Source organism: Cyclobacterium salsum (genome assembly GCF_010119245.1).
Lineage (GTDB): Bacteria > Bacteroidota > Bacteroidia > Cytophagales > Cyclobacteriaceae > Cyclobacterium > Cyclobacterium salsum.
On sequence record NZ_WNKG01000016.1, the window covers coordinates 57672 to 104950 of the forward strand.

Annotated in this window: 35 protein-coding genes and 1 tRNA gene (1 of these 36 only partly in view); 25 read left to right on the forward strand and 11 right to left on the reverse strand. The window is 45.1% G+C overall.

Annotated elements, in window-relative coordinates:
- From GJS45_RS21810 to GJS45_RS21820, 3 genes are all read left to right on the forward strand, one after another.
- A protein-coding gene (locus tag GJS45_RS21810) for a cystathionine beta-synthase (protein ID WP_162344010.1) crosses the window boundary here: on the forward strand, window positions 1-927 show its 3' portion. 441 nt of this gene lie to the left of the window's left edge; the window shows 927 of its 1368 coding nt (coding positions 442-1368); its start codon lies off the left edge, out of view; the stop codon is at window positions 925-927.
- 40 nt (window positions 928-967) lie between these two features.
- On the forward strand, window positions 968-1627 hold the full coding sequence (locus GJS45_RS21815) for a DUF2189 domain-containing protein (RefSeq protein ID WP_162344011.1): 660 nt from the start codon (window positions 968-970) through the stop codon (window positions 1625-1627).
- A gap of 146 nt (window positions 1628-1773) precedes the next feature.
- A complete protein-coding gene (locus GJS45_RS21820; protein WP_162344012.1) occupies window positions 1774-4314 on the forward strand; it encodes a hybrid sensor histidine kinase/response regulator in 2541 nt (846 codons plus the stop codon).
- On the opposite strand, the gene GJS45_RS21825 is transcribed toward GJS45_RS21820, so the two are convergent.
- Complete coding sequence (locus tag GJS45_RS21825) at window positions 4311-5675, reverse strand: sigma-54-dependent transcriptional regulator (RefSeq protein WP_162344013.1); 1365 nt, start codon at window positions 5673-5675, stop codon at window positions 4311-4313. The genes GJS45_RS21820 and GJS45_RS21825 overlap by 4 nt on opposite strands.
- An 84-nt stretch (window positions 5676-5759) precedes the next feature.
- The gene (locus GJS45_RS21830) at window positions 5760-6137 is read right to left on the reverse strand and encodes a hypothetical protein (RefSeq protein ID WP_162344014.1); all 378 of its coding nucleotides are present in this window, start codon (window positions 6135-6137) and stop codon (window positions 5760-5762) included.
- Between the two features lie 323 nt (window positions 6138-6460).
- On the opposite strand from GJS45_RS21830, the gene murI reads away from it, so the two are divergent.
- The 3 genes from murI (at window position 6461) to GJS45_RS21845 (ending at window position 10367) form a co-directional block, all read left to right on the forward strand.
- On the forward strand, window positions 6461-7276 hold the full coding sequence (gene murI / locus GJS45_RS21835) for a glutamate racemase (RefSeq protein ID WP_162344015.1): 816 nt from the start codon (window positions 6461-6463) through the stop codon (window positions 7274-7276).
- A gap of 140 nt (window positions 7277-7416) precedes the next feature.
- Window positions 7417-9300 carry an amidophosphoribosyltransferase gene (locus GJS45_RS21840; RefSeq protein ID WP_162344016.1) on the forward strand — a complete coding sequence of 628 codons (1884 nt, stop codon included), beginning with the start codon at window positions 7417-7419 and terminating at the stop codon, window positions 9298-9300.
- Between the two features lie 17 nt (window positions 9301-9317).
- Window positions 9318-10367, forward strand: a complete 1050-nt coding sequence (locus tag GJS45_RS21845; protein ID WP_162344017.1) for a M42 family metallopeptidase — start codon at window positions 9318-9320, stop codon at window positions 10365-10367.
- A gap of 18 nt (window positions 10368-10385) precedes the next feature.
- On the opposite strand, the gene GJS45_RS21850 is transcribed toward GJS45_RS21845, so the two are convergent.
- A complete protein-coding gene (locus GJS45_RS21850) occupies window positions 10386-10835 on the reverse strand; it encodes a hypothetical protein (protein ID WP_162344018.1) in 450 nt (149 codons plus the stop codon).
- Window positions 10822-11427 (reverse strand): ACP phosphodiesterase, encoded by a 606-nt coding sequence (locus GJS45_RS21855; protein ID WP_162344019.1) that lies wholly within the window; start codon window positions 11425-11427, stop codon window positions 10822-10824. The genes GJS45_RS21850 and GJS45_RS21855 overlap by 14 nt, the downstream gene beginning before the upstream one ends.
- Before the next feature lie 75 nt (window positions 11428-11502).
- On the opposite strand from GJS45_RS21855, the gene GJS45_RS21860 reads away from it, so the two are divergent.
- Window positions 11503-13437 (forward strand): AAA domain-containing protein, encoded by a 1935-nt coding sequence (locus GJS45_RS21860; protein ID WP_162344020.1) that lies wholly within the window; start codon window positions 11503-11505, stop codon window positions 13435-13437.
- Window positions 13438-13446: 9 nt separating this feature from the next.
- Here GJS45_RS21860 and GJS45_RS21865 read toward each other — a convergent pair whose 3' ends face one another.
- Together GJS45_RS21865 and GJS45_RS21870 are read right to left on the reverse strand one after the other, a co-directional pair.
- Window positions 13447-14043 carry a DUF4924 family protein gene (locus tag GJS45_RS21865; RefSeq protein WP_235954917.1) on the reverse strand — a complete coding sequence of 199 codons (597 nt, stop codon included), beginning with the start codon at window positions 14041-14043 and terminating at the stop codon, window positions 13447-13449.
- 52 nt (window positions 14044-14095) lie between these two features.
- On the reverse strand, window positions 14096-14701 hold the full coding sequence (locus tag GJS45_RS21870; RefSeq protein WP_235954918.1) for a DUF922 domain-containing protein: 606 nt from the start codon (window positions 14699-14701) through the stop codon (window positions 14096-14098).
- Window positions 14702-15611: 910 nt separating this feature from the next.
- Between GJS45_RS21870 and GJS45_RS23980 the strand changes: the two genes are divergently transcribed.
- Together GJS45_RS23980 and GJS45_RS21875 are read left to right on the forward strand one after the other, a co-directional pair.
- Window positions 15612-15746, forward strand: coding sequence for a hypothetical protein (locus tag GJS45_RS23980; protein WP_262887956.1), 135 nt, complete (start codon window positions 15612-15614; stop codon window positions 15744-15746).
- A gap of 202 nt (window positions 15747-15948) precedes the next feature.
- Window positions 15949-16866 (forward strand): Rpn family recombination-promoting nuclease/putative transposase, encoded by a 918-nt coding sequence (locus GJS45_RS21875; protein WP_162344022.1) that lies wholly within the window; start codon window positions 15949-15951, stop codon window positions 16864-16866.
- Window positions 16867-17241: 375 nt separating this feature from the next.
- On the opposite strand, the gene GJS45_RS21880 is transcribed toward GJS45_RS21875, so the two are convergent.
- Window positions 17242-18354, reverse strand: a complete 1113-nt coding sequence (locus GJS45_RS21880) for a Fic family protein (RefSeq protein WP_162344023.1) — start codon at window positions 18352-18354, stop codon at window positions 17242-17244.
- A gap of 525 nt (window positions 18355-18879) precedes the next feature.
- On the opposite strand from GJS45_RS21880, the gene lepA reads away from it, so the two are divergent.
- From lepA to lpxB, 10 genes are all read left to right on the forward strand, one after another.
- Window positions 18880-20673 carry a translation elongation factor 4 gene (lepA, locus tag GJS45_RS21885; protein ID WP_162344024.1) on the forward strand — a complete coding sequence of 598 codons (1794 nt, stop codon included), beginning with the start codon at window positions 18880-18882 and terminating at the stop codon, window positions 20671-20673.
- A 109-nt stretch (window positions 20674-20782) separates the two neighbouring features.
- Window positions 20783-21682, forward strand: coding sequence for a bifunctional 5,10-methylenetetrahydrofolate dehydrogenase/5,10-methenyltetrahydrofolate cyclohydrolase (locus GJS45_RS21890; protein WP_162344025.1), 900 nt, complete (start codon window positions 20783-20785; stop codon window positions 21680-21682).
- A 61-nt stretch (window positions 21683-21743) separates the two neighbouring features.
- Window positions 21744-22370, forward strand: a complete 627-nt coding sequence (locus GJS45_RS21895; protein ID WP_394366607.1) for a 7-carboxy-7-deazaguanine synthase QueE — start codon at window positions 21744-21746, stop codon at window positions 22368-22370.
- Window positions 22371-22375: 5 nt separating this feature from the next.
- Complete coding sequence (locus tag GJS45_RS21900; protein WP_162344027.1) at window positions 22376-24298, forward strand: OmpA family protein; 1923 nt, start codon at window positions 22376-22378, stop codon at window positions 24296-24298.
- Window positions 24299-24451: 153 nt separating this feature from the next.
- Window positions 24452-27427, forward strand: a complete 2976-nt coding sequence (locus tag GJS45_RS21905; protein WP_162344028.1) for a SusC/RagA family TonB-linked outer membrane protein — start codon at window positions 24452-24454, stop codon at window positions 27425-27427.
- A 5-nt stretch (window positions 27428-27432) separates the two neighbouring features.
- On the forward strand, window positions 27433-28875 hold the full coding sequence (locus GJS45_RS21910) for a RagB/SusD family nutrient uptake outer membrane protein (RefSeq protein ID WP_162344029.1): 1443 nt from the start codon (window positions 27433-27435) through the stop codon (window positions 28873-28875).
- 3 nt (window positions 28876-28878) lie between these two features.
- Window positions 28879-29694 carry a DUF4843 domain-containing protein gene (locus tag GJS45_RS21915; RefSeq protein ID WP_162344030.1) on the forward strand — a complete coding sequence of 272 codons (816 nt, stop codon included), beginning with the start codon at window positions 28879-28881 and terminating at the stop codon, window positions 29692-29694.
- A gap of 74 nt (window positions 29695-29768) precedes the next feature.
- Complete coding sequence (locus tag GJS45_RS21920) at window positions 29769-33215, forward strand: S8 family serine peptidase (protein ID WP_162344031.1); 3447 nt, start codon at window positions 29769-29771, stop codon at window positions 33213-33215.
- A gap of 105 nt (window positions 33216-33320) precedes the next feature.
- Entirely contained in the window at window positions 33321-33740 is a 420-nt protein-coding gene (locus tag GJS45_RS21925) for a 6-pyruvoyl trahydropterin synthase family protein (RefSeq protein WP_162344032.1), read from the forward strand.
- A 30-nt stretch (window positions 33741-33770) separates the two neighbouring features.
- Window positions 33771-34892, forward strand: a complete 1122-nt coding sequence (lpxB, locus tag GJS45_RS21930; RefSeq protein ID WP_162344033.1) for a lipid-A-disaccharide synthase — start codon at window positions 33771-33773, stop codon at window positions 34890-34892.
- Between the two features lie 409 nt (window positions 34893-35301).
- On the opposite strand, the gene clpX is transcribed toward lpxB, so the two are convergent.
- The 4 genes from clpX to GJS45_RS21950 form a co-directional block, all read right to left on the reverse strand.
- Window positions 35302-36531 carry an ATP-dependent Clp protease ATP-binding subunit ClpX gene (clpX, locus tag GJS45_RS21935; protein WP_162344034.1) on the reverse strand — a complete coding sequence of 410 codons (1230 nt, stop codon included), beginning with the start codon at window positions 36529-36531 and terminating at the stop codon, window positions 35302-35304.
- Window positions 36532-36535: 4 nt separating this feature from the next.
- Window positions 36536-37210, reverse strand: a complete 675-nt coding sequence (locus tag GJS45_RS21940) for a ClpP family protease (RefSeq protein WP_162344035.1) — start codon at window positions 37208-37210, stop codon at window positions 36536-36538.
- An 81-nt stretch (window positions 37211-37291) separates the two neighbouring features.
- Window positions 37292-38620 (reverse strand): trigger factor, encoded by a 1329-nt coding sequence (gene tig, locus GJS45_RS21945; RefSeq protein ID WP_162344036.1) that lies wholly within the window; start codon window positions 38618-38620, stop codon window positions 37292-37294.
- 85 nt (window positions 38621-38705) lie between these two features.
- Window positions 38706-38787 (reverse strand) — tRNA-Leu (locus GJS45_RS21950).
- Window positions 38788-39024: 237 nt separating this feature from the next.
- On the opposite strand from GJS45_RS21950, the gene GJS45_RS21955 reads away from it, so the two are divergent.
- The 6 genes from GJS45_RS21955 to GJS45_RS21980 all read left to right on the forward strand — a co-directional run bounded on the left by GJS45_RS21955 (window position 39025) and on the right by GJS45_RS21980 (window position 47134).
- The gene (locus tag GJS45_RS21955) at window positions 39025-41244 is read left to right on the forward strand and encodes a RelA/SpoT family protein (RefSeq protein ID WP_162344037.1); all 2220 of its coding nucleotides are present in this window, start codon (window positions 39025-39027) and stop codon (window positions 41242-41244) included.
- A gap of 58 nt (window positions 41245-41302) precedes the next feature.
- On the forward strand, window positions 41303-41800 hold the full coding sequence (locus tag GJS45_RS21960; protein WP_162344038.1) for a Fur family transcriptional regulator: 498 nt from the start codon (window positions 41303-41305) through the stop codon (window positions 41798-41800).
- A 3-nt stretch (window positions 41801-41803) separates the two neighbouring features.
- Entirely contained in the window at window positions 41804-42148 is a 345-nt protein-coding gene (locus GJS45_RS21965) for an STAS domain-containing protein (protein WP_162344039.1), read from the forward strand.
- A 116-nt stretch (window positions 42149-42264) separates the two neighbouring features.
- Window positions 42265-43536 (forward strand): adenylosuccinate synthase, encoded by a 1272-nt coding sequence (locus GJS45_RS21970; protein WP_162344040.1) that lies wholly within the window; start codon window positions 42265-42267, stop codon window positions 43534-43536.
- A gap of 245 nt (window positions 43537-43781) precedes the next feature.
- Window positions 43782-46109, forward strand: coding sequence for a PKD domain-containing protein (locus GJS45_RS21975; protein WP_162344041.1), 2328 nt, complete (start codon window positions 43782-43784; stop codon window positions 46107-46109).
- Entirely contained in the window at window positions 46106-47134 is a 1029-nt protein-coding gene (locus GJS45_RS21980; protein WP_162344042.1) for a PorP/SprF family type IX secretion system membrane protein, read from the forward strand. The genes GJS45_RS21975 and GJS45_RS21980 overlap by 4 nt, the downstream gene beginning before the upstream one ends.
- Window positions 47135-47279 lie beyond the last annotated feature (145 nt).

The window sequence follows — 47279 nt, forward strand, 5'->3', positions numbered from 1 at the left end:
GATAATCTTTCCAACTGGAAGGCTCACTACGAAACCACCGGTCCGGAAATCTGGAAGGATACCGAAGGTAAGATCACCCATTTCGTTGCTGGCGTAGGGACCGGGGGGTCCATGTCAGGATCTTCCAAATACCTGAAGGAGCAAAATAAGGAAATGGTTTCCATCGGGATTGATACTTATGGTTCGGTATTTAAGAAATACAAAGAGACGGGGGAGTTTGACGAAAATGAAGTTTACCCGTATATGACGGAGGGAATAGGGGAAGATATTTTGCCCAAGAACGTTGATTTTTCAGTTATTGATCATTTTATCAAGGTTACGGATAAGGATGCGGCCGTCATGACCCGTCGGCTTTCCAGGGAAGAGGGGCTATTTGTGGGCTGGTCCTGCGGTTCCGCTGTTCATGGAGCATTGGAATATGCCCGAGAAAATCTAAAAAAGGGGGATGTGATGGTAGTGTTACTCCCCGATCATGGTACGCGGTATTTGGGGAAAGTCTACAATGATGATTGGATGAGGAACCACGGATTTTTGGAGGATAAAGCCTATGGTACTGCCAGAGATATCGTAGCGGGCAGAAATGAAGCCTATCAGCTCGTAGTGGTCCGCAAAGAAGATAAAATCAGGGATGCGATTGCCCTTATGAATGAAAAAAGTGTTTCCCAGATTCCGGTGATGGAGGATGGGCAGGTAATAGGAAGCCTGACCGATAATAAGCTGCTGCTTAAAATTATTGAAAATCCGGAGATCAAGGATGCCTCGGTAGAAAAAGTGATGGAAGACTCCATGCATTTTGTGGCGTTGGACAGCACCCTGGACGTGCTTTCGTCCATGGTAGAAAAAGAAAAGGCCGTGTTGGTGAGGGATGAAGCCCACCGGGTCCATATCATCACGAAGCATGACATACTGGAAGCAATCACCCGATAGCATTACGCATTACATAAAAAAACCAAATTAGGATAAAAAAATGGACAAAAACCACCTGGAATCAATTATTGCGAAGCCCTATGAATTTGACATAAAGGAGGCTTTCATTCAGGGCTGGGAAACTTTTAAGAAAGTAAAAGTATATTCCATTTTGTTCACCCTGCTAATATTATCCATCCAATTTTTTTTCATGGTTTATGCCAGGGATTTTTTGTTCGTTTTCTCGTTATTTATGGCAGGCCCTCTTTTTGCTGGGTTTTACCTGGTAGCCAATAAGGTTAGTTTGAATGAAACAGTGAATTACCCGGATTTTTTTAAAGGCTTTGGGTATTATATTCCTGTTATATTGGTTTGGATTATTGGTCAGTTTTTGACGGTGTTGGGCCTATTTGCCCTGTTGGTACCTGGAATTTACCTGATGGTGGCCTATATGTTTGGGGTACTGATCAGTATTTTTGCCGGATTGGATTTCTGGAATTCGCTTGAATACAGCAGGAAAATAATCCACAAGCAATGGATGAATTTTTTCGTTTTTGGATTAATATTGGCTATTGGTAATATTGCCGGAGCATTTCTTTTTGGCATAGGATTGGTGGTGACGGTGCCGGTAACGTATTATGCTATTTACCATGTATTTGAGTCCATTACGCAGCAATCCACCACCGACGAAGTAGCTGAGGAAAACCTGATTTCCCCCTAATGAAATCGTAAGCGTAATAATGGAGAGCGCGTATAAAACCAGCTTCATTTTCAGGCTGTTAAATACAAAAATCCGCATTTTATGGTTACATTTAAGCCCTTCTGTACGACAAAGGTCACTAGTGCTTCGTTTAATTAGCCATGTCTATGAGATTTAATACAAGAATTAAAGTTATTTCCGGGTTTTTTCTGGTTACCTGCCTGATAGTAGGAGCCGGGGTGATTACCATTTATAGTGTTGACCAGTTACTTGATTCGGTAGAATCGCTTTCCGAGCCCAACCAGAAACTACGCAACTTAAATAAATTACTAGCAGATATTTATCAATTGGATAAATCCAGAAGTGTTATTTCTGAGGAAGATTCCAGTGAAAATGTTAATTACTACCGCCAAATTCAGCAGGAAATCAGAAAACTGGAAGCCATGGTGGCAGATTCTGCTGAGATGAATCAGGTAAAGCGTATTGACTACAGCGTGAACGAGCTCATGGTGGTTTACAAAGGGTTGGAGGATGTGAAAAACAACCTTTACAACAGGAATTTCAGTAAAGAAGCCCTGAATAACATTGAAAGAAAGATAAAAAGAAAAGAAGAGTTAAGCAGACTGCAAAGCCTGGGAAAAATCAGGATTGGTATTAATCCAGGTTCGAGCTTGAATCCTCCTGCCGGGGAAAAAAAACCAGATAGCACAGAAAGAGAAGGGACTTCTAGTGAGTCATTGGCTGCGGGTGGCAAACAAGACATGGAAAAGATATTGGCCATGTTACGATTGAATTTGAACAGGGTAAATCCCGAAAATGCCCAACCGCTTTTCGGCTCGGATTCTATTATTTACACGGTGCGCCAAATGGTGCTCGATATCAACAACGAAGAGCAATTCCTGAGATCCAGGTTAAGAGAGTTGGAACAGGAACTCAATGAAAAAAACCGAGCACTCATCATCAATATTCAGGCTATCGTTACTTCATTACAAAACGAGGCACTCCTTAAATCCAAGGCAGAGAATGAATCTGCCTATGCGCTTACTTACAACTTTTCCTTTCTTTTAGGGGTCCTCATTGTGGTAGGAGTGATCGGCTCTTCTGGTTTTATTTTTAGCATTGTCCGTGAAATTAAGAAATCAGAGACCTATCAGGAAAAGTTGACGGAAGCCAAAAAGAAGTCGGATAACCTGGCCAGAACCAAGCAAGATTTTCTAGCCAGGATGAGTCATGAAATACGTAATCCATTGCATGTTATTCAGGGATACAATGAGGCTTTGTCAAAAACTTCTCTGGATCAAGAGCAGCAGGAGTATGCTAAAATGATTCATTTTGCTTCGGGTACCCTTTTGGGGATCGTCAATGATATATTGGATTTCTCCAAACTTGAAGCGGGCAAGATAAAAATTGAAAAAGGAATCATTGATCCCTTACCTTTTTTTAAGAACCTGCATTCCTTTTTCCGTCAAAAAGCCCTTGATAAGGGCCTTTCGCTGGATTTTTCCATTTTATTACCAAAAGGAAAGTTTTTTCTGGGTGATGAGCTACGACTGAACCAGGTCATGACCAACCTCCTATCTAATGCCGTAAAATTCACTGAGAAAGGGAAGGTGCAGGTGCGGGTTTCTTGTGATAAAAAAGGAAATCTGGTAGTTGAAGTGAAAGATACAGGCCTGGGAATGTCCCCTGAGTTACAACAAAACCTGTTTCGGGAATTTAACCAGGGAGACGGAGGTATTTCGAGAAAATACGGGGGGACCGGTCTGGGTCTGGCCATCGCCAAAAAACTGGTGGATTTGCAAGAAGGAAAGATAAGGGTTTTCAGTGAACCGGGAGTTGGAAGTCATTTTATCGTTTTTCTACCGACCACACTATTGGATAAAAAAGAAGATACCGTGATTCCGACCATGCAGATGGAGCGAATGGAAGGGCTTCGGGTACTACTGGTAGACGACGATCCATTGGGTCTCCAATTAGCCGGATTGTTGTTAAAGGGACTAGGGGCTGAGGTGATTTCTTTTCTGGGAGGGATCGAATTCGAGAAGAATTTCAAAGAAGAAGATTTTGATCTGGCATTGGTAGATATACAGATGCCTGAAATAGATGGTTATCAGGTCCTGGCCAGCCTTAAACGTCGGGAAAAATACAGTCAAATACCGATCTTAGCGATCACTGCAAATGTATTTGCCAAAGAAAAACAAGACTTACTTAAGGAAGGGTTTGATGATATCATTCTCAAGCCTTTTACAGAGGCAGAGTTGATCGGGAAAATAACGGCCAGCCTCAAGCCTGGTGCAAGAAAAGCCCCACCACCCTTGGTTGACTCCCCCGTTACTCCTGCAACAGGGTTAAAGGGAACTACCAGTAGTTATGATCTTTCTGAAATCAAAAAGTTTTGCATGGGAGACGAGGAATTGTTTAAAGATATTTTGGAAGGTTTCTACACTCAAACGGGATTAGACCTCATTCGCATTAATAAGGCATCGGATGAGAAAGACTACCCGAAAATCCAAGCGATTGCTCACCAACTCTCTAGTCGACTTGGGCAGCTAAAATTTAAAGAAAGAAGGATAGCGAAAACGATTGAGTCCAAACTTAAAACAGGAGAAACCGATGGGATTCGGGAGTTAGTTTGGGAACTGACAGAAAAAATAAGCCCACTACTCGAGGACCTGGCAGAGCGATTTGGGTATGCACTGGCCGATTAGTCCAGTCCGTATTTTTCAAGTTTGTTATACAAGGTTTTCCGGTCCATATTTAGCACTTTTGCGGCTTTGGATTTATTGAATTTGGTTTCTTCCAGGGTTTTTAGTATTAATGATTTTTCCTGCTCTTCGAAAGATGACTTCAAATCTCTGGCGGAATGAATGTCCATGATGGAAATGGCCTCGCTCTCTAATAACTCTGATGGAATCACTTCTGGTTGGACCAATCCTTCGCCGGTTAACAAGACGGCTCTTCGAATGATATTTTTAAGCTCCCGAAGATTTCCTGGCCAGTGATATTCCATGAATATGTTCTCTACCTCCGGGCTAAATCCGGTTACGTTTTTTTCAAGACTGTCATTGCTTTTTTCCAGAAAAAGCATGGCAAAAAACTGAAGGTCTTCTTTTCTTTCTCGCAAGGGTTGAGCTCTTAGGCTGAATTCGTTTAGTCGGTGAAAGAGATCCTCTCGAAACTGCCCTGATTTAGCTAATTCCTGCAAATCTTCGTTCGTGGCTGCTATTATTCGGACATCGATGGAAATATCTTTATTACCACCTATTTTTCTTATTTGCCTCTCCTGAATGGCACGCAAAAGCTTAATTTGAATTTCGTAGCTAAGGTTTCCTATTTCATCCAAAAAAATGGTCCCTCCATTCGCACTTTCAAAATGACCTGTTTTATGATCGATAGCCCCGGTAAAGGCACCCTTAACGTGTCCAAATAACTCACTTCCAGCTAGTTCCTTGGATAAAGCGCCACAATCTACCGCTACGAAAGGCCCATGGGCTCGTTTTGATTTTTGGTGAATCCTTTTGGAAATGTATTCTTTTCCCGTTCCACTCTCTCCTAAAACAATGATGCTTAAATCGGTAGGAGCGACCAATTCAATGTGCTTTTCAATCTGTAGCGCCTGTGCACTTTGGCCGATTTGATAGGATAGATCAACTGACTCCGATCGGGGAGGGGATGACTTTTTCTCTGGCGTGACGGCTTGTTTCCGAGGGTCCTTTTTTAGAGCCTGCTTAACCGTAAGTAGTAGTTCATCTGGATTAATGGGTTTGGTAATGTATTCGAAAGCCCCCATCTTCATGGATTTTACGGCAGTTCGAATGTCCGAATAATTGGTAATGAGTATGACAGGGATCGTTGGGAAATAATGTATGACCTGATCCAACACCTCCATCCCGGTACCATCCGGCAATCTATAGTCCGTAATGACCAGATCAGGATTAGTTCTTTCTAATGACTGCAGCCCTTCCGTCACTTTAGTACTGCTGGTAATCTCATACCCATTTTTTTCCAAAAAGTTTTTTATGATTTTTGAATAGGTCAGATCGTCTTCTATCAGAAGTATTTTTGCCATAAAGTTCCATCCAGATATCGTTAAATATAAAATAAAAGCACCGATTTTGCAATCAGTGCTTTTTGGTAAACGTTGGCTTAGCTGTTATTCGTATGCGTGCAGTTGGTTGATTACACCGCCATCTTTATTGTACATCACCAGAATATTGAAATTATCACTATCCAGGAAACAGACATCGTAGTAGTTATTATTTTTCTTCGAAATTTTTTTGACCGCTGTAATCTGTAAATTATTTATAAGACTGTCATTCCTAATTACATCCCTGATAGATGTGGGAAGTTCCGTTACTGCAATGCTTGACGTGTCTGCCCATATGGACTCGTTTACGTCATTTATTACGTATTGGTTGTCCCATATTCGTTTAATATTCTCATTTAGTTGGGCCTTTATGGAAAGTAAGCCACTAAGGACTAATCCCGCAAAAGCCATCCATTTAACCCATCTGGTTAATTTCCTATTCATAGCTGGTTTTATTCTTTTACAGATAGACACAGGAATTGTGCCATTTCAAATTTCACCAACTGCTAAACAGAAAGCACCTGAAATTGGGTAGAAAATACCCATAGTGGTGATATTCGACGACTATTGTGGCTAAACATTTTTTTGTATATTTGTGGTAGTTTAATAATAGTTTAACCTCTTCGCTTGCAGATCCCCGGGTGCGTGAACCCGGGGATTTATTTTCTGAAAGCCTAATTTTTAGTCGGAAAGGTAGCAAGGACTGAAGCAGTACTAGGTTGGTAAGTTTTAGAGTTGGGTTTAATTTTAATTTATAGGGTGAGTTTATGGCAATAAAGGCACAGGCCCCGATCGGGATTTTTGATAGCGGTATTGGTGGATTGACAGTGGCCAGAGAGGTTAAAAAATTGTTGCCTGATGAGCAAATTATTTATTTTGGTGATACGGCGCATTTACCTTACGGAGACAAAAGCACCGCTGCCATTCAGGCCTATTCCATAAAAATTGCGGACGTATTGATACAGCAAAATTGCAAGTTAATACTGATCGCCTGTAATTCGGCCTCAGCCGCGGCCTATGAATTGGTAAAGGCCTATGTGGCATCCAAAGCACATGTGTTCAATGTCATCGATCCCGTCGTGAATTACCTCAGAGAAAACCACCCCGGCGAGAAAGTAGGACTGATTGGAACAAAACAAACCGTTGGTTCCGGAGTATACCTGCAAAAGATCAATGCGCTTAATGCGGGAATACAACTTAAGTCCCTGGCAACCCCCTTATTGGCTCCCATGATCGAAGAAGGATTTCATATGGAAAATATAAGCAATGAAATCGTCGCTTCTTACCTCTCCCAACCTGCCCTGTCGGATATTCAGGCATTGGTGCTCGGCTGTACGCACTATCCATTGATCAAAAAGCAAATTATGGATTTTTATAAAGGAGCGGTAGATCTCATCGATGCTTCAGAAACGGTAGCGCAGTCTGTCGCCGCTTTTTTGGGATACCATCAGCTCCTGGCAAAAAAAGCTGCCGCTAATGAAGACCGGTTTTTGGTTTCCGATTACACAGTGTCATTTGAGGAAACCACCAAATTATTCTTTGGAAAACAAATACGATTGCAGAAATATCCTTTATGGGAATAAAATTCGCCAAAGGTCTGCATTTTGGCCGATAACATTGCTGCTGGCTTTTTTAATTTTATTGGTTAAGTTTGGTGGGATTCAGGATTTTATTCCTAAAAAAAGGATTAACTTTGTGACTTCATTCACCCTGCCATTAGACTATGAGTGACGAGATCAAACACGAATGTGGGATTGCGCTGATCCGGCTGAGGAAACCGTTACAGTATTATATCGATAAATACGACACGCCTTTTTATGCGGCCAACAGGCTTTATGTATTGATGCAGAAGCAGATCAATCGAGGACAGGACGGAGCGGGTTTGGCAAATATTAAGATAAATACCAGACCGGGAACCCGATATATTAGCCGCTACCGTTCGGTGGAGTCTGAGGCCGTTACCAAGATTTTTCAAAAAATCAACAAGAAATACAAAAAGGCCAAAAAAGCCGGTAGTGAGGCGGATCTGATGGATGCCAACTGGATAAAGGAGCACACCGCTTTTTCAGGTGAGGTCTGGTTGGGCCACCTACGCTACGGGACACATGGTCAAAACAGTATTGAAACCTGCCATCCCTTTCTGAAGCAAAATAACTGGCGTAGCCGTAATTTGGTAATGGCCGGGAATTTTAACATGACCAATGTGGAGGAGTTGTTTGACAACCTGGTGAAGTTGGGACAGCACCCCAAGGAAAAAACGGATACGGTTACGGTGATGGAGAAAATTGGCCATTTTCTGGATGAAGAAAACCAGCGAATTTTTGATAAATACAAAGGGCAGTTTTCCAACCGGGAAATCACGGAAGTAATCGAGCAGGAACTGGATGTGGCCAGAATATTGAGAAGAAGTTGCCGGGATTTTGACGGGGGCTATGCCATGGCAGGGCTGATAGGAAATGGAGCGGGATTCGTCGTACGGGATCCTAGCGGTATCCGTCCGGCTTACTATTATGCCGACGATGAGATCATCGTGGTGGCCTCGGAAAAACCGCCCATCAAGACTGCTTTTAATATTGATTACAAACAAATAAAGGAAATCCAGCCAGGAAATGCCCTGATTTTTAACAAGGACGGCTCCTATGCAGAGCATGAAATCATCCCGCCGCGTGAGAAAAAGAGTTGTAGTTTCGAGCGGATTTATTTTTCCAGAGGCACCGATCCGGATATTTATCGCGAACGAAAAAACCTCGGCCGGGCATTGGTGCCCCAGATCCTCAAAGCCATCGATTTTGACTTGAAAAACACGGTGTTTTCCTATATTCCCAACACCGCAGAAACGGCCTACTACGGCATGATCGAGGGGCTGGAGGATTACCTGAGTGCCAAAAGACGCGAGATTCTTATAGAAGGAAAGCCGCACCTGGAGGACCTGGAGGACCTATTGAATTTCAGGCCAAGGGTGGAAAAACTGGTGAGCAAAGATGTCAAATTAAGAACGTTTATTACCAACGATTCTGATAGGGACATCATGGTTTCTAATGTGTATGATACCACCTACGAAGTCATCCGCTCAGGGGTGGACACCATTGTGGTGATTGATGACAGCATCGTACGGGGTACCACCATTGAAAAAAGTATCCTCACCACATTGGATAAGCTTAAGCCCAAACGGATCATCATCGTGTCCTCCGCTCCCCAGATTCGGTTTCCGGATTGCTATGGCATTGACATGTCCCGAATGAGAGACTTCATTGCCTTCCGGGCGGCTGTGGCCCTTTTAAAGGAACGCGGCATGGACAATACCTTGGACCGGGTGTACGATAAATGCACCACGGATCCGGATGAGCAAGTGAATTTCGTGAAAGAAATATACGATCCTTTTACGGATCAGGAGATTTCCGATAAAATTGCCCAGATTATCACGTCAGAAACCATTGAGGCAGAGGTACACGTGATCTACCAAACTGTACAAAACCTGCACCTTTCCTGCCCGGCGCATAGAGGGGATTGGTATTTTACGGGCGATTTCCCAACAGAAGGAGGTATGCGCGTGGTCAATAAGGCTTTCGTTAATTACATGGAAGGAAAAGTTATCAGGGCCTATTAACTGAAAAATCAGCTTCAATGATCAATGTAAATTTATTAAAGCAAATTTGTGAGTTGCCAGGAGCACCTGGATTTGAAAAGAAAATCAGGGATTTTGTAGTCCGGGAAGTCCGGGATTTGGTGGATGAGATTTCTGTCGATAACCTGGGGAATGTAATTGCGATTAAAAGGGGGAAACGAAATCCCGAAAATAAACGGGTGATGGTCGCCGCTCATATGGATGAAATCGGCTTTATCGTCACTCATATTGATGAAAATGGCTTTTTGAGATTCCACCCACTGGGAGGGTTTGATCCCAAAACCCTAACCGCTCAGCGGGTAATCATTCATGGAAAAAAAGACCTGATCGGTGTGATGGGAAGTAAACCCATCCATGTGATGACCCAGGAAGAAAAAACCAAGCTTCCCAAACTTACCGATTATTTCATCGACCTGGGTATGGACAAATCGGAAGTAGAGCAATGGGTGCAGGTAGGCGACCCGGTTACGCGGGAGCGGGAATTGGTGGAAATGGGGAATTGTGTGAATTGCAAATCCATAGACAATCGCATCGCCGTTTTTATTTTGCTGGAAACCTTGCGGGAATTGAAATCTCCGGCTTTTGATGTGTACGCTACCTTTACCGTTCAGGAAGAAGTAGGAATACGCGGAGCGCAGGTGTCTGCACACCAAATCGATCCTGATTTTGGGATTGCCCTGGACACTACCATTGCTTTTGACCTTCCCGGTGCGGCCGCCCATGAAAAAATCACGGAATTGGGAAAGGGCACTGCCATTAAAATCATGGATTCATCCGCTATTTGTGATTACCGAATGGTGAATTTTATGAAAGAAACAGCTTCCAAAAACAACATTACCTATCAGACGGAAATCCTTACGGCAGGAGGTACGGATACGGCAGGAGTACAGCGGATGGGCAAACAGGGGGCCATCGCAGGAGCGATTTCCATCCCGACCCGCCATTTGCATCAGGTCATTGAGATGGCAAACAAAGCCGATGTGGCCGCCAGTATTCAGCTACTTAAGGCATGTCTGGAAGAAATTGATGCCTTTGACTGGAAACCCTAGGTCAAATAGAAAGGAGGTTTAATTTTTAACCCGTTTTTTAGCTACTTTTCGGGCTAAATATTTTTTGAGATCCTCGTATCCATGGTGTTCGTGGTTGCTGATCGTAAAGGAGTATTTGTCCGAAAACACCAAAATCAATTGCTTAAAAACGCGTTGATTGGCTTTTACTTCTTCTTCCTGCCAGGCGAGGATTTCTTCCAGTGAGTACGTCTTTCTCCATCCCTTGAGCGGCATCCACAAGGAAATCCTGTCCTTTCCTGCAGCTAGAAATTTATAACTTGCCATCATTTTCACTAGCAATAGGAGTATCACCACTGTGATAATGGAAGTGCCCGCCAAATAAAACAGAAGGGGGAACTCCCGGCTACTGTAAAAATCGTTGAGCAAATAGGCCAGTCCTGCAATCAAAGCAAGGACGATCAGGCTTAGGCTTAGGTAGGTGTTTCTTTTGGGCTTACAGGTCACCATTGTTTAGTTCTATTTGGTCCAACTTTTCTTTTGAAAACAGAATCAAATCCTCAAAAAAGTGTTTGAAGTTATCTTCAAAAAAATCGTAGTGCGATTCGAGAAACTCGGGGGCCTTCTCCATCCGGGATTTAAAGGAAGTCCGATAGGAGAGTCCGGTAAAAGAACGTTGCAGCCCTTCCATTTCGCCATATCCTTCCAACCAGTTTTCTTTTCGCATGTATTTGAAAGGGTATAAAAATTTTTTTGGAAGGATGGGTTTGTGGGAGGCAATTACTTCATATACCCAATGGGTGTATGAAGTAATACCTTGGCCATGATAATCATTCCAGTTTCTTGATAGAAAGTGATCGTAATACATATCCGTTATCACCAATGAGTATCGATGAAATGCCGGCTTCAATAACTCCTGGGCCTGTTTTACCAGGGGATGCCTGTCGGTATAGGCATCGATTTCCCGGTGCAGGAGAATTCCGAAAACAATTTCTTTTTCAAATTGCTTTTCTAATTCCCCCCTGACAAAATCTCCAATAAAATTGCCCACCAGGACTTTCGGCCGTTCAAAAGATAAATATGCATGAGCAAGAAAATTCACCGCGTCTTCAACTGTTAATTTCTGGTAAATAGAAATGTTTTCCTTAATCTTGGGCTCTCACCTGGAAAAATTCAAATGACAAATATAAAGGAAGAATTAGCATATACTACTAAACTTTTACTGCAAGAATGGCAGGAAGACCGGGATCAATTCCGAAACCTTACGTATAGAAAGTCTATCAAAGAGAAAGTTTCTACTGGAATGTGTTGGTATCCAGTAAGTTTAGTCAAGGTCAAGTGGGCGTTTTCTGATCAGTTGGTAATTGAAATTTCCACCGCAGAAATTTCTCAGGGTCATGGCTTTCAGTCGGGGAAATCCATCAGCTTTTTCTCCAATTCGGGTGAAAATGACCTTCGTTCGGAATACCTGAACGGGGTGGTCAACTATGTGAAGCAAAATCGGATGACGGTTAGTCTTCACACCGGGCATTTACCCGATTGGATTAACGATGGAAAACTTGGAGTTGAACTGCTATTTGATGAAACGTCGTACAAAGTCATGGAGAAGGCCATTAAGAAGGTCATGCAGGCTGAAAATAACCGCCTTGCGCAGCTGCGGGATATTTTATTGGGCCAGGTGAGACCTGCTTTTTCGGAAATTTCAGGGAAAATGGATGAAAACCTGAACAGCAGTCAAAATGAAGCACTGGATCTGATTTTCCGAGCCCAAGATATGGCCATCGTGCATGGACCTCCGGGTACAGGAAAGACTACCAGTCTGGTTAGGGCCGTAGTAGCTGCGGTTACGTCCACTTCCCAGGTGATGGTTTGCGCCCCCAGCAATACTGCCGTGGACCTACTAGTAGAAAAACTATCAGATATAGGGCTCGATGTGCTCCGGTTAGGGCATCCTTCCCGCGTGGAGGAAAACCTCATTCAGCAAACCCTGGATGCAAAAGTGCTGGCCCACCCTTCCTTCAAAGATTATAAAAAACTAAAAAAATCCGGGGAAGAATTTAAACGAAATGCCCAAAAGTTTAAGAGAAGCTTTGGCCCAGCCGAAAGGGAAAAAAGAAGTTTTCAACAACGGGAGGCGCGTCGCTGCTTTGACGAAGCCAGACAGCTTTATGATTACATGGTGCAGTCTGTGCTGGATTCCTCTCAGGTGATCGCTTGCACGCTGGTGGGTTCTGCCGGCTCCCTATTAAAGGGTAGGCGGTTTCCGGTGGTATTTTTGGATGAGGCGGCGCAGGCCTTGGAACCCGCTTCCTGGATTCCCTTGTTACAGGCCGATAAGGTGGTCATGGCAGGAGATCATTGCCAATTACCCCCCACCATTAAGTCCCGGAAAGCGGCGGAAGGATTGCAGCAGACGCTTTTTGAAAAAGCCATTTCCAGGCAGCCAGGTGCATCCAGTATGCTATCCATCCAATACCGCATGCCGGAGAAAATCATGGCATTTTCCAACAAGCTGTTCTATGGGGGAGCATTGTCGGCAGCTCCCAATACTTCCTTTCATTACTTGAGTGCATCCGAACCGGTAATGGAGTTTATCGATACGGCCGGTAGCGGTTTTTTGGAACACCAGGATCGGGAAACGATAAGTATCGCCAATAAAGAAGAAGCCCTGATGGCGCTCCAATTGCTTCAGTCCCTGATCCGGAAAATCGGTTGGATGAAGGAGGATAAACAGTCCTGGCAGGTCGGCCTTATTGCCCCGTACCGGGCGCAAGTCCGTTTGATTCGGGAGTACTTGGATGAAAGCGAGGAATGGCTATTTTTAAAACAAAAGATGGAAAACATTGCCATTAATACCGTAGATGGCTTTCAGGGACAGGAAAAGGACATCATCCTGATCAGCCTCACCCGCTCCAATCCCCAGGGAGAAATCGGTTTTTTGAGCGATACCCGAAGGATGAATGTAGCACTCACCCGCGCGAAGCGCAAACTCATCGTATTGGGGGATAGCGCTACCATCGGCAGTCATCCTTTTTACCAGGCCTTCCTGGATCACGTGCAGGCAAATGACAGCTACCACAGTGTGTACGAGTACTGGGATGGCGGGCCGTAAGCCCCGGTTTCAGGCCTGTTCGGAAGCTCTAAACCGCGCATCCAGATAGGAAAGCACTTCCCCAAATCGGGCAGCGGCTTCTTCAACGGATTCGGGGGCTTTTTTACCGTTTAATTTACTCAGCAACAACCCGTAGAGGGTGTGGATATAAATCTGAATTTCGTGACCGGGATTTTCATCGGTTAGGTCGGAAAGCAGCCTGAGTAGGTGTGGCCGAGCTTTGCGGTGGAGGGACAGGTAGTCGGGATCCGTTTTGAGTAATTTCCAATGGTATTCTGCCAGCCGGTCAACCAGGGCTTGCACTTCGGGCAAGTGACCCTTTTCCTCTAATCCGGCCCTTTTCATGTCATCGGCCAGATCGGTCAGCCAGGCTTTGCTTTCGGTCCGGTCTTGCTGGCTTACGTTTTTGTGCGTCAAAACATACTGCTCCAGGTCTTCCATGTTAAACTGATAGGCACGGATTAGGTCTTCCATGCGGTAGCAGTACAGGATGTATTCGATCAGGTGCTCGTTTTTCTTTTTTTCGGCGATGGATTTCATGTGTTTATAATGGTTTTTGAGTCGCCACATAGCCTGTCCCGATCCTGAATCGGGAGAATCTCGCATGCTTTATAATCATCCCACTGGGTGACGTTCTCGTCATGCTCGATTTCATGGCTTAGGGGTAGATTTGCTGCCGTAGGTCCAGCAGTTCTGAGGTAAAAAATGCATCCCAGCGTTTTTGTGCCTCCGCATCTCTGGGCTTGGTCGTTTGGGCATCGTATTGGGAGTCCAATCTTTTCCAGTTTTTGAAGTTTTCCCGGATGATGCCGTTCAGTTGGGTTTTGTACTGGTTTGGATCAAATGCATGGCCGTTTACATCCCGGACAATGCGGTGACCGATGATCTGGGCGATGGCAAAATGACCGTTTTCGTGGTGCAACACCTGTTTTTTGGTGGCCTCGTCCGAGCGGCTCAAAAAATCTTGACTCACCTGAGACAGGTCCTTCTGAAGGTGGATTTTGGCATTGATTTCCAGTTTTACGTGGTCGGGATAGGTATGTACCTTCAGGATCTCCACTTCGCAGGTGCTGAGGCAAATGGCGTTGATACTGCTTTTGCCACGGATGACTTCCACCTGTTTAAAATCCTCCCAATTGAGCGTGCGGTTGGGAGACACCGTTACCTTTCCCCTTTTGGGCGGATCTTTGGGAATCGACCCCGAAAGGAGGCTGCCACAAAAGAACAGGGCGGCTGCCACACAAAGAAAAGCATTTCTATTCATTAAATTCCGGTATTTCTTCTTGTTGCCGGTGATTTCTCAGTCCTGCTCCGGATGGATGCGGAGCCAGATTCCCGGCCCAAAATGGGTCATTTTCACCGACTAACTTTCAATATATCCCAAATATCTGCGATTCTGTAAACAAATCCAACCTGCAAGATACTGGTACCACTAATTACGGAGCTAATCGGGGATAACCTGGTGCGAGCGAAAAAGGCGCACCACCGATTACGCAGATTCGCACAGATTAATTATTTGAGGATAGGCCAATTTTGGTACCTAAAAAAATCTGCTTTACTTTAACTGGTGTTTTGGCACTTTGCATCGCAACGAGTTGTTCCACTCCTACTGGCGAAGGTGGGAAATGCGATCCTACGTTCGGCCTGGATGATTTTGAATCAATCGAGAAGAATTCGATTTCCATTCAGAAATGGACACCTATGGAAACGCTTAATGAGAATTTGCTTGGTATGGACCTTAGAGTTAAGCCTTCCGTACTTGTACTACGATTATCCTATTATCCTACACGTAACCATACCTGACCTTCCATGAGAAAATTCTTCGTAGGGATACATACTGTCATATTTTTAGCTGTTTTGGCGTGTACTACCCAATCGGAGAGGATGATTCTCCCTAATGAACTTGAGGTAGTCAACCTTCAATCAGAACGAGATAGCATCTGCATGGCATGCAAGCACCAGGTCGTGGTATTTCACGATTTTGATAGACAGAATTTTTTCCCATAAAAAAACAGTTTCGTTGGAGCGAATTAAAAGATCGATTTCCAGAGGTTGGATTTATTTTTTATTGTTCAGGTCAGGACAAGCATAAGCTAGTCCGCGAACTTGCGGCTTTAGAGTTTCCCTTTCCTGTATACCATGACCCACAATTTCTTTTTTACCGAATAAACCGTTTGGATTCAATTCAAGCGACCTATGATGTATTGCACTCCTTTCACCTTAAAGATGGTTTCCCCGTCAAACGAGCGCAGATTGGTATGGCTGATTATTTTTTGGAGGAAATCGAGGGCATCCTAAAGAAAGAATAACCAATGCCAACAGGTATTGCGGTGGGCGTAACGAGGAAAAACGACAGCCGCTATCGGCAAAAATCAGGGGGGTACAAAGCGGAAAGGTAATCGTTCGTATTCTATTTCTTCAAATGGTAATCATCACCTAAAACCACCCATCTACCGGAATCAAGCGGAAACAAAAAACACACTAAATACACTTTTTTTTATATCTTGTATCATGGCAAAACGCTACCACAACATACACGACGCCTTCGTCAGGGAGTCATTTTCCGACGCTGAAAGGGCTGTGGCATTCTTAGAGTGTTTCTTGCCAGAGAAATTGGTGAAACATATTAATTTTGAATCCCTTACTGTCCTAAAGGAAACCTATATCAATGAAGCATTAAAAGAGCACTTTTCGGATCTCGTATTTGAAGTATCCCTTAAATCCGATAATTCGGTCAAAACGGATGTTGTTCTACTCTTTGAACACAAATCATCACCAGACCGCAACGTGCTTTTTCAAGTAGGGTATTATATGTTTGCGCACTGGACAAAATGTCTTACAGAAAATAAAGAACCAAAACCCATCATTCCGATAATTTACTATCAAGGCAAGAAAAACTGGAAAGTCGGAAATCTCTCAGACCTATTTAAAAACTACCCGGAGGAGATAAGAAACTATATGCCAACACTTAACCCGATCTTCATAGACCTGAAAACGATCAGTAAGGACCAGCTTATGGAAATGCGAAATAATTTGATGGGAGCGGCAATACTTGCCCAGCAGTGGCGCATCAATCCGACAAAATTGAAGGAAGATTTCGAAAGAATCTTCCGTCTATTGCCGATAGAAGATACTAAAATGAACTTTTTAGAGATGATCGTTGTATATGCATTGAATGTATCCGAAATTACAGAAGCTCAATTGGGCGAAACTATAAAATCAATTCCCGAACCTTTAAAAGAGAAAATTATGACAACCTATACGATGCTTATTGAAAAAGGAATTCAGAAAGGGAAAATTGAAGAAAAGAACGAGGTTATTGTTAGCCTTTTTGATGAGGGATTTGAAACGGCAAAAATAGCCAAAATTGTCAAATTGTCAGAGGAGAAGGTGGTGGCAATCCTCAAGGATAAGGAAAAGTTAAAATAAGCAGTAGGTTTTTTTATCACAAGCTAAAAGAACTTCGGAGTCCTTTTCTTGATGTAATGCCTGACTTATAATCCTCCCGTCAAGTTCACTTTGTACAAACCGTCTCTCCGGCACTTTTTATTCTAGGATTTTTTCCTGTCCATGTGTTGAAACCAATAAATACTAGATCGCATACACATCCGGGTGAAGTATTCCACTTTACCCTGCTATCTTTAATTTTGTAAACAGATAAGACACGCCTAAAAGCCAATTGCAATGGCTCAACCTGAACCTTTTAAAGAACGAAATTCCTTACGTCTTTTCAATGGATCCGGCATTACAAACGCCTCGGATTTCGTTTGTCAATGGATACCAGGTGGGATTTGTGCGCATTCACTATTCCCCGGAATCATTCAGGTTAAGCGAATAGTTTGTGTTTCTGCCTCCTCCGGTGGAAAGAAAGACCTGTTTTTCGGCCAAATCCTGTAAATCTCTTGTAGCGGTGGCTTTTGATGTCCTGGTAAGGGCCGTATATTTCCTGGCACTCATGCCTCCTTCAAATCCCTTTGGTCCTTCTTCCATCATCCGACGTACTACTTTTAGCTGTCTTTCATTTAGGAGAGCGGTATACCGATCAAAAAACCGGGTTTTCTTTAGGGTGAAATCAATTAACTTTTCCGCCTGCTCCTGCGCCGTCATTGCCATAGACAGGAAGTAGGCAATCCAGGGTGTCACTTCATTGGATCGCTGTGCTTTCTGTAATGCATCGTAATATTCTTTTTTGTTCGCTTCTATCGCCTGCGAAAGACTTAAAAGAACAGGTCGCTTGAAGTACTGTGACAAGGCTTTTTCTGATAAGGCACGGCCGATGCGGCCATTTCCATCCTCAAAAGGATGAATGGTTTCGAAGTATAGATGAGCGACGGCAGCACGCACCACGGGCTTTTTTATTTCTTTTTTGCCCCCTGGTCCTGTTTCATTAAACCAATTGGTAAATCCGTCCATTTCCTTGGGGACAATACTGGATGGAGGGGCCTCAAAGTGAATTTTTTCTTTTCCTAAAGCTCCGGATACGACCAGCATTGGCTCTTCATGAGATCTCCAATCACCAACGGTGATAGCTTTACTGCCTTGCATGATCATCCGATGCCAGGAGAAAAGTTTCTCTTCCGTTAAGGCTTCGTGAAACGTACTGCGCACATCCACCATCAGTGCGGCAGCACCTTGTGCCCGCAAATCATTCACCTGCTGCTGTCCCAAACCCAGCTGATTACGAATAGAGGAAACAACGTCCTGCCGGCTCAAATATTCGCCTTCAATCTCAGATGTTTTAATGGCCTCGGATACCATCAGATCAATAATGGCGTCATTTTGCGTTTCTTTTGGCAACCCTTTCAAAAGGCCACTGACATGGCCTGCTTTTTCGGAAAACGCAAAGAGCAGTGGTTCTACTTCGATTAAACGATAGTGAAAACGGGGCCAGTCTTTTAGTTGCCAATTATACCGCATGAGCCGATTATTTTCGTTATTTGGCTCAAATATAACAAAATTATGAGTTGAATAAAATGCTCATTCGGCTCATAAATAGAAATAAATCGATGTACATCGGTGGTGAAAAAAGTTGCACCAGAGATAACGCAGATTAACACAGATTAAAAAATGGGTGGAGAATGCTACTGAGTGAGGTCAATCCTGACACCTAAAAAATCTGTGAAAATCTGTGCGAATCCGTGGTGAAAAAAGTTGCACCACAGATTACTCCGATTAGCACAGATAAATAAAAGAAAAAATGGGTCAATCCTAGTACCTAAAAAATCTGTGAAAATCTGTGCGAATCCGTGGTTAAAAAAAGGATGCACCACAGATTACTCCGATTAGCACAGATAAATAAAAGAAAAAATGGGTCAATCCTGGTACCTAAAAAATCTGTGAAAATCTGTGCGAATCAGTGGTGAACCAATCGAAAGGCCTACTTCTAATTAAAATCAGCAAAACCTATAAAAACGCCGGGGATTTACTAATTTTGCACCCAGTATGAACATGCAAAAAATAAGAAATTTCTGTATCATTGCCCATATCGACCATGGCAAAAGTACCCTTGCCGACCGGCTCTTACAATTCACCAATACCGTGACCGACCGGGAGATGCAAGACCAACTTTTGGACAGTATGGACCTGGAGCGGGAGCGGGGCATTACCATTAAGTCCCATGCCATCCAGATGAAATACCCCTATCAAGGGGAGGAATATACCCTCAATCTGATCGATACCCCGGGACACGTGGATTTCTCCTATGAAGTATCCCGCTCTATTGCCGCTTGTGAAGGGGCACTGCTGATCGTGGATGCCTCTCAGGGCATAGAAGCCCAGACCATTTCCAACCTCTACCTGGCCATTGGGCATGACCTGGAAATCATACCGGTACTCAATAAAATCGACCTTCCTGGTGCCCAGCCCGAAGTGGTGGCAGAAGAAGTCATGGAAATGATTGGCTGCAGCCGGGAAGACATTATCCTGGCTTCGGGCAAAGAAGGGATCGGCATCGAAGATATTCTCAATGCGGTAGTAGAAAAAGTCCCCGCTCCAAAAGGAGATGAAGAAGGCCCCCTGCAGGCCATGATTTTTGACTCCGTTTACAATCCGTTCCGTGGCGTGGAGGTATTGTTTCGTATATTTAACGGCACCATCAACAAGGGTGACCGGATCAAATTCGTCAATACGGGCAAGGAGTACGAAGCGGATGAAATTGGCATTTTGGGAATCCAGCAAAAACCGCAGCAACAGCTTAGAGCCGGAAATGTAGGCTACCTGGTATCCGGTATTAAAATCGCCAAAGAGGTAAAAGTGGGGGATACCATCACCCATGTAAAACGACCCTGTAGCAATACCGTACAGGGATTTGAAAACGTGAAACCTATGGTATTTGCCGGGATTTACCCGGTAGAAACCACCGATTTTGAAGAACTGCGGGCCTCCATGGAAAAATTGCAGTTGAATGATGCCTCCCTGGTATGGGAGCCGGAAACGTCAGCGGCACTGGGCTTTGGTTTTCGCTGTGGCTTTCTGGGAATGCTTCATATGGAAATCATCCAGGAGCGACTGGAGAGAGAGTTTGACATGACGGTGATTACCACCGTGCCTTCGGTGCAGTTTCGGGCCATGATGAATAACGATGAATTCCGGATCGTTAATGCCCCTTCTGACATGCCCGAACCCAATTTGTTCAAACATATAGAAGAACCCTTTGTAAAGGTAGCCATCATCACGGCAGCTGATTACGTGGGCCCTGTAATCCAGCTTTGCATGGACAAGCGGGGACAGATTAAAAATCAAGTCTACCTGACTTCTGACAGGGTGGAATTAACCTTTGACATGCCCCTGGTGGAAATTGTCTTTGACTTTTTTGACAAACTGAAAACTATTTCCAGAGGGTATGCCTCCCTGGATTATGAACTGATCGGTTTCCGGCAATCGCATATGGTTCGTCTGGACGTGATGCTGAATGGTGAGCCGGTGGATGCGCTGTCTGCCATCGTACATCGTGACAAGGCCTACGAATGGGGAAAACGACTTTGCGAAAAACTGAAAGAACTGGTGCCCAGGCAAATGTTTGAAATTGCCATTCAGGCCGCTATCGGAACGAAGGTAATTGCCCGTGAGACGGTTAAAGCCATGCGTAAAAACGTATTGGCAAAATGCTATGGAGGGGATATATCCAGGAAAAGAAAATTGTTGGACAAACAGAAAAAGGGGAAAAAACGGATGCGGCAGGTAGGCAATGTGGAAGTGCCTCAGGAAGCCTTTATGGCGGTACTCAAATTGGATTAGAAAGGTGCCTCTCCGGGAAAGGGTTGGTCTTTTTCCACATGCAATGCCACCTGCAAGCAAACCAAACGAAATTGAAATACCCGACGGGTATGGAATAAAGTGAGCGCAAATGGAACAAAAAGAAGGATTTATAAAAATTGACGGAAAGAAAATTTCTAGTACCATAAAGGAGGAAATTGCCGCGGAAGTTGCCCTATTGAAAGGGGAAGGGAAGCGTTCTCCACATCTGGCGGCTATTTTGGTAGGCAATGACGGTGCCAGCCAAACCTATGTAGCGGCCAAGGTAAAGGCTTGTGAACAGGTGGGCTTTGAATCTACGCTGGTCCGAATGGAGGAAACGATTTCCGAAGAACAATTGCTGGCGGAAGTGGAGAAAATTAATGCAAACCCGGAGATTGATGGGCTGATTGTACAGTTACCCCTGCCAAAACAGATTTCCGTTGAAAAGGTAACTGCCAAAATCCGGCCGGAAAAAGACGTAGACGGCTTTACCCCTGCCAATGTAGGTAGAATGACCCTGGGATGGCCCGCCTATATTTCGGCCACTCCCAATGGCATTGTGCAACTATTGAAGCGGTATGAAATTGAGACATCCGGTAAACATTGTGTGGTCATCGGAAGGAGCCATATTGTGGGATCCCCCATGAGTATCCTGATGGCAAGGAATGATTATCCGGGCAACTGTACCGTGACCCTAACCCACAGCCGCACCCAAAACCTTCGCGAGATTGTTCAGTCGGCGGATATTCTGATCGTAGCCATTGGCAAAGCGGGATTTGTGACCGGAGATATGGTAAAAGAAGGGGCTGTCGTCATTGATGTTGGGATTCACAGGATTCCGGATGAGCGTAAGAAAAGTGGATTTAGGCTGGTGGGAGATGTGAAGTACGACGAAGTGGTTTCCAAAGCAGCGGCCATCACACCCGTACCGGGAGGGGTAGGTCCCATGACCATTGCCTCGTTGTTATACAACACCCTTCTTGCCGCTCAGGGTAAAATATACCAGTAAAACAGACGTTTTTTAGTAATCACCAGCGGTTCAATTACCCGCTTAATCAAAAATTATGAAAATAGAAGCAGACAGCAGGGTCAGGGAAGGATTCGTATTGCCATTAATGGAAGCATTTTACACCATACAGGGAGAAGGAGTGTATTCCGGTCAGCCTGCGTATTTTATACGCCTGGGGGGCTGTGATGTCGGTTGTGTGTGGTGTGATGTAAAGGATTCCTGGGAAGCCGGTAGCTGGCCCCTGGTGGAAATAGATCAAATCGTAGACCAGGCAGCGGCCTATCCGGGCAGATTGGCCGTGATCACCGGTGGGGAGCCGCTGATGTACGAACTGGGGCCACTGACAAGCAGATTAAAAGATCTGGGATTTAAAATCAATCTGGAAACCTCCGGGGCTCATCCTTTTTCCGGAGCACTGGATTGGATCTGTCTTTCACCCAAAAAATTTAAAGCGCCGGTACCGGAAATGTATGCAAAGGCTGATGAATTGAAAGTGGTTGTATTCAATAAAAGTGATTTCGATTTTGCTCGGAAAGAATCTGCCAAGGTTGCTGCTTCCTGTAATTTACTTTTACAGCCGGAATGGTCGAAAGCGACACAGATGATGCCGTTGATCGTTGATTTTGTGAAAGAAAATCCCTCCTGGCGGATTTCGCTTCAAACACACAAATTCATGGAAATCCCTTAGTTTATATGAAGCGGCAGGTACTCCTATTCTCCCTATTTTTGCTGGCTACCTGCCTTCAGGTTTCGGGTCAGGAATATTCCATTATTGACAAACGGGCGATAAAATATTTCGAAGAAGGAGAAGTCCTGCTCAGCAGAAAGCAATTTCCCGAAGCCCGGGAAAAATTTCAGGAAGCTTACCAAAGGAGCAAGGATTTTTACGAGGCCTACATCCGCCATGCCCAAACACTCCTAAGCAGTGGAAGGCCTGAGGAAGCATTGGAAGTAGTGAAACTGGGACAAAATAGGCTTTTGATCAAGGATAGCGATTTTTACCGTGGTCAGTTAGGTTGGATTGAGGGGCAGATTTTACTGGAAATGGGCCGGTTTATGGAGGCCTTGCGAGTAATTCAAGACAGTCGTGCATTTTTCACAACGGAATTTCTGGAGTCGGATCATTATCAGCAAAAAAAACAGCAACTTGAAGTCATTGAAGAAGGGATTCAAAACCCCCTGAAGCTTCGGAAAGAAAAGCTGCCCGCACCTCTAAATCGATTCCAATTGCAGTATTTTCCGGTTTTGACGGCTGATGGCAGGCGGATTTTTTTTACCAAACGGGACGGTACATCGGTTCGGGACCATGAGGATATTTATTATTCCAATTTCGAAAAGGGGCAATGGACCGTTCCAGAACCCATATCGGTGGCTATCAATACCCGCTACAATGAAGGGACCTGTACCATCTCCGCCGATGGTAACCTGTTGATTTTTACTTCCTGCGACACGCCGGACTCCTTTGGGAGTTGTGATTTGTACCTGACCGAACGAATCAACGGCTCCTGGCAAAGGCCCCGGAACATGGGGAGAAGTGTCAATTCCCGATTTTGGGATTCCCAACCCTCCCTATCAGCGGATGGGAGTACTTTATTCTTTTCTTCCAACAGGCCTGAAGGAGAAGGGGGAAATGATATTTGGTATTCCAGGAGATCGGAAGAGGGGCAATGGGCTGCCGCTACTAATTTGGGAACACAGGTAAATACCTCTGGAGATGAGGTTTCTCCTTTTGTTTTCTTTAATAACACCGTTCTTTTCTTCGCATCGGATGGCCATGTGGGCTTTGGAGGAAAAGATATTTATATGAGTAAGCTCCAAAGGGAAGGTTTCGGCAGTCCGGAAAATCTGGGCTATCCGATCAATGATCAGAAGGATCAGTTGGCCCTTTTCATTGCCGCTCAAAAAGATTATGCCTACTATACCGAAAACAGCTTTCATCAAGGCAGGGTCGATAGCTCTTTTTTGTACCGCTTTGACTTCCCGGAAAGCATTGACCTGGGAGAAAAGCTGATTGTGACAGAAGGAAGGGTGGTCAATGAGCAGACTGGCGAGCCGGTGGAAGCCATGCTCTCCCTGGTCAACCTAGATAACGACAGCACCTTGTATCGTTTTCGGTCTGAGGGAGAGGAAGGTACCTTTACCATGATTTATCCAGACAGCGCCTTTTCAGGACTGTATGTGGAAAAGCAAGGCTTTATGCCCAAGATTTACAATGTGGAAAGGGACAGTTTGAAAAATAAGAAAAACCTGAACGTATTTTTGGAGCCCATTGCCTCAGGAAGCCATTTTGTGTTTGAAAATGTATTTTTTGACTTTGATGATACGAATTTAAAGCCAGCCTCGGTAAGCTCGCTTAATCGGCTGGTTAAATTCTTGAAGGCACATCCTTCCCTTGCTATTACCATCGCGGGGCATACGGATAATGTAGGTTCGGAATCCTATAATCGAACCCTCAGTACCAATAGGGCCGAAACGGTGAAGGAATTTCTGCGGGCTTCGGGTATTGTGGAATCCCGGCTAGACACGGTAGGAAAAGGGGCTTCAGAGCCCCTCAGGCCCAATGATACGGAGGAAAACCGGGCCTTAAACCGAAGAATTGAAGTGATAATACAATAAATTGGTAGATAAAAAGCATGATTTCATAAACCGAATGATGCTTTCAGCGTTTATATTTTCATAAAACAAGCTGATCATCCGTTTACTTTCCCCTCATTGATTGGAATATCCGTGTAATTTGTATAAAATTGATTGTTCACTTCAATTGATATCATGAAGAAAGCGTTACCACTACTATTATTATTCCTTTTTCTAGCTTCTCTGGCCCAAGCGCAAAGCCGAACCGTTCGCGGAACGGTGACGGATGAGGAGGAACAATTACCGATTCCTGGAGTGACGGTGATGGTAAGAGGCACGGATACCGGTACCATTACCGACATCGACGGCAATTACCAGATTGAACTGTTTGATGGTGAAACCGACCTGGTTTTCCGTTTTGTGGGAATGCAGCCGAGGACGGTTACCGTTGGAAACAGGGATCGGGTAGACGTGGTTTTGGTCCCGGAAGTGACCTCCCTGGATGAGGTAGTGGTTACGGCTTATGGGGACCAGACGCGGCGAGAAGTGACCGGTTCAATTGCCTCCGTCAAAGGAGAAATATTCCAGGATTTGCCGATGCAATCCTTCGACAGGGCCATGCAAGGAAGGGTAGCGGGTGTTCAGGTGACGGCCGGTTCCGGCCAGCCTGGAGGAACGTTGAATGTTCAAATCAGAGGGGTTGGCTCCATCAATGCAGGTACCCAACCTCTGTACATTGTCGATGGGGTTCAGGTGGCTTCCGGTGGACTTTCAGGCCAGGGACCGCAAAATGCCCTTGCCTCCATCAACCCTAACGATATCGAATCCATTGAAGTATTTAAGGACGCGGCGGCAGCCTCTATTTATGGCGCACAAGCGGCTAATGGCGTGGTGTTGATAACTACAAAACGAGGTAAAAGGGGTAAGACCAAAGTTCGGGTTTCTGCCCAGGAAGGGCTTGTTCAACCACTTGGGTTTTACGATGTGATGAATTCCAATCAACTGGCCTCTATTAAAAGACAGGCCTACATCAACGCCGGGCTTAACCCTGCAGACGCAGAAGACATTTTTGGAAGTCCCAGCGATACGGATATTCAGAATTCCGATTGGGTAAACGCGCTTTTCAGAGATGGCAGGTTAAGTGTTTACGATGTTTCCCTGTCAGGAGGGGATGAACGCTCCCAGTTTTTTATCTCCGGATCCCACACCTATCATCAGGGACAGGTGATCGAATCGGATTATTCGCGTACTACCGGAAGGATGAATCTTTCCCATAATATAAATGAGAAGTTTAGTATTAATGCCAATCTTTCCCTATCCAGGCAGATTACCAATGGTACCATCGACCGGGGAAACTTTGTCAACAGTCCCTTTGTGGCGGGCTATGTTTCCAGACCCAACGTTCCTATTTACAATGAGGACGGTACGTTTGCGGAATACCCATCCGAACACCTTTTTGGCTATAATATAGTCCAGGGAGTGCGGCAGGAGTTGAGAACCGGAACCAGTTATCAATCCGTATCCAACCTACAGTTTAATTATAAAATACTTCCTTGGCTAGGCTTTACCGCTTTCGGGGGGATTGATTTTTCCGACAACAGGGACGAAAACAACCGGCCTTCCACCATTCCTGCCTTCGCCAGTTATGGTGGTTCATCCACTTTTGTTGATCGAAGAATTGTCAACTCTAATGGAAATGCCAACTTCAATGTCAACAAAAAATTTGATGAGGTGCATACCCTTTCCGGGATTTTGGGCTACGAATACAAAATGGAAACCCAGGAAAACACCTCCGCAACGGGCCGGGGCTTTCCGAATCCAGTGTTGAGGTATCTGCAAAATGCGGCACAGCCGTTTGATGTAGGCGGCTTTTATACCGAGTATGCACGATCTGGGTTTTTTGGGCAGGCGAAATACGATTACGACGATAAATATACGTTTGACCTCACCATTCGACGGGATGGCTCGTCCCGTTTTGGAACGAATACTCGTTGGGGGAATTTTGGAGCCGTCTCTGCTGGCTGGAGAATCTCTTCGGAAAGGTTTATGGAAAATGCCCTTTGGGTGGATGATTTGCGAGTCAGGGCCTCCTATGGCGTTACCGGAAATTCCAATATTGGCAATTTTGAATCCAGAACGCTGGTAGGGTCGGCCGGGCAATATTTGGGAGGCGGTGCCCTTCGCTTTGTGCAATTGGGAAACGATCAGCTAACCTGGGAAGAATCGGCATCTACCAATTTTGGAGTGGACGCCACCTTGTTCAATGGCCGCATCATTGCTACAGTGGATGTTTGGAGAAAGGACTCCAGAAAACTGCTGTTTGAAACCCAGTTGCCCATCGACTCGGGGTTTGGAGCGATTACCCGCAACACCGGAAAGGTCCGAAATGAGGGAATTGATTTTGATTTGCAAACCACCAATGTTGTTTGGGGTAAGTTTCGCTGGACAACGGCATTCAATACCTCTATTTTCTCAAACGAACTACTCGAGCTGTACGAAGGGCTTGACCGCATTGGGAATGAACTGATCGTTGGAAAACCCATTGATTTTTTCTACGGCTACGATTACGCAGGTGTTAACCCTGCTAACGGGTCGCCCATGTATTTTGATGAAAATGGCGAATACACTTATCTGGTCGCCGATGATGATCAGAAATACATAGGAAGTGCACTTCCCTGGACCTACGGCGGGCTGTCTAATACCCTGGCGTATGGACCGGTAAGCCTGGAAATCTTCTTCCAATACCAATACGGAAACCTGGCCTTTAATCAAGACCTGTACAACATGGCGCAGGCGGGTTCTATCGGGCAGGATAACCAGACCGTGGACCAGTTGTATTTTTGGAGAACACCCGGACAAATTACCAATGTACCCCGGCCCTATGAAGGGGGGCGAATCCCCGGTCATTCGGGTTACCAGCAGTTTTCAACCAAGCAAGTGTCGGACGGCAGTTATATACGTCTCAAGCAAATAACGCTCAACTATAATTTGCCCCAAAGCCTGTTGTCCAAAGCACGAATTGAAGAAATGAACGTGTTCGTTCAGGGACTTAATCTTTGGACCCTGACCAAATATAACGGATTGGATCCGGAGGTAAACTCCCTCGGGGATACCTACGGAACCTATCCTACTGCCAGGCAGATTACCGCAGGTATCAACCTTACCTTTTGATAGTGATGATAAAAAAGATCAAATATAGTTTCTATTATTCCATTTTGGCCCTATTTTCCATGGTGGCTTGTACCGACCTGAACACAACACCCAGGCAAAGTCTGACACCAGAGGTGGCCTTTAATGACGTTTCCGGGTACCAGTCGGTAGCGAACTCCATGTACAGCAGGGCGAATAGCTTCAGTTATTATGGTCAAACCATGATGATTGCTCCGGAGATTTTAGCAGACAATCTACGATTGGTAGCGAATACCGGCAGGTATCAGGGGGAAGAAGCGAATGGGGACAGGGATCACATTGCCATTTGGAATGGAGTGGTCTACGGTGGAATAAACGATGCTAACCTGATCATCGAAACCATAGATGACGAAGGTGTGGAGGGGGATGAAGATCAAAAGTCATTCATTAAAGGGGATGCCTATTTTATGAGAGCCTTGTTTTATTTTGATCTGTGCAGGGTATATGGATACGAACCGGGGAGAGAAGTGGATGGTTTTAATTTAGGACCGATATTGCGGTTATCGCCGACGTTAGTTGCCTCTGATGCGGATTTTAGAACCAGATCCACCGTGGAGGAGGTGTATGCGCAGATTGAGAGTGACCTATTGGCCGCCATTCCATTAGTGGGGGCGGTACCCATCGGCTCAGAGGGAGTTTACTATGCAAATGCCGGTGCTGCACTAACCTTACTGGCGCGGCTTTACCTCTACTGGGGACGCATGGAGGATGCAGAGGGGGCAGCTACCTCAGCCATGAACTTGCTTGGATTGCGCACCAATGGGGATGGGTTATCAGAAGCCGGTCAATACGTACAAGGCTTCTCCCGAGCACCCCATCCGGAATCCCTTTTTGAACTTGAACTCCGGCAGGTGGACTGGAGCAGTGTGGATGGAGTAAACAATAGTCTGAATTCCCTGGTTTCTGACAATGAACCGGCCGCACAATTTATCCTTGGAGCTTCTAACGAGCTCATGTCGGCTTATGAAGAGGAGGATGTGCGAAGAGATTGCTGGAGAGAAACCACCCGAGAAGGTATCGAAGGGCCGGTATATGCCAGTAGAAAATGGACCGGGTATAAGGGAGACTTTTTAGAAAACCTCCCCGTTATTCGGGCAGCAGAGCTTTACCTGATCCGCGCGGAAGCCAGGTATCAAAATAATCCACGGGGAGCAAGAGAAGATGTCAATGCGCTGCGATCCAAACGTGGGCTGGGTCCAGTGGATAATCTGCTGTCAGGCGAAGCGCTTCTCAACCGTATATTGCAGGAAAGAAGGCTGGAATTTGCGCTGGAAGGGCACCGGTTTTTCGATTTGAAGCGTAATGGAAGGGATATCAGCAAGCACGGAGAGTTTCTGGAGGTTCCTTACACCGACTACCGTGTCCTGGCAAATATCCCACTTGAACAAATTCAATTAAATGAAGACCTTGAGCAAAACCCAGGATATTGATATATGGCTACTAAACTAAAAACCGTTGGATTTTTCCTATTTCTGGGCATGGCTTGCTGGATCTCATCTTGTATGGATGAATCTGGATTTAATATCGTTTGGGAAGGCATGGAGGTGGAATTTGATGACGCTTCCAGGCCTAATAATACCATTCAGAAAATCATGACCAAGGTAGACGACAATCAGGTAGACCAGGAGTTTGTTCGGGTAAACCTGGTAGGAATTCAGGTGGATCAGCCTGTCCCCGTGTTATTGGGCGTAGACCCCACATCAACGGCCGTAGAAGGGGTGCATTACCGCCTGGAAGATAAAGAGGTGGTCATTCCGGCTAATAGTAGTTTTGTAGACGTACCGCTGGAAATTTTGACCGGCAACCTGGCTACCGACGAAATGCCTGATTTAACCTTGACTATTCTGGACGCTGGCGAAACCAAGATTAGCACCAATTACTTTTCATTAACCATTGAAATCCGCCTTTCTTGCCCATCGGATTTGGCGGGCATATACAATACAGTGACAGTAGGTACCGGTGGTACGGTAAATTACGAAGTTACGATCACCGAGTTGGAACCCTTTACTTACCGGATTTCAGATATTACGGGAGGAGTTTATTCGCAGGTATTTGGTGCCGAGGACAATCCGGCGGTATTCACTGAGCTATGTGGAGAGATTACCATCACCGACCAACCCGACCTTGTTTTTGGGGAAGATACCTTCAACGGTACGGGAAGTGTCAATGAAGATGGTACCATTCGGATTAGCTGGAGAACGGAAGAATCGGAGGAAAGCGGAGTGACCACCTTGACCCGGGTGGATTAACCCGTCCGCAGCCAGATTTAAAGAAGAAAAGGAAAAAGCCTGGTAAATTATCAGAGACTTAGGGAGAAATTCAGATGAAAAAAACACTCATATTAATTGCCTTTTTGCTGACCGGAGGGATGGGTTTTGCTCAAATTTCGGGTGATTCTGATAGTGGACTGCGAAGAGTCAGGACGGAATTGTTCCAAAACCTACAGAACAACCTGCAACGCTACCAATTGCAGCCGGCTGAAAAAGCAAGCATTGCTGCGCAATTAGGCATACCGGTTAGGATGAGGCTAGCTGATGAACGGATGGCTGTTTTTCAGTATCTGGATGATGAAAACCACCCTATTTATTATACAACTTATAATGTAGGGGCGGCCGAGACAACCGGTACAAGGGCTTTGCAGCAAGGAGGAAGCTTAAACCTGGATCTGGCAGGTGCTGGCATGGTCATCGGAATCTACGACCAAACCCGCCCCAAGGCAACGCACAATGAATTTGGAAATCGGGTTACTCAGATTGATGGGTCAACCGAAGAGATAAGTAATCATGCTACCCATGTAACGGGTACCATACTGGCATCTGGAAACAATAGCAATGCCCGTGGAATGGCCAATCAGGCCACGGGCTGGGCGTTTAACTGGGATGCGGATATTTCCAAAATGAGTCAGAACAGTTTCGATCCCGATCTCAATCCTGAGGGACACCTGGTATCGAATCATTCCTATGGGTTTTTGATGGGATGGTTCCGAGATAGCAACAACAACTGGTCTTGGGCGGGAAATGAAAGTGTAAGCCCCGATGAGGATTACCGCTTTGGGTTTTATACCAATAAGTCGAGACAAATAGATCAACTTGCCTACAGTAAACCCTATTATACCATTGTGTGGGCCGCGGGTAATGACCGTTCGGATGTGGGAGACGGATCCCGGGATGCGGACGGCCCGGATGATTCCATTGGCCCGGAAGGGGTGTCAAAAAACAGCCTGACCATCGGAGCCGTCAATATGTTGGATGATTATGCCGGTCCATCCGATGTAATCATGAGTTCTTTTTCCAGTTGGGGTCCGGTGGACGATGGAAGAATAAAGCCTGATTTGGTAGGAAAGGGAGTGAATGTGTTTAGCGCTGCCATTTTGGAGTCCAATGGAGCAGACAGTTACGCCAATCTTAGCGGTACTTCCATGGCGACTCCCAATGTATCCGGCTCCCTGCTGCTGTTGCAGGAGCTCTACAACGATCGGAATGCAGGCAGGTACATGCACTCAGCCACTGTAAAAGCACTGGCCATACAAACGGCGAAAGAAGCGGGAATGAACCCCGGGCCTGACTATATGTTCGGGTGGGGGCTGTTGGATGCGGAGCAAGCTGCCAGGATGATCATTGACGAGGATGGTAGTTCCCGAATAATCCGTGAACAGGATCTTCGGCAAGATGACGTGTATGAATTTGAGTTTATATCCAATGGTATCGAACCCATCAAAGCGACGATCTCCTGGACAGATCCGGCCGGTACGCCGCCATCACCCCGGCTAAATCCGACAGACTTGATGCTTGTAAACGACCTCGATCTACGTATTATAGATGAAAATGGAACCACCTATTTCCCCTGGTCCCTGAATCCACTGGACGGTTCTACGGCCATAGCCAATAACCAAAACGACAATTTCAGAGATAATGTAGAGCAAATTCTGATTAACAACCCTTCCCCCCAGCGGTACACCCTGCAGGTCAGTCATAAGGGCACCTTGACCAACGGGCAACAACCATTCAGTCTGGTATTTTCAGCAGGGGTTTCTGATGGACAGACAAGCACGCTGTATTGGATAGGGGAGGATGGCAATTGGGATAATCCCCAAAATTGGTCCTTAGCCAGTGATGGGCTGGCAGCAAACCGAATTCCTGATGAAGGTACTCGGGTGGTTATTGACCGGACGATTTCTCAGGAAACCATTTCCTTAACCCAAAACACCGATGTGTTCAGTCTGAATATTTTCGGCGAAAATTCCTGGGTTTTGGATTTGAATCAAAATGAACTGTTGATCAGAAATGGATTCCGGTCCAGTAATAACCTTACCGAAGTTCGGGATGGAAGGATTTTATTTGAGGGAGCAGATCAAAACGAAAACATATTGGATTTCGGCCGATTAAATTTCGCCGATATTGACATGGTATTTGACGAAGGTAGATGGAGAGTACTTTCCGTACCCAAAGTGAACCGCTTACAGATAGCGGAAGCAGCGGTGGAATTCGCGATGGATTCGCTTGCTGTCAATCAGTTTGATATGGCTGGAAATGCCACACTGATGGGTAACCTGGGGGTCCTGGAATTCACTGAAAACCTTCGAATTTCAAATAACGCTGCCCTGGAAACGGATTTGGCGATCGTATTTACGGGAGAAGCCGGTACTTATGAAGATTTGGCAACCAATAGCGTAGCTAGTTTAAAAAATTTGGGGGGGCAATTGGAAATAGTGGCTTCCGGAATCATCCGACGGCTGGAACTTAGTGGAGAAACCCTGATCAGGCAGAACAATACGGAAGTAGATAGGCTTGAATTGGTAGGGGGAGCTGAATTGGTCCTTACTGAGGGTCAGTCGTTCCTGGTGCGCGAATCAGTGAGCCATTCAGGTGGGATTAACGATCAAACGGTGATCCGATCTTCCGGAAAAGCAACCTTTGTCCATGAACCCTATAGAAAATACTGTTTTGAAGGGCTCAGCGTGGAAAATGTGGATTTAACGGGTGCATCGGTTATCAACCTTGATCCCCAATCCTCCGTCATTAATGCTGCCAATTGGAGTAATATCGATTGTGAAAACGTGCTGTTTGCCAATTTTGAGGTTCGGTTTAACTGTGCGGGTGGTCTTACCGAGTTCATCAACTTATCGGAAGGAACCATTACGAATTATCGCTGGGATTTCGATAACGAGGGTAGCTCCACGGATAGCCAGCCTACCTTTGTTTTTGCTAATGCCAGGATCTATAATGTGAACCTCGAAATATCCGGCCCGGGCGGTACGACTGATTTTAGTCAGCAGGTCACCATCAATTCCAACTCCCTGAGAAAGCCGGAAATTGTAGCCAACGGATCCCAGCTCACCTCGGTATTGCCCGCTTCTTCTTACCAATGGTACAATGATGGTGAATTAATTCAAGGAGCTACCGAAAGGTCCATTCAGGTGTTGGATGGAGGAGCCTATCAGGTCGCAGTGGTCGATGATCAATGCAATCGTATTTCCGATATCGTCGTGGTTTCCAGTACTGATGAGGAGTCCTTTGCTGGCAGAGCCGGCTATTCCATCGGTCCCAATCCGGTTGAGGACCGCCTTTCCCTGTTTATCAATAACGATTACCGAGGGGAAGTGTCCGTAAGGATTTACGATGCCATCGGAAGGGAAATGCAGCGGGATGATTTTTCCAAGACGGCACCCGGCGCGGAATTTGTCTTGGATTTTAACCATTCGCCAGGCTTGTACCTGATTCGGGTACAGGCGGCAAAGGAGGTTCATTCCTTCAAGGTGACCAAAGAGTAGAATGGCCGTTCCATTGGAATGAAGTTGCTTCGGTAGTTTCCCCGGGCAGGCGGCTACTTTTGCTTCATTTTTATGTAACTTTGTGGCTTCAATTGAATAGAAGCAATGGTACACGTTTGTCGGAAGGAACATTTTAACGCAGCCCATAAATTATGGAATCCGAAATGGTCCGAAGAGAAAAATAAATCCGTTTTTGGACCCTGCGCCAATGAAAACTGGCACGGTCATAATTTTGAACTGATCGTCACCATCAAGGGAAAGCCGGATGCGGAAACCGGCTTTGTGGTGGATCTAAAGCAGTTGAGCACCCTTATTCGCCGGGAAGTAATCGACAAGGTCGACCACAAAAACCTCAACGTGGACGTGCCGTTTATGACGGGGAAAATGGCCAGTTGCGAAAACCTGGTCATGGAATTTTGGAAAATACTCCAGCCCCAAGTAGATGAGCTGGTCAAAGAAGGGGGGCTGTACAAACTTACCCTGTACGAAACGCCTCGTAATTTTGTGGAATACTATGGTGAATAGCCCCTATCGAAACTAACAAACTCCAGTCGGGTGAAATACTACATCATCGCCGGAGAACGGTCCGGAGACCTGCATGCCTCCAACTTACTATATGAGTTGAAGAAAGAAGATCCCGATGCTGAATTCAGAGGCATGGGTGGGGATTACATGCAGGCATCGGGCTGCTTGCTGACCGCTCATTACCGGGAAATGGCCCTGATGGGCTTTGTGGAGGTGGTGCTTCATTTCCGGAGGGTAGTGAAGTATCTGCATAAAATAAAGGCAGACCTGCTGGACCACCGGCCAGATGCCTTGATACTGGTTGATTTTGGCGGATTTAATATGAAGATGGCTGCTTTTGCCAGCCAAAAGGGGATACCGGTCCATTATTACATTGCTCCCAAAGTCTGGGCCTGGAACCAAAACAGGGCGTTGAAGCTAAAAAAGTACGTCGATCACCTTTACTGCATTTTGCCATTTGAACCGGAATTTTTCAAAAAATTTGACTGGCAGGTGGCCTACGTGGGCAACCCGTTATTGGACGAAAAAAAGAAGTTCCAGCCCGACCCTGATTTTTTGCAGAAGTACCAAATCCAGGCCGAAAAGCTGGTAGCACTGCTTCCGGGAAGCAGGAAGCAGGAAATCCGGCAAATGCTGCAAACCATGATTGCTTTGAAATCTGAACTCAAAGAAGTAGATTGGGTAGTAGCAGGGGTAAAGAATCTGCCCGCCGACGTGTACAATGAAGCAATTGCCGCCGGAATAAAGGTGATTTTTGATCAAACCTACGATATCCTGTATCATGCCCGGGCAGCGGTGGTAACTTCCGGAACGGCGACCTTGGAAACGGCCTTGTTTAAGGTACCTCAAGTGGTGGTTTACAAGACCAGCGGCATCTCCTACGCCATTGCAAAACGATTGATCCGGGTGCCATTTATTTCCCTGGTTAATTTAATTGCCGAAAAGGAAGTGGTCAAAGAGCTGATCCAAACAGATTATTCTCCAGAAACCGTAAATAGGGAATTGGAGGTTTTGCTTTCTGATGGACGTAAAAGAGAGGTTCAATTGGAGGGTTACGAGTCCCTATTGGAAAAGATTGGAACCCAACAAGCCTCCAGGGAAACGGCCAAATTGATTTATCGATCCCTGACCGAGGAGCAAAAAGATAACTAAGAATAGTTGCAATAAAGAGTAGTTATAACCTGATTATTCGGAAAATCCGTCAATTTCGTCACTGCCAACCCTTTTGTCCGGCCTCTGCGGCGGAGTCTTTCTAAGTTTAAGATTCCCACCGTTTCTGCTGCTAAAACCTAGCCAACCGGAGACAGATTTTAAAGATCGTGGCAACTTGCATTTGCCAAGGGCTGGTTTCCCTTTTGAGCTTCCTTGCAGCTAAAGGTTTAGAATCACGAATGCTATTTTACCCTGCCCAGCAGCAGGTGCTGCGTCGGCTGATCCGATGCTAGCATCATGTCCCCGCGGATCAGGTTTATAATCGAAAGTCGATTTTTGTTATTCCAATAAAAAAAGCCTCTCGTAGTGACGAGAGGCTTGAATAAAGTATAGAAACATTAGCCTGGTATCAGGCGACCTGAAGCTTCTTAAATTTTGATTTTTCGAACTGGGAACTGGCGTATTCCAGGTTGATGACCAGGTTTTGCTCCCCTTCTTCGGAAGGCAATTCGTACATGGCATCGGTAATGATGGCCTCGCAAATGGACCGAAGCCCTCTGGCACCCAAATTAAACTCCACCGCTTTTTCCACGATAAAATCAATTCCCGATTCCTCAAAGGTCAGGGTCACATCCTCCATGGCCAGTAATTTTACATATTGTTTGGTCAATGCATTTTTAGGTTCCGTCAAAATCCTTTTGAGGGTGGCTTTATCCAGCGGATCCAAATGGGTAATGACGGGGAGTCTGCCGATCAGTTCGGGGATTAACCCATAGGCTTTGAGGTCCTGGGCAGTTACGTATTGCAGCAGATTCGTCCTGTCAATAACTTCAGTTCCCGTAGATTTTTTACTAAATCCCATGGGTTGGGTATTTAACCTTCCAGCAATGTGCCTTCCGATTCCATCGAATGCACCCCCACAAATGAATAGAATATTTTCGGTATTGACTGAGATCATTTTTTGGTCCGGATGCTTTCTACCGCCCTGCGGGGGCACGTTGACCACCGTGCCTTCCAGCAATTTCAACATCGCCTGCTGAACACCTTCCCCACTTACATCACGTGTAATGGACGGATTGTCCGATTTCCGCGCAATTTTATCCAGTTCATCGATGTAGACAATGCCTCTTTCCGCTGCTTCCACATTGTAGTCGGCAGCTTGAAGCAGGCGGGTAAGAATACTTTCTACATCCTCTCCTACATATCCTGCTTCGGTAAGCACGGTTGCATCAGCGATACAGAAGGGCACTTCCAGTGTTTTTGCCAGTGTTTTTGCCAGGTAGGTTTTCCCGGTTCCTGTATCTCCCACCATGATGATGTTGGATTTTTCGATCTTCACATCATCGTCTTTTTCTTCTTTTTGTCCCAGTCGTTTGTAATGATTGTAAACGGCCACCGTTAGCACTTTTTTAGCCTCTTGCTGTCCTATCACGTATTCACCCAGATAGGCAGTTAGTTCTTTTGGCTTTTTTAGCTTGAATTTTGGTTTTTTGGACTGTTTCTTGGTTTTGTCCTCTTCTCCCAAAATCTGGAAAGCCTGTTCGATGCAATAATTACAAATATGCGCAGAGATACCGGAGACCATCAGGTCCACGTCTTTTTTATTTCTGCCGCAAAAGGAACACGTTACTTGAGCCATTCAGTTATTCTTTTTCTTTTCGCGTCAATACTTCGTCAATCAAACCATATTCTTTGGCAGCAGATGCCCTCATCCAGTAATCCCTATCTGAGTCTCTCTCAATTTCTTCGACGGTTTTACCACTGTGTTTGGCGAGAATTTCGTACAATTCGGTCCTAAGCTCCAGGATTTGCTTGACGGTGATTTCCATATCCTTCGATTGTCCTTGCATCCCGCCGGATGGTTGGTGGATCATAATCCGTGAATGCGGCAAGGCTGCCCGCTTACCAGCTGCGCCTCCGGCCAGTAAAACAGCCCCCATGGACGCTGCCAAACCCGTACAGATGGTACCCACCTCCGGATTGATGTAATGCATGGTATCATAGATTCCGAGACCTGCATAAACGGATCCTCCGGGGCTATTGATATACAGTAAAATGTCCTTTTTTGAATCTACTGATTCTAAGAACAAAAGCTGTGCCGTGATGATATTGGCAATATGATCATCTACTCCCGTTCCCAAAAAGATGATCCTATCCATAATTAATCGGGAAAAAACATCTATTTCCCTAAAATTGGTAGGTCGCTCTTCGATGACAGCGCGGGTCATATTTTCAACGGACTCGGTATATTGGTCAAAGGTGTTTCCGCTAATGCCTTGTCCTTTAACTGCAAATTTTCTGAATTCTTCTTTATTCATCGTCTAATTTTTTATTGCACGGATACAAAAATAAAAAAAGCCCTTACAAAAGGACTTTTTATGAACAAATAATTTTTACAATTAGTTTTCGAGTAGTTCTTTAAACTTTTCTACGCCGATCTGTTCTTCCTTCGGCTTGACCCGATCCCGGACAAAATCCAGGACCTTTTCATTTTGAACAGCCGTCATCATTTGCATGTAATTTTTACCTTCATTGCCCTGCAGGTAGTTTTCCAAAAACATGTCCATGTTTTCTTCCATCTGAGAGCCCATTCCCGAAGAAGCGAGTTGTTCCCGAATCATTGCTCTTGTTTTTTCGAGTACATCCTCGTGCTCCGCCTTGATTTCATTTTCTTTGGCAATCTGGTTGGACAGCAAGGACCACGTCAGTTGCTTGGCATAAGCCGGAAATTCCTTTTCCACCTCTTCTCTGCTGAATTTCCCCTCATTTGCGCGAATCAACCATTCTTTTAAGAATTCTTCCGGGAGGTCAAGGGGATGGTTTTTGATCAGGCTTTCTTTGAGCTGCTCCTCATTAAAAACGCTCACCTCTTTTTGGTAATTTTCTGTAAGGATGGATTTAATTTTTTCCAAAAACTCAGCTTCACTACTTACCTGATCAGGGCCAAATACCTTGTCAAAAAGCTCCTGGTCCAAGGTGGCTTCTTCCGTACGGTTAATATTCTGGACTGTAAAGGTGAAGTTTCCCTGCAGTTTTTCGGCATCTTCTTTGGCGATGTTCAGTACTTCCGCCAAATCCCCCTTGATCGCTTTGGAGGGGTCGAAAGCAATACTGTCTCCTTTTTTAACACCCAGGAATTTCTTGACAGAGCGACCGTCCATCTCTTTAAGAGGCAGTGAAAGCGTCTCTTCGTAACTCTCATCATCTGCTTTCAGGTCGCCATATAGGAAATCATTTTCCCCGCTCTCTTCGGGATTGGTCATTTTCCCATATTGCTTTTTGATATTGTCCAACGCCTCCTCTACTTCCTTATCGGAAAGCTCAATGGAATAATTTTTGGCTTCAAACTTTTGGTCCAGGTTAACATTGATTTTGTCGACAAAGCCAATTTTATATTCGAATTCGAATTCTTTTTGCTTTTTCCAATCGATCGATTGGGAATCTTCTTCAAGAGGAAGGGGATCTCCCAACACCTCAAATTCCTGTTCTTTCAGGTAATCGTTCAGGGATTTGGACAAAATGCCATTGATTTCCTCCAACAAAACAGAAGTGCCGTAAAGGTTTTTAACCATTCCAAAGGGGGCTTTTCCCGGGCGAAAGCCCTTGATAGTTGCCTTTTTAGCGTAGTCTTTTATTTTGGCATCAACTTTTGGTTGATAATCAGCTTCCTCCAATTTTATTTTGACGGAGGCTTCGTTGGCCGCATGTTTGTCTAATGTAATTTCCAAGGGATCTGTATTTAGTGTTTACCAATAACAAAAACCCTCCATCCTGATTCACCAAAAAATCAAGATCGAGGGATTTTAAAGGTTGTGCGGATGGAGGGACTCGAACCCCCATGCCTCGCGGCGCTAGATCCTAAGTCTAGTGCGTCTACCAATTTCGCCACATCCGCAATGAGTAAATAATAAGTATCTTACTTATTTCACCTTAAATTGTAAAACCGGCTTGCTTATAATCCCCGGTCTTATCTTCCGGTAGATTGTTTTTTGATGGTATACCGATGTTTTTTTAATGTGGATGCAAAGGTAATCATCAATTTTAAAGTTTCAATATCTAAGTCTAAAAAAAATAAAAATATTACTTTAAGATTTGATTTCTTCGAAGGGATTAATTTTATAACTTGTATCGTATGATCAAAGTTGATGTAGACGAAGAAAGGAAGGAAATACTCAAACGGTATCGCAAGCTACTGAAAGTTGCCAAACCCTTGTTAAAATCCGGAGATGCCAAATTGATCAAAAAAGCGTTCAATGTGGCCAGTGAAGCGCACAAAGAGATGAGGCGAAAATCCGGAGAGCCTTATATCTACCATCCCCTGGAAGTAGCGTTGATCTGTGTGGAAGAAATTGGTTTGGGAACGACCAGTATCGTCTCCGCCCTACTTCACGATGTGGTAGAAGATACGGACCTTGAGCTCGAAGATATTGAGCGTGAATTTGGTGTTAAGGTAGCCCAAATCATCGATGGCTTGACTAAGATAGCAGGAGTCTTTGATTATGGTACCTCCCAGCAGGCGGAAAATTTCCGAAAAATGCTGATTACCCTCTCCGATGATGTGCGGGTGATTTTAATAAAGTTGGCTGATAGACTGAATAACATGCGGACCCTGGAATCCATGCCCAGGCACAAGCAGCTAAAAATCGCTTCGGAGACAAAGTTTCTCTACGCCCCCTTAGCTCACCGGTTGGGGCTATACTCCATTAAATCTGAGTTGGAGGATCTGCATTTAAAATTCGTGGACAGAGATGCCTATGAATTTATAATTAAGCGAATAAAGGACAGCAGGCTTTCCAGGAATAAATTCATTAAAACGTTTATTGCGCCCATTGAGAAAGAGCTACACGATCAGGGCTTTCATTTTGTCATCAAAGGGCGGCCTAAATCGGTGTACTCCATTTACAATAAAATGAAATCCCAGAATATCCCTTTTGAGGAGGTGTTTGATTTGTTTGCGATCCGCATCATTATTGATACTCCTTACGACAATGAAAAAGCGGATTGCTGGCAGGCATACTCTATTGTTACGGATTTTTACCGACCCAACCCTGACCGGCTGAGGGACTGGATAAGTACTCCCAGGGCGAATGGATACGAGTCCTTGCATACGACGGTGATGAGCCAGACCGGACAATGGGTGGAGGTACAGATCCGGACGCAGCGCATGGATGATATTGCCGAACGAGGGTATGCTGCCCATTGGAAATATAAAGAAAAGGAAAATGCTCCCGAGAAAGCAGCGGGAAGTCTGGATGAATGGATCACCCAGGTGCGGACATTGCTGGAAAATAACGATGGTTCGGCCATCGAATTCATGGATGATTTCAGGGGAAATTTATTCCAGGATGAGGTATTCGTTTTTACGCCTAAAGGCGATTTGAAGGTAATGCCCTTTGGTGCTACTGCACTGGATTTTGCGTTTGAGATTCACTCGGAAGTGGGAGCCAAGTGTATCGGGGCAAAAGTGAATCAGCGACTGGTGTCCATCGGGCATAAATTAAAAAATGGAGATCAGGTAGAAATACTCACTTCTAATAAGCAAAGGCCCACCGAAGATTGGCTGAAATCCGTTGTGACTTCCAGGGCAAAGGCAAAAATCAAAGATGCCCTCAAAGAGGAGAAAAAGGGTTACATGTTGGACGGGAAAGAAATCGTTCAGAGAAAGCTTAAGCAGATGAAGATCGATTTTTCCTCTGAAATCGTAGAGCAACTAAGAGCTTTTTTTGAAACCAAGACCACCTCGGAATTTTATTATAAGGTCGGCCGTGGGATCATTGACCCTACTGCCATAAAAAGTTTCAGGGACTTTAAGCAAAAGAAAAAATCCAGGAAGAATCCCTTGCTTCACGTTACGGATGAAAAATCCTTTACGAAAGAGATCAAAAACCTGAAAGGGCCCGACCACGATCAGCTACTCATCGGGGAAGATATGGATGTGGTGGATTATATCCTGGCCAAATGCTGTAATCCCATTCCCGGGGATGATGTTTTCGGTTTTGTAACCGTTAATGAAGGAATTAAAATCCATAGAACAGCCTGCCCGAATGCATTGGAGCTTCTATCTAATCATGGCAACCGGGTAATAAAGGCCCGCTGGACCAGTCAGCAGCAAATTGCCTTTTTAGCGGGGCTGAAGATTGTAGGAACCGATAGGGTAGGATTGATCAGCGACCTTACCAAAGTGATCTCCAATGAACTGAAGGTAAACATGCGCTCCATCACGGTAGATTCTGACAGTGGAATTTTCGAAGGAAGTATCAAGCTTTACGTTCACAGTACCCACCACCTCGAGAAACTCATCGACAACCTTTCACGGGTATCTGGCGTTCTGAAAGTGGCGCGATTCGATTAGCCTGGGTAAAGCCGCCTTTTTAAATTAAGAACTGTATATTTGTAAAAAAAAGTAACGTATGGCTTCAAATGAAAGTCTTTACGAAAAGGTAAAGAAAATATTTACTGCCTACCTGGAAAACAAAAAGCTGAGGAAAACACCAGAGAGGTATGCGATATTGGAGGAGATTTACAGCCGGGGCGGACATTTCGATGTGGAGGGACTGTATATCAGTATGAAAAATAAAAATTACCGGGTAAGTCGCGCTACCGTTTACAATACCTTGGATTTATTGGTGGAGTGTGATTTGGTCACCAAACATCAATTTGGACAAAATCTGGCCCAGTACGAAAAATCCTATGGATACAAGCAGCACGATCATCTTATCTGCACCGAATGTCATCAGGTGAAGGAGTTTTGCGATCCCCGCATACAGAATATTCAAAACACAGTGGGTGAAGTCCTGAATTTTAACATTATTCATCATTCGTTATTGCTATACGGCAACTGCACGGATGATAATTGCGAATACAAGCAAGAAGTAAGATCAGAAAAAACGCAAAATAACAACAGTTAATCGATGAAAGCAGCATTTGAATCAAATGTGCAGGACGGAATCCTGATATTGAAGATCAAAGGGGATTTGATTGGCGATGAGTCAGGTCCACAACTGGTGGGGATGGTTTCCGATGGGCTACAAGAGAATATTAAAAAGTGTATCGTTGATCTTAGTCAGGTCAGGTACATAAGTTCAAGTGGAATCGGTGTTTTAATCACTATTCTCACCAAGATGAGAAATGCTGATGGTGAGGTTTACCTGACATCTCCTTCCGAGCATGTGAAAAAGTTATTAATCATCACGAAGTTAAACAACATTTTTACCGTTTTTGACACGCTGGAAGATGCCTTAAATGAATCCAGGTAAGGCGCAGATTAATTTTTATTTTGAATAAAACCGAGTTGTAAGTTGTAAAATTTTACAATACTGGCAATCTTCACGGCAAATTTTGAATATCGACTTTATATTATTTGATACATACAATGAAAATGGACGTTCTTTTAGGTCTCCAATGGGGTGACGAAGGCAAGGGAAAAGTAGTGGACTACCTGGCACCAGACTATGAAATGGTGGCCAGGTTTCAAGGAGGCCCAAATGCCGGTCATACCTTGGAGTTTGACGGTATTAAACACGTATTGCACCAAATCCCTAGTGGTATTTTTAGATCAAATATTAAGAATATTATTGGAAATGGGGTTGTATTGGATCCGGTGGTACTCCGAAAGGAAATAGAAGCCCTGAAGAAATTTAATATTAATTTTAGGCAGAACCTGGCGATTTCCAAGAAAGCAACCATTATTCTTCCGACGCATAAATTACTAGATGCAGCGTACGAAAAATCAAAAGGGGATAAAAAAATTGGGTCTACTTTAAAAGGAATCGGCCCTACCTATCAGGATAAAATTGGCAGAATGGCGCTACGGGTGGGAGACATGCTCGCTCCCGATTTTGAGGAGAAGTACAACGAACTGGTGAAACGGCACCAATCTATTTTAGATTACTATCAATATAGTCTTAAAAACCTTCCTGCACTTGAGGAGGATTTTTTCGAAGCGGTGGTCTTTTTCAAATCGCTTCAATTGGTGGAAACGGAATTTGAGGTAAATGCAGCCATAAAATCAGGAAAACGAGTGTTGGCAGAAGGAGCACAGGGAGCCTTGTTGGATATTGATTTCGGCAGTTACCCCTTTGTTACCAGTAGCAGCACCATGACGGCCGGAGCCTGCACCGGGCTGGGTGTCCCCCCTTCTTCCATTGGAGAGGTTTTTGGAATTTTCAAAGCCTATTGCACCCGCGTAGGTAGCGGACCATTTCCAACCGAGCTTTTTGACGCTGACGGAGAAAAAATGAGAAGGGAAGGCAACGAATTTGGCTCCACCACCGGCAGGGCCAGGCGCTGCGGATGGCTTGATATTCCAGCACTGAAATATTCCATCATGATCAATGGCGTGACTCAGCTTTTTATGATGAAGGCGGATGTGCTAAATAATTTTGAGGTAATTAAGGTGTGTACCGGATACGAGCTCCCGGACGGCTCTGTCACCGACCAGTTGGCATTGAGTGGTACCAGCCAGGAGTTGCGGCCGGTTTTTCAGGAACTAAAAGGATGGAATTGCAGCCTGGACAGCGTTCAGAAATACGATGACTTCCCCAAACCTTTAAAGGATTACGTGGAGTACCTGGAGGGGTTATTAGAAGTTCCCATAAAAATGGTTTCGGTAGGACCCGACAGAAAAAAGACCATATTGAAATAGGTCTCACCAAATCTTATACGCAAAAAAAGGCTTCTTTTTACCATAAAAAAGAAGCCTTTTTTGATTTGATTTTTATTTACCTATCTTAATACCGGATCTAGAATTACCCAGGTTTTCTTGCTGAGTGGATAGGGTCGTTAGGGGTATCGGGTGTAAAGCCCTTCGGTAGCCGAATTGCTTATCTGACTGCAAAGGATAATTTTGGTTGAATTAAAGGGTTCTTCTTTATTATCTTTCAATTTATTATGCCCAAACCAGTCGCTCTCCTAATCCTGATTTGTTTGCTTCATGCCTCCTTTAGGCTGCATGGGCAGCAAGGATTTCCCTATTGCGAATCGTTTCAAGGGCAAATACAACGACAAAAAACCGTCCTGGGTGGGAATGCCAAGCTTTTTGACGGTACCTTGCGTCTTACAGAAGCGGTAATGGATCAAAAGGGATACGTGTACATCGATATTCCTTTTTACTCCAGTTTTGGGGTGAAGGCTTCTTTTGAATATTTCAGTTATGGAGGAGATGGGGCAGATGGTCTGACGGTTTTTTTGTTTGATGGAGCCAGCAACGGATTTTCACCGGGCGGGTTTGGCGGCTCTCTGGGTTACGCTCCCCGGGTGGGAACGAATGGCCTGACCCGGGCTTATATGGGAATCGGTTTTGATAGTTTTGGGAATTTCGGTAATACATCGGAAGGAAAAAGGGGAAGTTTCCCAGGCCAATCTTCCTTATTGCACCCAAATAGCATCATTGTTCGCGGCCCCGGTCAGGGAATGAACGGCTACGAATTTATCGCAGGTGTCAAAACCAATGAAGGAGGTATTTTTGGATTGCCTGCCGATCAACGTTTTCCAATTAGTTCGGGAGGTATTGGGACAGGCAGAATAGCGGACCCCGACACTCCCGGCTACCGGAAAGTGCTGGTAAAGTTAATCCCGGATGATTTGGGAATAGGGTACCAATTGGATGTGGAAATGATCTTTACTACTGTTGAAGGAAATCCCAGGCAAATCTCGTTATTGGAGAATGTGAGCTATCCGTATCCCGCTCCCGAAACCCTTAAAATTGGGTTTGCAGCTGCTACCGGTGGGCAGACCAATGTTCATGAAATACGAAATCTTCTGATAGAAGTGGCGGATGATGATGACCTTGCCTTTCCAGCTACCGAGCCGGTAGAAGATTTAACAGTGTGCCTGGGGCAAGAAAATTTTCTCGAAATACCTGCAGAAAAAGTCAGTTTACCGAATGAAAATTCACGAATATCCTGTTTGCGGTTTTTTGAGTCTCAGGAAGCCATTCCCGGACAAAACGCAGATCCTTGTCTGGAAGGAGATTGTGAAGGAACCGGCGGAATTCTGGAGCTTCAGGAGGGAACCTTTAAATACCTGGGGCAAGGAGGACAGTTTTCTTTCACCCCCAATGAAGGATTTAACGGATCAGAGGTCGGGGCCTATTTTACAGTCACGGATAACTATGGGAAAACATCATCCGGATCTGCCATAAACCTGCAGGTATACGAAGCCCCCGAACCCATTACCCTCATGATCAATGACCTCCCCCTTCAATCCGTGGAAGCTTGCCCGGAAGAAGAACTGGTTCTGAGTGTGTATTCACTGGATCCCATTATTTCTTATGAATGGTATAAAGATGGGAACCTCATGGAAGGAGAGACCGAACCCGAACTAATGGTAACTGAGGCTGGAGATTATTCTGCTAAGGTACAATCCTTCCAGGGTTGCCAATTGTTGACGGATACCAGTCAAATAAATTACCCTGAATTTCCGGATCTCGAAATAGCGGGCTCGATTTTCGCTTGCCAGCCCGACGAATTTCCCGATGTAAGGGATTACATCGTTGACTTCGATGGGACGCTATACGACTATCAGGTAGAAGCAGAGGGAGGAGCAACTTTCGAAAACCAAGGCATTACAGGTATTGCAGAGGAGGGGCTTTATTATTTGAGGGTAAAACCCAGGGAAATCGACTGCTGGTCGGATCCGGTTACGTTCAGGGTTAGCGTACCTGATGAACCATTGGAGGCCTACTTTGATTACGTACTCAATGCCACTGGCCTTAAGGAGGAATCAGCGGATGGAATCCTTGCCGATGACCGGATTCGTTTTTTAGATCAATCGGCCGGTCTTCCGCAGAACTGGTCTTGGGATTTTGGGGACGGCACGGAAAGCAATCAACGATCGCCTTCCCATGTATTCGGGGAGAAGGGGGAATTTATAGTGACGCTTACGGTCATGACCGGTACTGAGTGTGAGTCCACTTATCAAATGCCGATAACCATCAGGAGAACGTACCGGGTTATGTTTCCTACCGGATTTACTCCCACGCGTTCTGAGGATCAGCATTTCATGCCTAAAATGAAGGGAATCGCTTCGATGGACCTCAAGATATTTAGTAGTTGGGGGGAGTTTTTGTTTCAGACTACAGATATGAATGGAGAGGGTTGGGATGGTACCTTAGACGGCAGCCCCCTACCTCCGGGAACCTATGCCTACCGGGCCGATTTTGAAACCACCAGGGGAGAAATGGTATCCCGGTCTGGAAAATTCTTGTTAATCAGATGAAGAAACTACTACAGCTAACGGTTTATTTGGTTGTAGCCCTGTCTAATCAACAGGTTGGGGCACAGGACATGCAATTTTCTCAATTTTACGCCGCTCCTATCTATTTAAATCCGGCTTTTACCGGAAGTACGGAATGGACCCGGGTGGGGATGAATTATCGTAATCAATGGCCGGGTTTGGATCATAGCTTCAATACTTTTTCTGCCTACTTTGACCATTTCATTGCCCACAGGAATAGCGGTGTAGGGGTGATTGTAAATGGAACTAGGGATACCTTTGCACAGATGCAAAACATCGACCTGGGGCTTACCTATTCCTACCGGGTCCGGTTGGGGGAAGAACGCTATTTGCACGCAGGTGTACAGGCCAGCTTTGTGAATCGGAATGTCAATGTGGAAGGTATTGTACTGGGAACTCAATTGGATATAGATCGGGGAATAGTCGTCGGAGAGGGGGTCAATTGGGTCACGGATGTTAGCCAGAGATCGCATGAGGACATCAACGCTGGCCTGTATTATTACGATGATAAGTTTTGGTTGGGGATCGCTGCGCACCATTTGACAAGGCCCTACACCTCTTTTCTTCAAATGGAGGAGAATAGGTTACCGATCCGGTATTCGATTCATGGCGGGGCTACGTTTGATTTGTTTAGCCCGGCGATTGGGGATGTTATTAACAATATTTTACAGGAAAGGACCCTTTCTCTCGCCTTTAATTACAAAAGACAGGGGGAATTTGATCAATTGGATTTGGGGGCAGAATTGTTTTATGCACCGGTGATCGTCGGGTTGTGGTACAGAGGTCTACCCACCAAGCATGCACTTCCAAATAATGAAGCCTTGATTGCGCTGATGGGTTTTTCCCTACCCAATGATTTGCAGGTAGGATATAGCTATGATTTTACTGTTTCGAGACTGGGGTGGAGAAATTCCGGTGGGGCGCACGAGGTTTCGGTGAGGTACACGTTTCGCAATTATAAATTAGGTAAAAGGCATGATAGGGCCATTCCGGGCTTCAAATACTGAGTCTTGTATAAGCGTGAAAACTTTTGCTAACTTTTTTTACCTGATTGTCAGGTACATTGAACTTTTCTTTCACTTTTATTTGTTTTCCCTATTGCCAGCTCAAAAAAACGGGTCATCTTTGTGATCCCAAACGGGGGTAGCGACG

Bases quoted from the DNA above. Each gene is read 5' to 3' on its own strand.
- GJS45_RS21850 (WP_162344018.1), bottom strand. From the start codon at position 10,835: ATGGTGACCTGTAAGCCCAAAAGAAACACCTACCTAAGCCTAAGCCTG.
- GJS45_RS21975 (WP_162344041.1), top strand. From the start codon at position 43,782: ATGCCCAAACCAGTCGCTCTCCTAATCCTGATTTGTTTGCTTCATGCC.
- GJS45_RS21910 (WP_162344029.1), top strand. From the start codon at position 27,433: ATGATAAAAAAGATCAAATATAGTTTCTATTATTCCATTTTGGCCCTA.
- GJS45_RS21865 (WP_235954917.1), bottom strand. From the start codon at position 14,043: ATGCGAGATTCTCCCGATTCAGGATCGGGACAGGCTATGTGGCGACTC.
- GJS45_RS21915 (WP_162344030.1), top strand. From the start codon at position 28,879: ATGGCTACTAAACTAAAAACCGTTGGATTTTTCCTATTTCTGGGCATG.
- GJS45_RS21970 (WP_162344040.1), top strand. From the start codon at position 42,265: ATGAAAATGGACGTTCTTTTAGGTCTCCAATGGGGTGACGAAGGCAAG.
- GJS45_RS21820 (WP_162344012.1), top strand. From the start codon at position 1,774: ATGAGATTTAATACAAGAATTAAAGTTATTTCCGGGTTTTTTCTGGTT.
- GJS45_RS21905 (WP_162344028.1), top strand. From the start codon at position 24,452: ATGAAGAAAGCGTTACCACTACTATTATTATTCCTTTTTCTAGCTTCT.
- GJS45_RS21845 (WP_162344017.1), top strand. From the start codon at position 9,318: ATGATCAATGTAAATTTATTAAAGCAAATTTGTGAGTTGCCAGGAGCA.
- GJS45_RS21840 (WP_162344016.1), top strand. From the start codon at position 7,417: ATGAGTGACGAGATCAAACACGAATGTGGGATTGCGCTGATCCGGCTG.
- GJS45_RS21870 (WP_235954918.1), bottom strand. From the start codon at position 14,701: ATGAATAGAAATGCTTTTCTTTGTGTGGCAGCCGCCCTGTTCTTTTGT.
- murI (WP_162344015.1), top strand. From the start codon at position 6,461: ATGGCAATAAAGGCACAGGCCCCGATCGGGATTTTTGATAGCGGTATT.
- GJS45_RS21890 (WP_162344025.1), top strand. From the start codon at position 20,783: ATGGAACAAAAAGAAGGATTTATAAAAATTGACGGAAAGAAAATTTCT.
- GJS45_RS21815 (WP_162344011.1), top strand. From the start codon at position 968: ATGGACAAAAACCACCTGGAATCAATTATTGCGAAGCCCTATGAATTT.
- GJS45_RS21860 (WP_162344020.1), top strand. From the start codon at position 11,503: ATGACAAATATAAAGGAAGAATTAGCATATACTACTAAACTTTTACTG.
- GJS45_RS21920 (WP_162344031.1), top strand. From the start codon at position 29,769: ATGAAAAAAACACTCATATTAATTGCCTTTTTGCTGACCGGAGGGATG.
- GJS45_RS21980 (WP_162344042.1), top strand. From the start codon at position 46,106: ATGAAGAAACTACTACAGCTAACGGTTTATTTGGTTGTAGCCCTGTCT.
- GJS45_RS21825 (WP_162344013.1), bottom strand. From the start codon at position 5,675: ATGGCAAAAATACTTCTGATAGAAGACGATCTGACCTATTCAAAAATC.
- GJS45_RS21965 (WP_162344039.1), top strand. From the start codon at position 41,804: ATGAAAGCAGCATTTGAATCAAATGTGCAGGACGGAATCCTGATATTG.
- GJS45_RS21830 (WP_162344014.1), bottom strand. From the start codon at position 6,137: ATGAATAGGAAATTAACCAGATGGGTTAAATGGATGGCTTTTGCGGGA.
- GJS45_RS21880 (WP_162344023.1), bottom strand. From the start codon at position 18,354: ATGCGGTATAATTGGCAACTAAAAGACTGGCCCCGTTTTCACTATCGT.
- lepA (WP_162344024.1), top strand. From the start codon at position 18,880: ATGAACATGCAAAAAATAAGAAATTTCTGTATCATTGCCCATATCGAC.
- GJS45_RS21925 (WP_162344032.1), top strand. From the start codon at position 33,321: ATGGTACACGTTTGTCGGAAGGAACATTTTAACGCAGCCCATAAATTA.
- clpX (WP_162344034.1), bottom strand. From the start codon at position 36,531: ATGGCTCAAGTAACGTGTTCCTTTTGCGGCAGAAATAAAAAAGACGTG.
- GJS45_RS21960 (WP_162344038.1), top strand. From the start codon at position 41,303: ATGGCTTCAAATGAAAGTCTTTACGAAAAGGTAAAGAAAATATTTACT.
- GJS45_RS21900 (WP_162344027.1), top strand. From the start codon at position 22,376: ATGAAGCGGCAGGTACTCCTATTCTCCCTATTTTTGCTGGCTACCTGC.
- GJS45_RS21875 (WP_162344022.1), top strand. From the start codon at position 15,949: ATGGCAAAACGCTACCACAACATACACGACGCCTTCGTCAGGGAGTCA.
- GJS45_RS21940 (WP_162344035.1), bottom strand. From the start codon at position 37,210: ATGAATAAAGAAGAATTCAGAAAATTTGCAGTTAAAGGACAAGGCATT.
- GJS45_RS21955 (WP_162344037.1), top strand. From the start codon at position 39,025: ATGATCAAAGTTGATGTAGACGAAGAAAGGAAGGAAATACTCAAACGG.